The sequence below is a fragment of the Bradyrhizobium sp. CFUWI genome, assembly GCF_056429085.1.
Window position 1 is genome coordinate 1 of the sequence record NZ_JBWJZE010000022.1, and the last position, 57,671, is coordinate 57,671.

Here is a 57,671-nt window from a genome sequence, read left to right on the forward strand (position 1 = left end):
AGCCTTGACGGCAGCACACCGGATCAAGCCTACTTCACCCCGCTGCCGCTCCGCACGGCAGCCTAACCCCGGCAGAGGCTCCACTTATCGACGCGGATATTCTGTTCAGACAACCGGGGCCAGCTCAGATCTCGTCATAGGTCTGATAGCCCGTGACCTTGGCACGCTTCAGATGCGCGATCGCGCCGCGCATGGTCGTGGTGGCGTTGACGGCGGCGACCTTGATGCCGGGCTGGTCCAGCGTCGCAAAATTGGTGACGGCCGAGCCCGCCTTGACGATGTAGGTGGCGTCCGCGACCTCGTAGATCGGGCCGAACAGCATCTTGGTTTCGCGCTCGGGATCCCTGGGCAGCCAGGTGACGTCCCATGTCCCTTTCGACGCGGCGTCGGTGATCTGTCCGGAATTCTGGTGCACGACATATTCGACGGGGACGCCGAGCTGGGCGGCCATCGCCTTGCCGAGATCGACCGGGACGCCGGCATAGCCGGCTTCGGTCTTGGTCGACCAGAACGCGCCACCCGCGGGGCTGATGGCGATCGCGACCCGCAGCTTGCCGGTCGGTGCGATCTCGTCCGTCAAGCCGTCTGCTAGCGCGGGCATGGCGAGCATCGCGGCAAGAACGAGGCCGGCGCGAGCCGACCGAAATGGCGTTGGCATGTCATGGTCTTCCCACCTTTTCTTCTTCCCGACCGCTGCGTTTGTCGCGCGCGGCCTTCGAAACAATTCTGGTCGATCACGCCCTCGGTGAAAAGCGGCTTGTCGTGATAAACCTGTCAAAGGCCACATCGCTCGTTGCAGGGCAAGGCCGGTGACTGCCATGGCTATGGTGTTCCACGGCCAGTCTTTTATTGCTAGCCTGCCGCACCGACAGACAGAATCGGGGGCTACCGAATGACCGCAACGAATCCCGCCACTGCCGCGCGACGCAATGGAGCGTGGAGGCATATCGGGCGGGTCCTTTCCGCTGCGGCGTTCGTGGCCTTGCTCGCCGGCTGCGAGGACAAGAACACGTTCGTGGCACCACCGCCGCCCAAGGTGGACGTGGCAACGCCCGTGCAGCGTCCAGTGACGCGCTACATCGAGGCCACGGGCAACACCGCGCCGATCAAGAGCGTCGATCTGGTGGCGCGGGTGCAGGGCTTTCTGCAATCGATCGACTATCAGGACGGCACCTTCGTCAAGCAGGGCACCCAGCTGTTCACGATCGAGCCGGAGACCTACAAGCTCAAGCTCGAGCAGGCGCAGGCGGCCGAGATCGGCGCGCAGGCCTCGGTCCGGCAGGCGGAAGCCGACTACAAGCGGCAGGCCGAGCTGGTGCAGCGCCAGGCAGTCTCGCAGGCCACGCTCGACACCTCCACGTCCAACCGCGACAATGCCCAAGCCAATCTGCAGCAGGCCCAGGCCAATACGAAACTCGCCGAGGTCAATTACGGTTACACCAAGGTGACGGCGCCGTTCGACGGCATCGTCAGCGCCCACATGGTCTCGGTCGGCGAACTCGTCGGCGTTTCCTCGCCGACCCAGCTCGCCACCATCGTGGCGATGGACCCGATCTACGTGAACTTCACCGTCAACGAGCAGGACGTGTTGCGCATCCGCGCCGAAGCCACCCGCCGCGGACTGACCCCCGCCGACATGAAGCAATTCCCGATTCAGGTGGGACTGCAGACCGAGACCGGCTATCCGCACGAGGGCAAGCTCGACTACGTCTCGCCGACGCTCAATCAATCCACCGGAACGCTGGCGGTGCGCGGCCTCATCGCCAACGACAAGCGGGTGCTGGTGCCGGGCTATTTCGTCCGCGTCCGCGTACCCTTCAGCCAGGAAAAGGACTCGCTGCTCGTTCCCGACGCCGCGCTCGGCAGCGACCAGGGCGGCCGCTATCTGCTGGTGGTCAACGGCGACAATGTCGTCGAGCAGCGCAAGGTGCAGATCGGGCCGCTCGACAACGGGCTGCGCGTGATCGAAAGCGGCCTGAAGCCGGACGATCGCATCGTCATCGCGGGGCTGCTGCGGGTGATCCCGGGTCAGAAGATCGATCCGCAGGTGACGAAGATCGAGCAGCCGCAAGCCTCGAGCAAGTAAGGGGCCAGCCATGATCTCAAAGTTTTTCATCGAGCGGCCGGTCCTCTCGAACGTCATCGCGCTGTTGATGATCCTGATCGGCGGCGTCGCGCTGTTCAACCTCGCCGTCGCGCAATATCCCGACGTCGTGCCGCCGACCGTGCAGGTCACCACGCGCTATCCCGGCGCCAGCGCCAAGACCGTGATCGACACCGTGGCGCTGCCGATCGAGCAGCAGGTCAACGGTGTCGAGGACATGCTCTACATGCAGTCCTACAGCGGCTCGGACGGCACCTATACGCTGACGGTGACCTTCAAGATCGGCACCGACCTCAACTTCGCGCAGGTGCTGGTGCAGAACCGCGTCTCCAGCGCGCTGTCGCAATTGCCCCAGGCGGTGCAGAACCAGGGCGTCACCGTGCAGAAGCGGTCGACCTCGATCCTCTTGTTCGTGACGCTGACCTCGCCGGATTCGCGTTACGACAGCCTCTACTTGAGCAACTACGCCACCATCAACATCCGCGACGAGCTCTCGCGCCTGCCCGGCGTCGGCAACGTCACCGTGTTCGGCGCCGGCCAGTATTCGATGCGGGTCTGGCTCGATCCGAACAAGCTGCAGGTCCGCGGGCTGGTGCCGCAGGACGTCATCCAGGCGATCCAGCAACAGAGCCAGCAGGTCGCCGCTGGCCAGGTCGGCGCGCCGCCGACGCCGCCGGGACAGGCGTTCCAGTACACGCTCAACGTCAACGGACGGCTCGATGACACCAGTCAGTTCGAGAACATCATCGTCAAGTCCGGCAGCAGCGGCGACGTCACGCGGGTGCGCGACGTCGGCTGGGTCGAGCTCGGCGCGCAGACCTACAGCCAGATCTTCTCGCTGAACAAGCAGCCGGCCGTCGGCATCGGCGTGTTCCAGTCGCCCGGCGCCAACGCGCTCCAGGTCGAGCAGGCCGTCGAGAAGAAGATGGCCGAGCTCGCCAAGCGGTTTCCGGAAGGCATCAGATACGACACGCCTTTCGACACCACCAAGTTCGTCGAGGCCTCGGTGCACGAGGTCTACATGACCCTGATCGAGGCCGGCCTGCTGGTGCTGGTCGTGATCCTGGTGTTCCTGCAGGACTGGCGCGCGATGCTGGTGCCGGCCACCACCGTGCCGGTCACCATCATCGGCGCCTTCGCCGCGATGGCGGCGCTCGGCTTCACCATCAACATGTCGACGCTGTTCGCGATCGTGCTGGCGATCGGCATCGTGGTCGACGACGCCATCGTCGTGGTCGAAGGCGCCGCGCACAACATCGAGCAGGGCATGAACGGCCACGATGCCGCGATCAAGGCGATGGACCAGCTGTTCGCGCCGATCGTCGGCATCACCCTGGTGCTGATCTCGGTGTTCCTGCCGGCCTCGTTCCTCGCGGGGCTGACGGGACGCATCTATTCGCAATTCGCGCTGGTGATCGCGGCGACCGCGCTTCTGTCCGCCATCAACGCGGCGACGTTGAAGCCGACGCAATGCGCGCTGTGGCTGCGGCCGGCGGTGCCGCCGGAGCAGCGCAATTTCTTCTATCGCGGCTTCAACGCGGTCTACGACCGTGTCGAGCGCGGCTACACGCGGCTGATCACCTTCCTCGTGAGACATGCCACCGTCTCGGTCGCGTTCGCGCTGCTGATCATCGGGGCCAGCGCCTACGGCCTGTCGCGGGTGCCGACCGGCTTCCTTCCGATCGAGGACCAGGGCTATCTGATCGCCGCCGTGCAGCTGCCCGACGGCGCCGCCTTGGAGCGGACCCAGAAGGTGCTCGACAGGGCCAGCGAGATCATCAAGGACACGCCCGGCGTGGCGCAGGTCATCACCATCGCCGGCATTTCCGCGCTCGACAACAGCGCGAGCCTCGCCAATGCCGGCGTCGCCTACATCATCCTGAAGGACTGGGACGCCCGCAAAGGGCCCGGCGAGGATCTGCGCTCGCTGGTCTACGGCCTCAACGACAAGCTCGCGACCATCATGGAGGCACGCACCATCGTGTTGCCGCCGCCTCCGATCCAGGGCATCGGCAACGCCGCGGGATTCTCGATGCAGGTGGAGCTGCGCGACGGCAACAGCGATTTCGCCAAGCTGCAGGCCATCACCGGCGCGGTGGTCTCGAACGGCCAGAGCCAGAGCGCGCTGCAGCGCGTGCAGTCCTCGTTCCGCTCCTCGGTGCCGCAGTTCAACGTCGAGATCGACCGGGTCAAGACCCAGACGCTGCACGTCACCACCGATCAGGTGTTCGCGGCGCTGTCGACCTATCTCGGCTCGTCCTATGTCAACCAGTTCAACAAGTTCGGCCGCGTGTTCCAGGTCTATACGCAAGCCGACCCCGCCTTCCGCGTCACCGAGCGCGACATCGCCAACATGATGGTGCGCAATTCCAACGGCGACATGATCCCGATCGGCACCGTCGCCAAGATCACGCCGGCCACGGGGCCGTCGCTGATCAGCCTCTACAACCTCTATCCCTCCTCGACCGTGATCGGCCTGCCGGCACAGGGCTATTCCTCCGGCCAGTCGCTGAAGCTGATGGAGGAGATCGCGGACAAGACGCTGCCGCCCGGCACCGGCTACGAATGGACCGCGATGTCGTATCAGGAGAAGGCGGTCAGCAACCAGATCTACTGGGTGTTCGGCCTTGCCATGCTGCTGGTCTACCTGGTGCTCGCCGGCCAGTATGAGAGCTGGTACGCGCCGATCTCGGTGATCCTCGCCGTGCCGCTGTCGCTGCTGGGGCCGATGCTGATCCTTTCCGGGCTCAAGATCGACAACAACCTCTATTGCCAGATCGGCCTGATCCTGCTGATCGCGTTGTCGGCCAAGAACGCGATCCTGATCGTCGAGGTCGGGCTCGAGCTGCACGGCCGTGACGGCAAGCCGGTGCTGGAAGCCGCGATCGAAGCGGCGCGCGCCCGCTTCCGCCCGATCCTGATGACCTCGTTCGCCTTCATCCTCGGCGTGGTGCCCCTGGTGCTCGCCACCGGCGCCGGCGCCAGCGCGCGCAAGTCGATCGGCATCACCGTGTTCTCGGGCATGCTGGCCTCGACCTGCCTCGCGGTGCTGTTCGTGCCGGCCTTCTTCGTGGTGGTGCAGCGTTTCGAGAACTGGCGGGCGAGCAAGAAGACGCCGAAGGCGCAGCCGGTGGCGGAGGTGAAGTAAGCGACCGCTATCGACCATGATCGTCATTGCGAGCGCAGCGAAGCAATCCAGGATCTTTCCGCGGAAAGAGTCTGGATTGCTTCGTCGCTTCGCTCCTCGCAATGACGGCGGAGAGAGATTTCAAGCCTTCTCCGCCGGAGCCTGCCTTGCCTCGCCGCTCGACACCAGCAGCACAGAGACCTTCGACTGCCGCAGCACGGCGTCGGCGACGCCGCCGAAGGAGAGGTGGTCGGCCTGGATGCGGTCGACGCCCATGACGACGAGATCGACATCGGTGGTGTCGATCTCGCGCAGGATCGCGGCTTCCGGCGCCCGGTTCACCCGCAGCGTGGTGGTGATGTCGACGTCGTAGCGGGCGGCGAGATCGCTGGCGTCCTTCAGGATGCTCGCCTCCTGGCCGAGGCCGCGGGAAGCGCCGCGCTGCGCGCCCTTGTCGCGCGTGGTCGCGACATAGATCACCCGGAGCGAGCCCGATCCTGCTTGCGCCAGCGCGACCGCGACCTCGGCGCCGCGCTTGGAGATGCCGCTGCCGGAGACCGGAACGAGGATGTTGAGCCCGTCGGGGTTCGGCTGCTTCAGGTGCTTGCCCTTCGCCGCGGCGATCGCGAGCGGTCCCTCAAACGTCGCGGCGATGTCCTCGATCTTGCGGTCGAAGCGATCCTTGGTCGCGGCAACCTTGTCGATGCCGACGACGAGGAGATCGAAACCCTTGCGCGCCTCCTCGGTGATGGTCTCGCCGAGCTCGGCACGCCTTGCGCGGGTGACGACGTCGATGCTGCCGGCCTCGCTCTCGCTGCTGACAGAAACGGCCGCCTTCTTCACCACGGCTTCGTGGCTCTTCTCCTCCTCGCGGCCCTTCTCCTGCTCCTTCGCGTTTCGGCCGATATGCAGCACGGTGATCGGCAGGCCGCGCATGCCGGCGATCAGGCCCGCGAGGTGGGCGGCAAAGGTGGCATTGACGCTTTCGTCCACCGCCAGCAGGGGCCGCTCGAGATTGGCGAGGAAGCCGCGCTTCTCGAATTCCTCTCGCTCCAGCCGCTCCTTCTCCTCCTGGTTGATCGGCAGCCTCGCCAGCGCTGCGCGCAGCATCGGGGGCATCGCCATCGTGGTCACGATCGCCATGGTCACGATCATCGTGAACAGGTTCTGGCTGAGCACGCCGATCGACAGGCCGATGGTGGCGATGATCACCTCGGTCGAGCCGCGCGCGTTCATGCCGCTCGCGAGCGCGAGCGATTCCCGATTGTTCAGGCCGCCCAATGTGCCGCCGACGAAGGCGCCGCCGAACTTGCCGACGCTGGCAATCACGACCAGGAGGCCGGTGAACATCAGGAGATTGGGATCGCGCAGCACCGAGAGATCGGCGGCAAGGCCGGCGAGGCCGAAGAACACCGGCATGAAGAAGCTGGAGATCAGGCCGCGCAGGCGCTCGTCGATCTGCCGCGTCAGGATCGGGGACTCCCCGACCAGGATGCCGGCGACGAAGGCGCCCAGCACGGTGTGGACGCCGATGGCATGCGTGATCATCGCCATCACGCACATCAGCAGCAGGATCACCGTGATGACCGCCGCGGCGCTGACGAGATTGTCGTTGGCCCAGCGGATCAGCTGAAACACCAGGCGGCGGCCGATCGTGAAGCTGACCGCGAGAAATAGCAGCGTCCCCAGTCCCGCCTTCGCCACCGAGGCAATGTCCAGCGTGCCGTGCGAAGCCAGGCTGAAGATAACGGCGATGAGGATCCAGCCGATGGTGTCGTCGATGACGGCGGTCGCGACGATGATCTGCCCGACATTGCGGCGCATGAAGTTCATCTCGCGCACGACCACCGCGACGATCTTGACCGAGGAGATCGACAGCGCCGTGCCCATGAACAGCGAAGCCACCAGACGCTGTTCCGGGTTGGGCAGCAGCGCATCGGGCAGGAACTCGCCGAGCGCGAAGCCGCAGGCAAAGGGCACGACGATGCCGGCGATCGAGATCGCGATCGCGGCCCTGCCGACCTTGCGGACCAGCTTGAGATCGGTCTCCATGCCGGTGAGCAGCAGCAGGAGCAGGATGCCCACTTGCGCGATGCCGTCGATCATCGCCTTCTGCTCGGGCGATTTGGGGAAGATCGCGTGCTGCGCCTCCGGCCAGACCCAGCCGAACAGCGATGGCCCGAGAATGATGCCGGCGAGCAATTCGCCGATCACCGAGGGCTGACCGACGCGCATCATGATCTCGCCGAGACCGCGGCCGACCGCGATCAGCAGCACGATCTGCGCCACCAGCAGCAATTCGGACGGGCCGGCCGATTTGCCCGTTTCAGCGACGGCCGCGATGGTGGTGAGGACGAGCGCCGCGGGGACAAGCCAGGCCGATCGGAGCAGGCGCGACAGCATGCAGATGATTACCCCCTTCACCCCCGGCGTCGGGGCCATGGGAATAGAACCCGCAGGAGGTGGAGCCGGTTCCAGACGTAGGAGGGAGCCGGCGACAACAAAACGCGAAAACAACCCCATGCACAGTAGGGATGGGGCTGAAAACGCTCGGGAAAATTTCGGCCTTGCCGAAGCGGTTTGCTTCGTCGGGCAAAACAGGGGCAGAGTTGCATGATCGGCGGCGTGCGTGAGGAGCCGCTCCGTTGCCCGTCATTCCGGGGCGTCGCGCAGCGACGAGCCCGGAATCCATTTCTCCGCAGTCGCTGCCGCCCGATGGATTCCGGGTTCGCGCTGACGCGCGCCCCGGAATGACGATGTGGAGACAGTTGCCCGCCTCACAAAGACCTCACACCGCCTGCGGCGTCCTGATCTCGCGCGGCAGGATGATGGCGGCTGCGATCGCGAGCAGGCAGAGGGCGGCGAAGGCGTGCAGCATGGTGACGAAGCCGCCCTGCTCGTAGAGCCAGGCGACCAGGCCGACCGAGGCCCCCGCCGCGGTGAAGCCGATGAAGTAACGCACGGCATAGGCGCGCGAGCGCCACTCCTCGCTGGTGTATTTGCCGACCATGGCGTCGTTGACCGTGACCTGCCCGAACGCCCCCATGACGATGCCGATCGAGACCAGGATCAGCGGCAAATTCTCCAGGCTGGCGGCCAGATACAGGAACGGCGCCAGCATGAAGGACAGCGGCAATGCCACCGTCTTGAGCGAATAGCGGTCGAGCAGCCGGCCGATCGTGTACTGGGTCATCGCGCCGAACACGTAGACGCAGGCGGCGATGACCCCGAGCAGCGCCGGGCTCTTGGTCAAGTCCGCCAGCCGCTCCGCGAACAGTTTTGGCAGCGCCACGGTGACGGCATTGAACGTGGTCGAGATAGCGATCACGACGATCAGCAGCGACAGCACCACGCGCCACATGTCCTGCTTGGCCACCCGCGCCTGCGCCGCCGCCTGCCTGGCGCCCTTGCGGTCCTCGTGCACGACCATCATCGCAAAGGCGATGCCGATCAGGATCGTGACCGCGCCGGGAATGATGAAGGCGAAACGCCAGCCGAGATATTGGCCGATCACGCCGGTGACGAGCGCGGAGGAAGCCACGCCGAGATTGCCCCAGACCCCGTTGATGCCCATCTCGCGGCCGAGCCGGTCGGCGTAAGACACGATCATGGCGGTGCCGACAGGATGATAGATCGAGGCAAAGATGCCGATCGCAAGCAGCGCGGCGCCGAGCTGCGCCGGGGTCTGCACGAAGCCGACCGCGACCATGGATGCCCCGATGCCGACGAAGAAGATCAGCATCATGTGGCGGCGGCTCCAGCGGTCGCCGAGCCAGCCGGTCAGCAGCGAGCCGGCCCCGAAGGCAACGAAGCCCGGCGTCGCGTAAGGCAGGAGTTCCGAATAGGCCATGCCCAGCGCCGGGCCCATGATGATGACGGCGGCGGCGAAGATCAGCATCGAATAATGGTCGATGAAATGGCCTGCGTTGACGAAACTGATGACCCGACTGGGGCTGTTCATTCCCGAATCCTCTCCTGCTCCGAAATGAGTTATATGTCCTCCCCATGACGGGATGCTGCCAATGACTGTCTTGGAAACGCCAATCTTGGAAACGCCAATCCTGCGGGAGGTCCGCAGCAACCATCGCTCGCCCGCGGGCGTGCACCTGGTTGCGCGCGACTATCCCAGGGGCCTGCGGATCGAACCGCACCTGCACCGCGAGGCGCAGCTGATCTATGCGGCCAAGGGCACCATGCAGGTGACGACGCCGGGGGGACGCTGGCTGGTGCCGCCGGACCGCGCGGTCTGGGTGCCGGCCGGGCTTCAACATGCCATCGACCTGCTCGCCGACATCGAGATGCGCACGCTGTATTTCGACCTGTCGTGGCTCAAGCGCGAGCAGCGCTATGACGGCCTGACCAGGGAATTCGTGGTGCGGGTGTCGCCGCTGCTGAACCAGGCGATCCTGGCGCTGTTCGACCCGCGCAACACCGAGGAGCGCACCGAGCTCCTGGTGCGCCTGGTGATGCTGGAATTGCACCAGGCCGAGGATTCCACCACCTTCGTGCCGCTGCCGCGCGAAGTGCGCTGCCGCCGCGCCGCGATGATCGTGCTCGACGACCCCACGGGGCTACACGACATCGACACGCTGGCGCGGGAGGTCGGAACCTCGGCGCGGACGCTGTCGCGGCTGTTCTCGACGGAAACGCAGCTCAGCTTCAAGAGCTGGTGCCAGCGCGCAAGGATTGCGGCGGCGATCCAGCGGCTGTCGACCGATGCCAGCGTGTCGGTGAAGCAGCTCGCGACCCAGCTCGGCTATGCCAGCGTGCCGGCGTTCTCGGCCGCGTTCCGCCAGGTGACGGGACGGACGCCGACGGAGTTTGCGGGGAAGTAGGCTACCAACATAAGAGGTCGTCATGCCCGGGCTTGTCCCGGGCATCCACGTTCTTCGTGCCGCGTGGAGAGGCGTGGATGGCCGGGACAAGCCCGGCCATGACGATGTGGAAGTTGGAACGCCTCAAACTGCAGAAATCGTAGGGTGGGCAAAGCGACTTGTCCGCCTAGCTCGAAGAGCGACGGCGGAAGCGTGCCCACGTCTTTCCCTGTCATCGACAGAAGGTGGGCACGGCGCTTTGCGCCTTTGCCCACCCTACGGCGGCGCAGCCCTCGGTGACATTGTCCGCATTCAACGGCATGCCGGCATTCTCCAAACGCACGGCCCGACTAAAGTTGCCGCATTCCTCCGCTTGATTGTGATCGGCTTCCACCCAAATCCCGTGTAAGCTTCCGCAACGCACAAACCTGATACGAAAGCCCCAATGGCCAACGCCTTCTTCTCCGACCTGCTCGCCACCATCTCCGAGCGCGGCCGCACGCTGCTTCGTCGCGGCGAATCCGCCGACACCGGACGGGATGCCGACGGACTGCTCGAGCTGTGCGATGCGCTGCTGTCGGGCCGGGGCGAAGCATCGGGTATCGCCATCGCGCGCGAGGTGCTCGACATCTACCGGGAGCTCGATGCGGCGGGACGCCGCGCCTTCTTCGAAGGCTTGGTACGCGATTTCGGCCCGGACCGGGAGCGCCTGTCCAGGGCGATCGAGACATGGCGCGCCGCGCCGAGCGACGAAGACGCGAGCTCACTGCATTTCGCCTCGGAGCCGCGGCGGCAGGAGCTGATCCGCAGGCTCAACCGCGCGCCCGGCGGCACCGGCGACCTCGTCGCCATGCGCGCCGATCTGCTCGACATGATGAACGGGCACACCGATCTCGCCGCGCTCGACCGCGACGTCTCGCATCTTCTTTCTTCGTGGTTCAACAGGGGGTTTCTCGTGCTGCGCAGGATCGACTGGTCGACCCCGGCCAACATCCTCGAAAAGATCATCCGCTACGAAGCCGTGCACGAGATCTCCGACTGGGACGATCTGCGCCGCCGCATCGATCCGGTCGACCGCCGCTGCTACGCCTTCTTCCACCCCGCGATGGTGGACGAGCCCCTGATCTTCGTCGAGGTGGCGCTGACCGAGACGATCCCGGGCGCGATCGCGCCGCTGCTTGCGGTCGACCGCCGGCACCTGCCGATAGAGCGCGCGCGCACCGCCGTGTTCTATTCGATCTCCAACACCCAGCGCGGCCTAGGCGGCATCTCCTTCGGCAGCTTCCTGATCAAGCAGGTGGTGGAGGAACTGCGGCGCGAAACGCCGAAGCTCGACACCTTCGTGACGCTGTCGCCGGTGCCCGGCTTCATGGCCTGGGTGAAGCAGGACAAGGATCTGCCGCTGTCGGACGAGGACCGCGAGGTGCTGAAGCGCCTCGACGATCCCAAATGGTTCGAGAACCCCGAGACGACGACGCTGCTCCGCGGCGTGATCGAGCCCCTCGCCGCGCATTACTTCCTCAAGGCGCGCACGCCGAAGGGCAAGCTGATCGATTCCGTCGCCCGCTTCCATCTCGGCAACGGCGCGAGGCTCGAACGCATCAACTGGTTAGGCGACCTCTCACCGAAGGGATTGCGCGAATCCGCCGGCGTGATGGTCAACTACCTCTACCGCCTCGACGACATCGAGAAGAACCACGAGGCCTACGCCAATGACGGCGAGGTGGTGGCCTCGAGCGCGGTGAAGAAGCTGCTGAAGGGCGAAGGGCGAAGGCTCTTGGATATGCGGTTGTCGTAGGGGCGGTCGAGTCGCACCACATTCGTCATTGCGAGGAGCGTAGCGACGAAGCAATCCAGACCGCTTCGACGGAGAGATCCTGGATTGCTTCGCTACGCTCGCAATGACGGTGAATGTGACAAGTGCCTGCGCTTGATTACCGCTTTCCAGGCTCAGATCAGCGTGTCGTACAAACGGTCCAGTCCGGATTGATGCTCTCGATCAGCGCGAGCTTCTTCGCCCGACTGCCGCCCTTGATCTGCTTCTCGCACGCAATCGCGTCAGTCATGGTCGCGTGCAGCTCGTACCAGACGAGGAGCTTGCAGCCGTACTTCGACGAGAACCCCTTCACCAAACCCTCACGATGTTCGAACGCGCGGCGCGGCGGGTTCGACGTGACGCCGACGTAGATCGTCCCGTTGCGACGATTGGCGAACATGTAGACGCACGGCTGTTTCATGATTTCGCTCGATTGGAACGAGCGCGCACCATATCACAATCGCAAGACGATTTCGAGACCTCACCCCTCCGTCATTGCGAGGAGCGTAGCCACGAAGCAATCCAGGCTGCCGCCGCGGAAAGATTCTGGATTGCTTCGCTGCGCTCGCAATGACGGAGTGTGCGGCACCAGCCGCCCTACTCCGCCAGCGCCTTCATCTCCTTGTAGAGATCGGACTTGCCTTCGAAGCCGATGCCCGGCAAATCCGGCATGGTGATGTGGCCGTTCTCGACGCGGACGCCGTCGGGGAAGCCGCCATAGGGCTGGAACAGGTCGGGATAGCTCTCGTTGCCGCCGAGGCCTAAGCCCGCCGCGATGTTGAGCGACATCTGGTGGCCGCCGTGAGGGATGCAGCGGCTGGGCGACCAACCGTGGGTCTTCAGCACCTCCAGCGTGCGCTGGTATTCGCACAGGCCGTAGGACAGCGCGCAGTCGAATTGCAGCCAGTCGCGATCCGGGCGCATGCCGCCGTAGCGGATCAGATTGCGGGCGTCCTGGTGGCTGAAGAGATTCTCGCCTGTCGCCATCGGGCCGGGATAGAATTCGGCCAGCGCGGCCTGCAGCGCGTAGTCGAGGGGATCGCCGACCTCCTCGTACCAGAACAGCGGATAGTCGCGCAGCATCTTGGCGTAGGCGATGCCGGTCTCCAGGTTGAAGCGGCCGTTGGCATCGACGGCGAGCTGCGCGTCCTTGCCGATCTCTTCCAGCACGGCCTCGATGCGCTTGCGGTCCTCGCCGATATCGGCACCGCCGATCTTCATCTTCACGACGTTGTAGCCGCGATCGAGATAGCCGCGCATCTCGCCGCGCAGCATCGACAGGCCCTTGCCGGGATAGTAATAGCCGCCGGCGGCATAGACGAAGACGCGCGGATTGGCCTTGACGCCGTGCCGTTCGGCGAGCAATCGGAACAGCGGCTTGCCGGCGATCTTCGCCACCGCGTCCCACACCGCCATGTCGATGGTGCCGACCGCGACCGAGCGCTCGCCATGGCCGCCGGGCTTCTCGTTCGTCATCATCGCGGCCCAGACCCTGTCGGGGTCGAGATTGCCGCCGGCTTCATCGAGCAACGACTTCGGATCGGCCTCGAGGATGCGCGGGGCAAAGCGCTCGCGGATCAGGCCGCCCTGGCCGTAACGGCCGTTGGAATTGAAGCCGTAGCCGACGACGCGCTTGCCGTCGCGCACCACATCGGTGACGACGGCGACGAGGCTCGTCGTCATCCTGGTGAAGTCGATATAGGCGTTGCGGATCGGGGACGAGATCGGCTTGGTGATCTCGCGGACGTCGACGATGCGGACGGACATGGGGTGGCCTTTCACTTTCGTCATTGCGAGGAGCGAAGCGACGAAGCAATCCAGACTGCCTCAACAATGAGATTCTGGATTGCTTCGCTTCGCTCGCAATGACGTGGAGAGAGCGCGTCGCGCGCTCAGAAACTATTTCTTGTCCCTGAAATACGGCTCCACGGGCCCGTGCACCTTGATGGTCAGCGGGTTGCCGTGGCGGTCCTTGGCGTTGCCGGCGGTGACGCGGACCCAGCCTTCGCTGATGCAGTACTCCTCGACATTGGTCTTCTCGATGCCCTTGAAGCGGATGCCGACGTCGCGCGACAGGATGTCCGCGTTGTAATAGGGGCTGTTCGGATCGACCGACAGGCGGTCCGGAAATTCGTCGCTCATGATTGTCTCGCTCACAACAGTGTTTCGATTTGAGTCCGCAATCCTTCCGGCCGGGCGGTCGGCGCGTAGCGTGCGACCACGCGGCCCTCACGGTCCACCAGGAATTTGGTGAAATTCCATTTGATGGAGGCCCCTAGCAGGCCCGATTGCTGGCGTTTCAGGTACTCATACAGAGGGTGCGCATTTGCGCCGTTGACGTCGATCTTGGCGAACAACGGAAAGGTGACGTCGTAATTGCTCGAGCAGAACGCCTGGATCTCGCTCGCCTGCCCCGGCTCCTGCGCCCCGAACTGGTTGCAGGGAAAGCCGAGCACGGAAAAGCCGCGCGGCGAGAGATCGCGATGCAGATCCTCCAGCCCGCGATATTGCGGCGTGAAGCCGCATTTGCTCGCGGTGTTGACGATCAGCAGCACCTGTCCCTCGAAACGCCTCATCGGCACCTCCTCGCCGGCAAGCGAGTTGGCCTTGAAGTCGTAAATAGCAGACATCGCTAGCCCACGGGGTCGATCGGCGACGGCGGCACGCCGCCGGCCTCGATCGCCTCGCCCGCGAGCAGGCAAAGGTCTTCGCGGTAGCGGCCGGAGACGACATGCACGCCGACCGGCGCCTTGCCGACGAGGCCGGTGGAGACCACGAGGCCCGGCAATCCCATGAAGGGAATTGCGATCTGCGGCAGCTGCGCTTCCCAGACCCGCTTGAAGGATTCGTCGTCCTTGCAGTCGAGGTGATCCGGGAACGGCAGCTCGCCCGAGACCGGCGTCAGCAGCACGGCATATTTTTCGAAGAACAGCATCCACTCACGGGTCAGCGTGGCGCGTCGGGTCAGCGCCTTGGCGTAATTGGCCTGGTCCATCGGCGTCACCCTGGCGCGGTTGCCGCGCAGACACGCCAGCGCGCCGGGATCGCCCTCGCGCTCAGCCATATCGAGCTGCGCCTCATAGCCATCGCCGAGCCAGAGCTTGATCTGCCACTCCACCGCCTCGCGCATCGGCGGCGTGTCCTCGATCACATCGACGGTCCAACCGGCGCGCTCCAGCCGCTTGCCGGCATCGCTCACCGCCGCCTTCACCTCCGGTGTGGTGGCAAGGCCGCCGGGATTGAGGCAAAGCGCGGCGCGCTTGTCCCGAGCGGGGCCTTGCAACGGCACGGGCGCGAACCAGGGATCGCGGATGTCGCGGGCCGCCATCGCTTCGAGCGAAATCCTGAGGTCGTTGACGGTGCGCGCCAGCGGACCCGACACCGCCATGATCTGCGGCCCGATCGGGCGCTCCGGCAGCGCGGGATTGAAAGCGGGGATGCGGCCGAGGGTCGGACGCAGGCCGTGAACGCCGCAGGCATAGGCAGGATAGCGGATCGAGCCGGCAATATCGGTGCCGTGGGCAATGTGGCCGATGCCGGCCGCGACCGCCGAACCGGCGCCGCCCGAGGAGCCGCCCGGGGTCAGCGATGCATCGCGCGGGTTCTTGGTGTCGCCGTGGATGAGATTGGTGGTGAACCAGCGATAGGAGAAGGCCGGGCAATTGGTGCGGCCGAGCAAAATGGCGCCGGCCTTGCGGAAGTTGGCGACGACGGGATTGTCCTCGCGCGCGATCACGTCGCGCTGCAGCTTCAGGCCGTTGGTGGTGGCAAAGCCTTCCTGGTCGACATTGGCCTTGATGGTCACGGGCACGCCGGCGAGCACGCCGGGATCCTCGCCTCGCGCGATGGCGGCATCGACGGCGTCGGCCTGCTTGAGCACGTCGTCCGGCCGGTGGTCGATCACCGCATTGAGCTGGGGATTGACGGCATCGAGCCGGGAAAGACCGGCCTTGGCCGCCTCCCTGGCGGAGACTTTCCTGGATTTGACGAGGGTGGCGAGGTCGGCGGCCGACAGGCGCCAGAGATCTTGCATGGCTTGCTCCGTGTATCCGGCGTCTTTTAGCGCCCGGAACGCGGCAAAGCCATGTGGATTTCGCAGGGGTGAAGGGGGCTGACGCGGGACGACGCCACATTCTCCGTCATTGCGAGGAGCCCTTGCGACGAAGCAATCCAGAACCCCTCCGTGGAGGCAGTCTGGATTGCTTCGCTACGTTCGCAATGACGGGGAGCGAGCGGGGTTTCAATGCCTTGTCGCGGACGGATCGGGCAGGTCCAGCAGCGCCTCGGTGAAGGGAAACTCCAGCACGACCTCGCCTTCGTCGTCGGTCACCTCGATCACCGCCTCGAGCAGGGCCCGCTGAGCGCCTTCCGACTTCACCACCTCCAGGATCATCTGGCGGGCGACCTCCCAGGCGCCATCGGGGTTGCGCAGGTCCTCTCCGTCAGGATCCACGATCAGTTCGTCGCCGATACGGGTGTTGAAGAAATATCTGGGCATGCCTGATCCAATGGGGTCGCCAGCAGACGATTGGAAGCCGATCTAAACTCACAACTCGTTTATCCCGACAGGGATCACGACCTATCGGCGGTTCTTGCCTATGTCCATTGCGGATTTTTACGGCCGCAATGCGCTCTCTTTGCAGTGCAACAATTCCGCAGGCCTACTACCTAGGTCCGGGAAAATTTCACTAGCGAACTTCTCCGCCGGCATTAACTTAGCGGATGGGCGGATACGTCCGAATTCGAGAAATGGAGAGCCAAAATGGCATGGAAAGCCCCGAAGATCGTCGAAGTGCCCTGTGGCATGGAGATCAACATGTATGTGAGCGCCACCCGCAAGTAAGCCGGTCGGCGATCTCGCGTTCTGCGGCGGTGGATCTTTCGGTCACGAGGCGTTTCCGAAGGAAAGAATCTGTGTCGGCATTTGCGTCGGCCTGAGATCCACCGCGCGTGTTCCTTCCAGGAGACGGATCATGCTTCGCGTCGTCGTCCTGGGCGCCGCCGCCGGCGGCGGAGTTCCCCAGTGGAATTGCGGCTGCGAGGGCTGCCGGGCGGCCCGCAAAGGCGGGCCTGAGCTGCACCGGACGCAGGCCTCGGTCGCCTTCAGCGGCGACGGCGAGAGCTGGTTCCTGATCAACGCCTCCCCCGACCTGCGCCAGCAATTGAATGCCACGCCGCAACTGCACCCCAGGGCCGGGGCGCTGCGCCATAGCCCGATTGCGGGCGTGATCCTGACCAACAGCGAAGTGGATGCGGTGGCGGGCCTGCTCTCGATGCGCGAGAGCTCGCCGTTCACGATCTATGCGCATGACAAGGTGCTGGCGATCCTCGCCAGCAACAGCATCTTCAACGTGCTGAACGAGAAGCACGTGCGGCGCCAGCCGATTTCGATCCGCGAGCCGTTCGAGCCGCGCCTCACGGACGGCACACGCTCCGGCCTGGAAGTGCTGCCCTTCGCGGTCTCAGGCAAGTCGGCCTGGTATCTGGAAGGCAAGGCGCATCCCGGTGGGACCAGCGGCGACGGCGATACGCTGGGCCTGAAGATCACCGACAAGGCGACCGGCAAATATTTCTACTTCATCGCGGCCTGTGCCGACGTGACCGACGCGCTCAAGGCCGAGATCGACGGCGCCTCGCTCGTGTTCTTCGACGGCACGGTCTGGCGGGACGACGAGATGATCAGGGCTGGCCTCGGCCACAAGACCGGCAAGAGCATGGGACATGTCGCGATGTCCGGCGACGACGGCGCCATCGCGCGGCTGGCCGATCTCGATATCGACAGGAAGATATTTCTGCATATCAATAACTCGAACCCGGCGCTGCTGCCTGCCTCACCCGAGCGCAAGGCCGCTGAGGCGGCGGGCTGGCAGATACCGGCGGATGGAACGGAGATCGTGCTTTGAATGCGGCATCAATGACTGGAATGACTGCGCTCTCGATCGGCAGGGATATCAGGCTCAACTCGGCCGAGGAGCTCGAGGCGACGCTGCGCCATATCGGGGCGACGCGCTATCACAGCCTGCATCCGTTCCATAAGCTGCTGCACGGCGGCAAGCTGAACAAAGGCCAGGTGCAGGCCTGGGCGCTCAACCGCTACTATTACCAGAGCACGATCCCGATCAAGGACGCGGTGGTGATCTCGCGCTTCCGCGACCGCGCCACGCGCCTGGAATGGCGCCACCGCATCGAGGACCATGACGGCGATGTCGGCGCCGAAGGCGGCATCGAGCGCTGGATCAAGCTGACCGAAGGTCTCGGCCTCGACACCGCCTACGTGGAATCCACCGAAGGCATCTTGCCGGCGACGCGCTTCGCGGTGGAGGCCTACGTGCACTATTGCCGCGAGAAGAGCCCGCTGGAGGCGATCGCCTCCTCGCTCACCGAGCTGTTCGCGCCGAGCATCCACGAAGAGCGCATCGCGGGCATGCTGCAGCATTACGATTTCGTCAATCCTGACACCATGAGCTACTTCAAGCGCCGCCTGACGCAGGCGCCGCGCGATGCCAACTTTGCGCTCGACTATGTCAAGACGCACGCCACGACGCCGGAGCAGCGCGCGCAGGTTTGCAACGCGCTTATCTTCAAGACCAACGTGCTGTGGGTGCAGCTCGACGCGCTCCAGCACGCCTATGTCGAGGGCCATATTCCGCCGGGCGCGTTCGTGCCCAAAGCGGGCTGAGAGGAAGATCGATGGCCGGGCCGCGGAACATCAGCGTCAGCGAGGCAAGCCGCCCCGTGCTGCCGCGGCATGCCAAGCTGAAATATGACGAGACCCGAAAGGTGTGGGTGATCCTGGCGCCGGAGCGGGTGCTGGCGCCTGACGAGATCGCGGTCGAGGTGCTGCAGCTCTGCGACGGCAAGCGCAGCGTCGGCGACGTCTCCGATCAGCTGGCGGCGAAATACGCAGCTCCCCGCGAGGCGATCCTGGCCGACGTCATCGTCATGCTGCAGGATCTCGCCGACAAGGGCTTTCTCACCGAGATCAGGGAGAAGACGTCATGACCGACGTGACCATCCCACCCAGCGACAGCCTGGCGGTGCTGGAGAAGCAGCGCTCGACCGCGGAAACGTTCGGCATTCCGCTTGCGGTGCTGCTCGAGATCACGCATCGCTGCCCGCTGCAATGTCCCTATTGCTCCAACCCGGTCGAGCTCGACCGCTCGGGCAAGGAGCTGACCACCGAGGAATGGAAGAAGGTCTTGAGCGAGCTCGCCGAGATCGGCGTGCTCCAGGTGCATTTCTCCGGCGGCGAGCCGACCGCGCGGAAAGATCTCGTCGAGCTGGTGAAGCACGCCAGCGAGGTCGGGCTCTACAGCAATCTGATCACCTCGGCCGTGCTGCTGACGCGCGAGCGTTTGCGTGAGCTTGCCGATGCCGGGCTCTGCCATGTGCAGATCTCTTTCCAGGGCATCGAAGAGGGCCTCGCCGACCGCGTCGCCGGCTACAAGGGCGGGCATCGCAAGAAGCTCGAAGTGGCGAAATGGACGCGCGAGCTCGATTTGCCGCTCACCGTGAACGCGGTGATGCATCGGCAGAACCTGCACCAGCTGCCTGACATCATCCAGATGTCGCTCGATCTCGACGCCGACCGGCTCGAGGTCGCCAATGTCCAGTATTACGGCTGGGCGCTGAAGAACCGCGCCGCGCTGATGCCGACAGTGGCGCAGCTGGACGAGTGCACTGAAATCGTCGAGGCGGCGCGCGAGCGGCTGAAGGGTCGGCTGACGATCGACTATGTCGTTCCGGATTATTACGCGCTGCGGCCGAAGAAATGCATGGGCGGCTGGGGCCGGCAGTTCTTCAACATCTCGCCCGCCGGCAAGGTGCTGCCCTGCCACGCCGCCGAGAGCATCACCGGGCTCGAGTTCGAATCCGTCCGCTCCAATCATTCGATCGCCTGGATCTGGCAGAATTCCGAGGCCTTCAACCGCTATCGCGGCACCGGCTGGATGAAGGAGCCGTGCAAGTCTTGCGAGTTCCGCGAGATCGATTTCGGCGGCTGCCGCTGCCAGGCCTTTGCGCTGACCGGGGACGCCACCAACACCGATCCGGCCTGCGCGCTGTCGCCGCTGCACGAGACCATCTTCAAGCAGGCCGAGCGCGAGGCCGAGGGCGAGACCAGCCGCTTCCTCTATCGCAACTTCGCCGGCGGCACCCTGGAATCCGAGAATGGGACCTGACGCCGACGCAGGCTCGGCAGCGAGACGCGCCGATCCGTTTGCGCCGCTGACGTCCGAAATGCTCGACGTCGGCGACGGCCACGAGCTCTACGTCGAGAGCGTCGGCCGCAGCGACGGCATTCCCGCGATCTACCTGCATGGCGGACCCGGCAGCGGCTGCCAGCCGGACCATCGCCGGCTGTTCGATCCTGATCGTTTCTGCGCCGTGCTGTTCGACCAGCGCGGCTGCGGCCGCAGCCGGCCCAAGGGCTCGCGCGCCCACAACACCACCGCCCATCTGGTCGCGGACATCGAGACAATCCGTGAGAAGTTCGGCATCTCACGCTGGATCGTGGTCGGCGGCTCCTGGGGCGCGACGCTGGCGCTGGCGTATGCAGAGGCGCATCCCGATCGCGTCTCGGGCATTGCCCTGCGCGCGACGTTCCTCGGCACGCGGGCCGAGGTCGACACCGCGTTCACGGTGCGCCTGCCGCAATTCTACCCCGCGCTCTACGAGGATTTTCTGAGCGTGCTGCCGCCGGAAGAGCGCGACCGGCCGGTGGACGCCTATTGGCGCCGCATCCTCGATGCCGATCCGGCCGTGCACGGACCTGCGGCACGAGCCTGGCATGACACCGAGCGCGCCTTGTCCGAGCACAAGGCGGCCAAGACGCGGCTCGACCTTGCCTCGCTGAACGTCTGGCGTACGTTGCCGGCGACGCCGTTCATGGAGGCGCATTATTTCGTCAACGATTCCTTCATGAGCGAAGGCCAGCTGTTGCGGAACGCGGGCCGGCTCGAAGGCATTCCCGGCATTATCGTGCAGGGCCGCTACGACCTGCTCTGTCCGCCGCAGACCTCGCAGGCGCTGGCGAAAGTCTGGCCGGGTTCCGAGCTTCGCATCGTGGAAGAAGCCGGACATTCGCTCTATGATGCCGGCGTGAGGGATGCGGTGATGAAGTCGATCGCGGACCTCGCATCGAAGATCGGGCATTAGGGTCTATCTCCTCATCCTAAGGAGCGCTCGGAGAGCGCGTCTCAAAGGATGAAAGGCCGAGATGCACCAGCGGGCCTGCATGGTTCGAGACGGCGCTTACACGCCTCCTCGCCCTGAGGGTCTGGGTTCGCATGGGAAGGACAACAAGAAAATGCCGCTCGCCGGGAAGGGCATGCTGCTGACGTCGATGAATATCGACGTCGCAGATGAAGTCGATTTCAACCGCTGGTACGATCGCGAGCATCTGGAAGAGCGGGTCGCGATCGACGGATTTCTCGAAGCGCGGCGCTATGTCGCGCATGCCGCCAATCCCAAATACCTCTGCCTGTACTCGACCGCAACGCTCGAGGTGCTCGACAGCCCCGCCTACAAGGCGCGGCTGGCGAACCCGACTGACTGGTCGCGGCAGATCATGGCGCGCTTCAAGGACATGCTCCGCGTGGTCGCGCGGATCACCGTCAGCAACGGCAGCGGACGCGGGGCGGCTCTCGGCCTGGTGCGACTGCGGCCGACGCCGGACAATGCCGCGGCATGGCGTGATGCGCTGCAAGAAAAGCTGACGCCCGAGCGGCGCGACGGCATCGCCTCGATGCACCTGCTCGAAAGCGAGCCCGAATTGTCCGGCGCGACGGCGGACATTCCGGCGGTGCGCAATGAAGGCGCGCGCGATTGGTACGTGCTGATCGACGGCACGCATGTCGGTGCGGTCTCCGCCGTGATCGCCGAGCGCTTCACCGGCCCGGCAGCGGCGCCCCTCCCGCTCCCAGTCTCGGTCGGCACCTACTGCCTGATGTGGGATCTCGCGAAGAGCGATCTCGCGCGCCGCTGATGCTGCTCGCACGCATCGCAACATGCTGCACCGCACGCGCGCCCTTAATGCTGTGAACGCGTAGCTCCCATGAAGGCGCGCGCGAAACTTTGCCGTTGTACTTGGGAACGGTTCTAATAAGCTAACCCAATGACGTCATTCAGAAACCAGATCGACGCGCGTTAAGCGTTCGCCAAGCTCAGAAGAGGCCGCCGGGTCTTTGAGCCTGCGCGGACAGGGTAGGAATGAAACCGACCGATATTGCGGCCCCCGACTACTTTCACAAAGTGGTCGATTGCCAATGGGCCTGTCCTGCGCACACCCCGGTTCCCGAATACATCCGACTGATCGCCCAAGGCCGCTACAGCGACGCCTACATGATCAATTGGAAGTCGAACGTGTTTCCCGGAATTCTGGGACGCACCTGCGATCGTCCGTGCGAGCCGGCGTGCCGGCGTGGGCGCGTCGAGGAAACCCCTGTCGCGATCTGCCGCCTCAAGCGCGTCGCCGCCGATTTCAAGGACGACATCAAGCACCGTCTGCCGCGCCCCGCGACGAAAAACGGCAAGCGCGTTGCGCTGGTCGGCGGCGGGCCCGCTTCGCTGACGGTGGCGCGCGATCTGGCGCCGCTCGGCTATCACTGCACCGTGTTCGATGCCGATCCGGAAGCCGGCGGCATGATGCGCACGCAGATCCCGAAATTCCGCCTGCCCAATTCGGTGATCGACGAGGAGACCGGCTACATCCTGGGTCTCGGCGTCGAATTCAAAGGCGGTCACCGCATCGAGAGCATGAAGGCGCTGCTCGCGGAGAAGTACGACGCGATCTTCGTCGGCTCCGGCGCACCGCGCGGCCGCGAGCTCGACATTCCCGGCCGCAAGGACGCAGCGGCCAATATCCATATCGGCATCGAATGGCTGGCCTCGGTCTCGTTCGGCCATACCGACAAGATCGGCAAGCGCGTGATCGTGCTCGGCGGCGGCAACACCGCGATGGATTGCTGCCGCACCGCGCGCCGGCTCGGCGGCGAGGACGTCAAGGTCGTCGTCCGCTCCGGCTTCGAGGAGATGAAGGCCTCGCCCTGGGAGAAGGAGGATGCGCTCCACGAGGACATTCCGATCCTCAATTTCCTGGTCCCCGTCGCCTTCATCCATGACAACGGCAAGCTCACCGGCATCACCTTCCAGAAGGTGAAGGCCGAGTACGATGCCAAGGGACGCCGCAACCTCGTGCCCTCGGGTGAGCCGGACCAGACCATCGCATGCGACGACGTGCTGGTCGCGGTCGGCCAAGAGAACGCCTTCCCCTGGATCGAGCGGGATTGCGGCATCGAGTTCGACAAATGGCACATGCCCAAGGTCGATCCCAAGACCTTCGTCTCGACCAATCCAAAGGTGTTCTTCGGCGGGGACGCCGCGTTCGGGCCGAAGAACATCATCTGGGCGGTCGCGCACGGCCACGACGCCGCGCTGTCGATCCACAGGATGCTCTCGGGCGAGGACATCACCGAGCGGCCGCTGCCCGACGTGCAGGTCTCGTCGCAGAAAATGGGCATCCACGAATGGAGCTATGACAACGACATCTCCGTCGACAAGCGCTACAAGGTGCCGCATCGCGACAAGGTGATCGCGCTGAAGGACATCCGCGCCGAGGTCGAGCTCGGCTACGACGTCAAGCTCGCGCTCGGCGAAGCGCATCGCTGCCTGAACTGCGACGTGCAGACCGTGTTCTCGACCTCGCTCTGCATCGAGTGCGATGCGTGCGTCGACATCTGCCCGATGGATTGCATCACCTTCACCGCCAATGGTGAGGAAAGCGATCTGCGCCAGCGCTTGAAGGCACCCTCGCTGCATCCCGACCAGGACCTCTACGTCTCCTCCGATCTCAAGACCGGGCGGGTGATGGTGAAGGACGAGGACGTCTGCCTGCATTGCGGGCTGTGCGCCGAGCGCTGTCCCACCGGCGCCTGGGACATGCAGAAATATTACATCGAGATGACCCACGCAGGTTCGACATGTCCGACAAAAAGCCGATCAGCAGCGTAAACGACTTCGTCGTCCGCTTCGCCAACGTCAACGGCTCGGGCTCGGCCAGCGCCAACGAGATGTTCGCGCGCGCGATCCTGCGCCACGGCGTTCCGGTCTCCCCGCGCAACATCTTCCCCTCCAACATCCAGGGCCTGCCGACCTGGTACGAGGTGCGGGTGACGGAAGCCGGCCATCTCGGCGCCCGCGGCGGCGTCGACATGATGGTGGCGATGAACCCGCAGACCTGGGACAAGGACGTCGCCGGCATCGAGCCCGGCGGCTACCTGTTCTACGATTCGACCAAGCCGATGCCGTCGACCAAGTTCCGCGACGACATCACCGTGATCGGCGTCCCCTTAACCGCCATCACCAACTCGACCTACACCGATCCGCGCCAGCGCCAGCTGTTCAAGAACATCATCTATCTGGGCGCGCTCTCGGCCCTGCTCGACATGGACCCGAAGCTGATCGAGCAGCTGATCGGCGAGCAGTACAAGGGCAAGGAGAAGCTGTTGTCCTCCAACGTCCACGCGCTGCATCTCGGCCGCGACTGGGCGCTGCAGAACCTGAAATGCCCGATCGGACTTCGCGTGAAGAAATCCGACAAGGTCGGCGACCGCATCTTCATCGAAGGCAACAGCGCCGCCGCGCTCGGCGCCGTCTACGGCGGCGCCACGGTGTGCGCCTGGTATCCGATCACGCCGTCCTCGTCGGTGGCGGAGGCCTTCACCGCTCATTGCAAGAAGTACCGGCACGATCCTGAGACCGGCAAGGCGAAATACGCGATCGTGCAGGGCGAGGACGAGCTGGCCTCGATCGGCATCGTGATCGGCGCGTCCTGGAACGGCGCCCGCGCCTTCACCGCGACCTCAGGTCCCGGCATCTCGCTGATGACCGAGTTCATCGGCCTTTCGTATTTTGCCGAGATCCCGGCCGTGATCATGAACATCCAGCGTGCCGGCCCCTCGACGGGCATGCCGACCCGCACCCAGCAATGCGACATCATCGCCTGCGCCTATGCCTCGCACGGCGACACCAAGCATGTGCTGCTGTTCCCGGAAGACCCGGCCGAGGCGTTCGAGTTCGCGGCCGCCGCCTTCGATCTCGCCGAGCGGCTGCAGACCACGATCTTCCTGATGCTCGACCTCGACATCGGCATGAACCACCGGCTCTGCCGTCCGCTGAAATGGGACGATGCCAGGCAGTATGATCGCGGCAAGGTGATGACCGCGGAGATGCTGGAAGAAGGCCGCGACTTCGGCCGCTATCTCGACGTTGATGGCGACGGCATTCCCTACCGCACCTATCCCGGCACGCATCCGACCAAGGGCTCCTATTTCACCCGCGGCACCTCGCGCGACCGCTATGCGCGCTATTCCGAGGAAGGCTCGGTCTACGCCGACAACATGCAGCGCCTGATGCGCAAGTTCGAGACCGCGCAGGATCTGGTGCCGCGGCCGTTGCAGGCCAATGCGGAACGGCCGACCAAATATGGCGTGATCTATTTCGGCTCGACCTCGCCGGCCATGGACGAGGCGATCGGCCTGTTGGAAGCGCGCGGCCATCAGCTCGACCGGCTGCGCATTCGCGCCTTCCCGTTCCATTCGAGCGTGGCGAGCTTCCTCGCCGAGCACGACTTCGTCTACGTGGTCGAGCAGAACCGCGACAGCCAGCTGCGTCAGCTCATCGTCAACGAGAACGGCATCGATCCCGTGCGCCTCGTGCCGATCGTGCACTACGACGGCACCCCGATCACCGCCCGCTTCATCGCCAAAGCCATCGGCGACCACCAGGATCACCTCAAGGTGACCCCGCTCCGCAAGGCCGTGTCATGACCGTCGCCTTGCTATCTCTTCCGTCATGCCCGCGCTTGTCGCGGGCATCCACGCCTTTCTTCCGTGCCGCCAAGACGTGGATGGCCGGGACAAGCCCGGCCATGACGCTGCGGAAGCTCCAGGTGCTCTCATGACCTACATCGCCAAACCGAAATTCCATCATCCGGGGCTGAAGCCGAACGAGCTCGGCTACACCCGCCGCGATTACGAAGGCAAGATCTCGACGCTGTGCGCCGGCTGCGGCCACGATTCGATCACGGCTTCGATCATCGAGGCGTGCTACGAGCTGTCGATCGAGCCGCACCGGGTGGCGAAGATCTCCGGCATCGGCTGCTCCTCGAAGACGCCGGACTATTTCCTCGGCAATTCGCACGGCTTCAACTCCGTGCATGGCCGCATGCCATCAGTGCTGACCGGCGCCAACCTCGCCAACCGCGACCTGATCTATCTCGGCGTTTCCGGCGACGGCGATTCCGCCTCGATCGGCTTCGGCCAGTTCGCGCATTCGATCCGGCGCGGCGTCAACATGACCTATATCGTCGAGAACAACGGCGTCTACGGCCTGACCAAGGGCCAGTTCTCCGCCACCGCCGATCGTGGCTCGAAGAGCAAGAAGGGCGTCACCAACACCGACAACGCCATCGACCTCGTCGCCATCGCGTTGCAGTTGGGGGCAACCTTCGTCGCCCGCTCGTTCTCCGGCGACAAGACCCAGCTGGTGCCGCTGATCGCGGCCGCGATCCGCCACAAGGGCGCGTCCTTCATCGACGTCATCAGCCCCTGCATCGCCTTCAACAACCACGCCGGCTCGACCAAGAGCTTCGATTATGTCCGCGAGCACAACGACGCGGTGAACCGTCTCGACGTGCTGGTCGGCCGCGACCCGATCGCGGTCGATTACGCCCCCGGCACGGTGCAGGTGGTCGAGCAGCATGACGGCAGCAAGATCGCCCTGCGCAAGATCGACGCGGACTACGATCCGCACGACCGGCTGGGAGCCCAGACCTTCCTGGCAAGGCACGCCGCCAGGGGGCAGATCGTCACCGGGCTTTTGTACGTCGACCCCGAGGCGGAAGACCTGCACGAGCACCTCAACACGGTCGAGACGCCGCTCAACACGCTGGAAGCGGACACGCTGTGCCCGGGCTCGGCGGTGCTGGACAAGATCAACGCCAGCCTGCGGTGATCATTTGCTCCGCGCTGAAGCCGACGACCTGACGCGGATCGTAATCTTCTCCGACACGATCGGCGGTTGAAACGGATAGTGCTTGGCGTCGCCGAGCACCAGCTGGAGCGTGTGCGTGCCCGGCGCAAGCTCAAGCATGGTTTCGGTCTGCCCTGCGCCGAAATGCAGGTGCGACTTGTCTTGCGGGATCGGCTCATTCGGATCGATGGGGTCTTTGACGTCGACCAGCAGATGATGATGGCCGGCGTTCGGGTAGTCGTCGCCAGCATGCGTCACGCCCATGTTACGCAAGCCGAACCGGACCAAAAACCCACCGCGAACCTTCTGCCCGTCATGCGGCGTGATGAAATAGAGCTTGGCGTCCTTGGGCGCGGCCCTGCCCTGCGAACAGGCCGAGCCCGGTAGCAATGCGATCGCGACGACCAGCGCGACACCGGCAATGATCTTCATCAAACTTACTCCAGCACTTACGGACTGAGTGCGACACGGAATCCATGTGTGGGATAACGGACATTGGTGTCGTAACCATCGCGGTTCGACGGCCGCACATATCTCGAATCGTTCTTCCAGGACCCCGAGCGCAGGACATGAGAGCTGCAGTCGCCGCTGCTCCATGCCGAGCCGTCACCCGGCGCGCCCTGATAGTTCTTGTGCCAGCAGTCCTCGACCCACTGATCGATGCCGCCGCCCATGTCATAAAGCCCGAATGGATTGGGCCTGAAGCTGCCGACCTTGGCCGGCTGCTCGGCCGCGAGATCACCGCAATCCTTGCACCCGGCCATGCCCGGCTGGAGCTTGTCGCCCCACCAGTATTTGGTCTGCGTTCCGCCGCGCGCCGCATATTCCCATTCGGCTTCGCTCGGAAGGCGGTAAGGCTTCTTCGTCGTCTGCGCGAGCCAGGCGGCATATTGTTGCGCGTCGGCCCAGCTCACATTGCTGACGGGAGCATCGTCCTTGCCGGTGGCCGTGAATCCGCATGCCCTGGCGGCGGCGCATTCGTTCCACTCCTGCACCGTCACCGGATATTTTCCGATCGAGAACGGCTTGATCGCGACCTGGTGGACAGGCCGTTCGGTCGGGTCGTCATTGCTTCCCATCGCGAAGCTTCCGCCGCGAATGGCGATCATCTCGGGTTCGCGAGGCGGCGTCGCCGATGGGCTGGGCGCCGGCGACGGCGACGGCGAGGGAGGGGCAGAAGCCAATGATGGGGAGGGTTGTGGCGTCTGCGTCGCTGCCTCTTGCGGCGACGCGGCCGGGGCAGCGGTGGGCGTGGCGGCCTGCTCGTTGATCCTGCCGGGCTGCGCCAGCAAATACCAGAGCACGCCGGTCGCGATAATCAGCAGCGTGATGGCCAAAAGGAAGATAAGGGTATTTTCGCGCCGGCCTCGCGTGCTGCCGACCGCATCTGCATCCGGCAGCACGCGATACACACGCACCGGATCGGTGATGTTCTTGACTTTGCGGTCTCCGAGCGACTCATAGCCGCACACCACCTTGTGCTTGATCTGCTCGTAGATCGCGCCTGAGATAAAGACCTGACCAGGCTGCGCAATGCCTTCGATACGGCTGGCGATATTGACGCCGTCGCCGTAGATATCGTCCGGCTCTACGATCACGTCGCCGAGATTGACGCCAATCCGGTATTCGAGCCGCGAATGCTTTGGAAGCGAAGCATTGCGGCCGATGAGGTTCTGCTGGATCACGATGCTGCAGCGAACGGCCTCAACAGGGCTATCGAAAATCGCGATGAAGCCATCGCCCGTCGTCTTCACCAGACTTCCATGGTGCTCGATGATGCTGGGCTGGATGATATCGCGCTCGATCCGCTTGACGCGGACATGCGTTCCCTCCTCGTCCGCTTGCATGATGCGGCTGTAGGAAGCGATGTCACCGACAATGATCGCGGCGAGACGGCGAGGCATGGGGCCGTGTGGCGGCGGCTCATCCTGATTGCCGGATCTGAAGTTGCGAATTTCGCCCATGCAGGGGACTCCACAAGCTTACAAGGCAGCCCCAGCTTACGACTGCCAAAGGCGGTCGTCTGTGAACGCTACCACATTGACGAACCGAGACAATGTCGCCGCCATCGCCGACATCGAGTTCCGGAGAAACCAAGGAGTGCGCCAGTTGAACCTTCTTGGTCCCATCAAGGACTAAGGCCCGGCGTGAGAGGACGGCCCCGAGTTCGTGCCGGGATAGTCGCAGGGGTGACCGTGCCGAAGGCTTGAACGCCGTGCGCTGGCGCCGCGACTAATGGCAGGCCAGCGCCGCCCTGCCGCGGCGGGCCATTGCCGCCAGGCGCCCGGTGCGATCATGAAGCTTGCTGTTATTGTTCCGCTTGCCCTTGCCGCATTCATCGGCGCCGCCCAGGCCGAGGAAGGCGACGACATCCGCGAGGCCAGCAAGGCGGAAGCCGAGGCCTTCAATGCGCGCATGTATGCGGTCACCCCCGGCGACAAGGCCTATGCCTGCTTCGTCCGCCGCTACGATGCCGACCATCTTGCGCGGCATCCGAAGCAGAAGGTCGCCGCGATGAAGCTGCTGATCTCGGCGGAACTGGACAAGGAGGACAAGGAGCTGCACAACTCCTTCCGGCTCGGCTTCAGGTATCGGCATCGCTCCGGCGACTTCGACTCGAGCGGCTCGTGCAACCACGCTGTGTTCACCAAGAGCGGCAACGAAGTCCGCTTGGGGTGCGGCGTCGACTGCGACGGCGGCGGCATCGGCGTTGCACTCTCGAAGGACGACAGGTCGGCGATCGTGCGGCTCGAGCGCGTCAGGGTCTGGCAGAACAACAAGCCGGACGACGATGCCGAGCGATCGCTCGTCGGCGGCGCCGACGACAGGATTTTCCGGCTCGATCGCACCGATACCAACGAATGCGCATCACTCGTGACCGACCGCAAGGAACTCGCGGCACTGCGCCACAAGTGATACTTTGTCTGGCATCGTCGCTTTCGGGGAGTTCGCCATGAATCGCCGCAACATCTTGTGGAGCGCCGCCTCGGCACTTGGCGCCGCGTTCGGCGCCTCACGTGCGCAAGCTGCTACCGAAGCCGGCCCGGGCAACAAGCTCAAGGTGGTCTATCACCTCAGCGACGCCGAGAAGGTCAATTTCGTGCTCGGCAACATCCAGAACCACATCGACGGGGTCGGCGGCCCCGAACATGTCACGATCGCGCTGGTGATCCACGGACCGGCGCTGAAGGCGTTTCATTCGGCGCAGGCCAATCCCGATATCAGCAGGCGCGTCAGTGATTTCTCCAAGGACGGCGTCGAGCTCGCCGCCTGCGGCAACACGATGAAGGCACAGAACGTCACGCTGGCGGATCTGTTGCCCGGCTTCGTCAACCTGGAGAACGGCGGCGTGGTCCGCATCGCCGAGCTGCAGTCGCAGGGGTACCTGTATTTGCGGCCGTAGGAGTGCGCGCGGCACTGAATCTCCCCGTCATTGCGAGCGCAGCGAAGCAATCCAGAATCTTTCCGCGGAGGGATTCTGGATTGCTTCGTCGCAAGGGCTCCTCGCAATGACTGTGGAGGCTGCGTGCCCCTAGCTTTTCCTCCGTGCGCGCTCTTGACTGACCCATAACCTTACGGTTATGAATTAACCCATAACTTCCTGGTTATGGATCGCCATGTCCCCCGCCCCCGATATCCTGTTCAGGACGCTCGCCGACCCCACGAGGCGGGCGATCTTCGAGCGGCTGTGCCGTGAGGGCGAGCAGACGGTCGGGGCGCTGACGGTGCGATCCGGCGTTTCGCAGCCGGCGGTCTCGAAGCATCTCGGCGCGCTGAAGCAGGCTGGCCTCGTGCGCGACCGCCATGAGGGACGCCAGACCCATTACAGCGCGCAGCCCGGCGCGCTCAATCCGCTGATCGACTGGACCAGCCAGATGTCGTCGTTCTGGCAGCGGCGGCTCGACGCGCTCGACGATCTGCTGAAGAGGATGGACCAATGACTGAACCGGCGACCGAAACACGCTCCGTGATCGTCGAGCGCGAATTTGCCTTTCCCGCCGAGCGGCTCTGGCGGGCGCTGACGCAGCCGCACCTGATCGAGGAATGGCTGATGAAGAACGACTTCAAGCCGATCGTCGGCCATCGCTTCAATCTGCGCGGCGAATGGGGCGGCGTGCTGGACTGCGAGGTGCTCACCATCGAGCCGCAGAAGACGCTCTCCTATACCTGGAATTTCTCGCATGAGGACGCCGCCTTCGACCTCAGAAGCGTCGTGACCTTCACGCTGACGCCGACCAGCGCGGGCACACATCTGCGCGTCGAGCAGGCGGGATTCAGCCCGACGCAGAAGCAGGCCTTCGGCGGCGCGCATGCCGGCTGGAAGCAGTTCTTGGCAAAACTGGACGAGGTGCTGGCGCGAGGAGGCTAGTTCGTCCGCCGCGTCTATTTTTCCAGACATTCGCAAGAGAGGACCCAATGAGCATGCAGATGTGGATTCGGCAAATTCATCGTTGGCTGTCGATGGCGTTCACGCTTGCTGTCATCGCCAACATCGTCGCCATGATCATGCAGCTCCAGGCCGTGTGGATCGGCGTCCTGGCGCTCGTGCCATTGATTCCGCTGCTCGCGACGGGGCTGTATCTGTTCGCGCTGCCCTATCTCAGCCGCAGCAACGCGTGAGGCGAGAGGATGAAGAAGCCCGTGACTGGAAAGAAGGTTGGCGCGAAGGAAGCGAATGAAGCCTCGCCCTCCAAGCTGATCGACGGCAGGATCAAGGAGCTCGGCGACTGGCGCGGGGACATGCTGAAGCGGATCCGCGCACTGATGAGGGAAGCCGACCCCGAGGTCGCGGAAGCGTGGAAATGGCGCGGCGTTCCCGTGTGGGAGCACGACGGCATCATCTGCACCGGCGAGACCTACAAGGAAGTGGTGAAGCTGACCTTTGCCAAGGGCGCGGCACTCGATGACCCCTCAGGCCTGTTCAATTCCAGCCTCGACGGCAACGTGCGGCGCGCGATCGACATTCGCGAAGGCGAGAAGATCAACGAGAAGGCGTTGAAGGCGCTGATCCGCGCGGCGGTGGAGCTGAACATGTCGAAGAAGAAACGGGCGAAGCGACCGGGATAAAGGTGCCCGTTGTGCGGCCACGCCGACGCCTCTCTCCGTTCCCTCCCCCCTTGTGGGGGAGGGTCAGGGAGGGGGGTGCCACACGGGGATTCTGTCTGTCGGCACCGCCTCCCGACGCATCGTCAGCAACCGGCACCTTTTGCTGGGCTACCCCTCTCCCTAGCCCTCCCCCACAAGGGGGAGGGAACGCACCGTCGTCGGAGCGCTAGTCGAGTTTCACCTCAGAGGAAAATTCCCTCACGCCACCGCGGCGGCGATCGGGCGCGGGCTCACGACGTATTCGCGCAGGACCTTGTCGTTGGCATCGACCTCGATCAGCGCGACGTCGTAAGTCCAGAGATCGGCGAGGTGCTGCAGCACCCGTTTGGCGTCAGTCTCGTTGAGCTGCGAGCCCTTGATGACGTGGTGATGAAGGATCAGGCGGCGGTCGCCTGAGAGATCGACGTCGACCACCTCGATATTGGCGTCGATGTAGCCGACATCATGCTGCCGTGCCAGCTCGCGGCGGACGCGGCGGAAGCCGCGCTCGTCGTGGATGGCGTCGACCCTGATGCCGGCGCGCTCCTCGGGATCGTCGTGCAGGTGGAACATGCGGAAGTGCCGCATCAATTTCGGGCTCAGGAACTGCGCGATGAAGCTTTCATCGCGGTAGTTGGCCCAGACGTCGCGCAGCACGCCCATCACGTCGTTCTTGCCGGCGATGTCGGGGAACCATTCGCGGTCCTCGTCCTCCGGCCTGGTGACGATACGCTCGATGTCCTGCATCACGGCAAAGCCGAGCGCGTAAGGGTTGAAGCCGGAGAAGCGCGGATCGTCGAACTCGGGCTGGAACACCACATTGGTGTGCGAGCCCAGGAATTCGAGGAAATTGCCGTCGGTGATGCGGCCCTGCTGGTGCAGCTGGGTCATGATGCGATAATGGACGTAGGTTGCCGTCCCCTCGTTCATCACCTTGGTCTGGCTCTGCGGATAGAAATATTGCGCGATGTGGCGGACGATGCGAAGCAGCTCGCGCTGCCACGGCGCCAGCCGCGGCGCGCTCTTCTCCAGGAAGTAGAGCAAATTCTCCTGCGGCAGGCCGAGCAGCTTGCGGCGGCGCTCGATGCTGAGCGCAGAGCGGGTCTTGCTCTTGCCGGCCGGCACGGTGCGCCAGAGATCATTGAAGACCTCTTCCTCGTGCTGACGGCGGCGCCCGGCCCGCTTCTCCTCGGCGCGCAGGTCGAGCTTCTTCTTGCCGGGATAGCGGTCGATGCCGTGCGACATCAGCGCGTGCGCGGCGTCCAGGGTGCGCTCGACCTCGATGCGGCCGTAACGCTCCTCGCATTGCATGACGTAGTTCTTGGCGAAGTCGAGATAGTCCAGGATGCCGTCGGCGTCGGTCCACTGCTTGAACAGATAATTGTTCTTGAAGAAGTGGTTGTGGCCGAAGGCGGCGTGCGCGATCACCAGGGTCTGCATCGTCGCCGTGTTCTCCTCCATCAGATAGGAGATACAGGGCGAGGAGTTGATCACGATCTCGTAGGCGAGGCCCATCAGGCCCTTGCGATAGGACGCCTCGTGGAAGGCGAAATGCTTGCCGAACGACCAGTGCTTGTAGAACAAGGGCATGCCGACCGACGAATAGGCGTCCAGCATCTGCTCGGCGGTGATCACCTCGATCTGGTTCGGATAGACGTCGAGCCCGAGATCCTTCAGCGCCACCTGCTCGCAGGCATCGGTGATGCGCTGCAAGGTGTGGAAATCCCAATCCGCGCCTTCGAACAATCGTTCCGTCATGGAGCGGCCTTCTCCTGGGAAGTTTCGCGGCGCTGAAACAGATCGTGGAACACCGGAAAGATCTCGCTGCGCTCCGAGACCTTGCGCATCGAGAGCGGTGCGCCGCTGTTGCGCAGGCGCTCATAGAGGCTCCAGAGCGAGGAGTCGGAGAGATCGAAGGCGCTGCCGCCGGACTCCCCGACCTCGAGATAGGCAAAGAACTGGCAGACCGGCAGGATCTTGTCGGTCAGCAGCATGCCCGTGAGCTCGCCGTCGGAATAGGAATTGTCGCCGTCGGAGGCTTGCGCGGCATAGATATTCCAGTCCGACGGGTTGAAGCGCTCGCGCACGATCTCGTGCATCGCCTGCAGGGCGCTGGAAACCAGCGTGCCGCCCGAGGCCGGGCCGTAGAAGAAGGTCTGCTCGTCGACCTCCTCGGCACGGTCGGTGTGGCGGATGAAGACGATCTCGACGTGCTTGTAGCGGCGCTTCAGGAACACGTAGAGCAGCATGTAGAAGCGTTTGGCGAGATCCTTCATGTGCTCGGACATCGAGCCCGAGACGTCCATCAGGCAGAACATCACCGCCTGCGCCACCGGCCGCGGCACCGTCTCGAAGCGGCGGTAGCGGATGTCGATCGGATCGATGAAGGGAATGCGCTTGGATTTCGCCTTGAGCTTTTCGAGCTGGGCGAGCAGCACCTCACGCTCGTCCTCGTCGGTGCAGGCCGCGATCGCAGCTTCCAGCTCTTCGATCTCGTCCTTGCGGGGACGCTTGAGCGCGATGCGGCGGGCCAGCGCGAGCTTCACCGTCCGGCTCACCGAGATGTTGGCGGGCGAGCCCGACGTGGTGTAGCCGGCACGCTGGATGCCCTCGCTCTCGGTCTGCGCGATCTTGCGCTTGGCGAGATCGGGCAGCTCGAGATCGTCCAGGAACAGATCGACGAACTCGTCGCGGGAGAGCACGAAGCGGAACGCGTCCTCGCTGTCGCCCTCGCCCGGGCCGGAATCCTTGGCGCTGCCCTGGCCGGAGCGCTGCAGATAGTCGCCCTCGACGAACTTCTTGTTGCCGGGCAGCACCATGTCGCGCGTGCCGCCTTCGCGGCGGAAGCGCGGCTCGTGCATGCCGTCGAGGGGGATCGTGACCTCGCCCCCCTCCAGGACGTCCTTGATGTCGCGCTCCTGCGAGGTCTTCTTGACGGCGCCCTGCACCAGGGATTTGGCCCGACGCAAGAACCGCTGGCGGTTCTCAAGACTCTTGCCGCCTGGATTCAGGCGCCTGTCAATAATGTGAATGGGCACTTTACCATTCGCCTCCCATCCGCCTCAACCGGCCTGCTTCACGCGCATGTACCATTCGACGAGCCGGCGAACCTGACGCTCGGTGTAGCCACGCTCCACCATGCGTGCGACGAACTCGCCGTGTTTCTTCTCCGTCTCGCCGTCCTTCTTCGACCCGAAGGAGATGACCGGAAGCAGGTCCTCGACTTGCGAGAATATCCTCTTTTCGATCACGTCGCGAATCTTCTCGTAGGAGGTCCAGGCCGGATTTTTGCCACCATTCTGGGCCCGCGACCGTAACGAGAATTTGACGACCTCGTTGCGGAAGTCCTTGGGGTTGGCGATGCCCGCCGGCTTCTCGATTTTCGTCAGCTCCTGGTTCAAAAGCTCGCGATCGAGCAGCTGGCCGGTGTCGGGATCCTTGAAGTCCTGGTCCTCGATCCAGGCGTCGGCATAGTCGACGTAGCGATCGAACAGGTTCTGGCCGTAATCCGAGTAGGATTCCAGATAGGCCTTCTGGATCTCGTTGCCGATGAACTCGGCATAACGCGGCGCGAGATCCGCCTTGATGAATTCGAGATAGCGCTTCTCGACTTCCTCCGGCAGCTGCTCCCTGCGGATCGCCTGCTCCAGCGCGTACATCAGATGCACGGCGTCGGCTGCAACCTCCTGCGGATCGTGGTTGAAGGTCGCAGCCAGGATCTTGAAGGCGAAGCGGGTGGAAACACCGTCCATGCCCTCGTCGACGCCCGCGGCGTCGCGATATTCCTGGACGCTGCGCGCCTTCGGGTCGGATTCCTTCAGGCTCTCGCCGTCGTAGACCCGCATCTTGCCGAACAGGGTGGAATTCTCGTGCTTGCGCAGGCGCGACATCACCGAGAACCGCGCCAGCGTCTCCAGCGTCGACGGCGCGCAGGGCGCCGCGGCGAGCTCGGAGCCCTGGATCAGCTTCTCGTAGATCTTCTGCTCTTCGGTGACGCGCAGGCAGTACGGCACCTTGATCACGCAGATGCGGTCGATGAAGGCTTCGTTGTTCTTGTTCGCCTTGAAGCTCGCCCACTCGGCCTCGTTGGAATGCGCCAGGATCACGCCGGTGAACGGGATCGCGCCGATATTCTCGGTGCCGATGTAATTGCCCTCCTGCGTCGCGGTCAGCAGCGGGTGCAGCATCTTGATCGGCGCCTTGAACATCTCGACGAACTCGAGCACGCCCTGGTTGGCGCGGTTGAGGCCGCCGGAATAGCTGTAGGCGTCGGGATCGTTCTGGGCGTAGGTCTCGAGCTTGCGGATGTCGACCTTGCCGACCAGCGAGGAGATGTCCTGGTTGTTCTCGTCACCGGGCTCGGTCTTGGCGATGGCGATCTGGCGCAGCCGCGACGGCTGGATCTTCGCGACCCGGAACTGGGAAATGTCGCCGCCGAAGGCTTCCAGCCGCTTGTAGCACCACGGGCTCATCAAGCCGGTGAGACGCCGGCGCGGAATGCCGTATTTCTCTTCCAGCATCGGGCCGAGCTGTTCGGGATCGAACAGGCTGAGCGGGCTCTCGAACACCGGGGAGAGTTCGTCGCCGGCCTTGAGCACGTAGATCGGATGCACTTCCATCAGCGACTTCAGCCGCTCGGCGAGCGAAGACTTGCCGCCGCCGACCGGCCCGAGCAGGTAGAGGATCTGCTTGCGCTCTTCGAGGCCCTGCGCCGCATGACGGAAGAAACCGACGATGCGCTCGATGGTTTCTTCCATGCCGTAGAACCCGGCGAAGGCCGGATAGGTCCGGATCGTGCGGTTCAAAAAAATACGGCCAAGGCGTGGGTCCTTGGCCGTGTCAATCGTCTGGGGTTCACCGATCGCTGCTAGCAGTCGTTCGGCCGCGTTCGCGTATTTCATGGGATCGCTTCGACACGATTCCAGATATTCCGCCATCGACATGTCGTGCTGGCTTCTCGCCTCGAACGACCGAGCGAAAGCGTTGAATAGAGAATCGTTGTACATGATCCCTCTCCGCGTGAGTTCCGCTACAAGCTGAAACGAAAGCAGTTACCGGACCGTTCCTCAGGCCATTTCGAATCAGCGTGAGCACATGACGATCATTGGACACCCGGGTGCCGACACGACGCAACGCACAACGTAGGCACTCATTGAGTTACGAACAGGCACATGCCCGTAATTTGTGCGAATCTTCGTCTATATTGGCTCATTTCCAGAAAATGTCACTTGCTCGCAACATCCGGGCATTACCGGGGTTACGCGTTCATCCGGCGTTGCAGCATAGCGATCCGCCGGCGGCGATCTTGTGACGCTTGTACGGCGAAGCCTTGAGCATCTTGGAAAGCCGCGTTCATCTTCCTGATCGAATCCCGGGGCAGAAATTCACGGCCGATGCCGAGATCGCGGATGCCGACGGGATTGACCACGGCCACCGCGCCGCGCTGGGTGGGGAGCATCCGGATCAGCCCGATCGTCATCAAGGCGAGCGCCACGACGCCGGCATGTCCGGCCATCGTGCCGTATTCGCCAAGACCATCCCACCAGTCGAAGCCGAGGGTCGCACTGAGCACGGTCATGGTAAAGCCCGCCGCGACCAGCAGTCGCAGCATCCTCCTTGGGCTGAGTTCGAGATCGTGCGATCGGTCGAGAGAGCCGGCCTGGGCGCCCGGCGGCGGAGTGTTGGCGACAGCGATCGCCAAGCTTTCGATCGCCAGGCTTTCGATCGCCAGGCTTTCGATCGCCAGGCTTTCGATCGCCAGGACTTCGTGACGAGCGTGCACGCTCTCCCCCAGCACGGCCATTCGCGACCCCAGCGACTTTTTGCGCGACAACCTCTACTGCCGCCCGGATCGCCATGATCGCGACGGAGTTACACTGGAGGGTATGACGGCTGTACCCTTGATTGGTTCCCTCCCGGGAGCAGGTAAGCTAGAGGATAGCGCGTCAGGACCGGCGCGGAAACCCCTCGCCCGCAGGCTTGGAGATAAATAAGCATCATGAATCCCGTCAAAGAGCTGGAAAAGCACGGACAAGCCGTCTGGCTGGACTTCCTGGCCCGTGGCTTCATCGCCAAGGGCGACCTGAAGCGGCTGATCGACACCGACGGCGTCAAGGGCGTCACCTCCAATCCCTCGATCTTCGAGAAGGCGATCGGCAGCTCGGACGAATACGATGCCCCGATCGGCAAGGCGCTGAAGCGCGGCGACCGGACGGTGGCCGCTTTGTTCGAGGCCGTCGCGGTCGAGGACATCCAGAACGCCGCCGACGTGCTCCGCCCGGTCTATGACCGCCTCAAAGGGGGTGACGGCTATGTCAGCCTGGAGGTCTCGCCCTATCTCGCCATGGACACATCGGGCACGGTCGCCGAAGCGCGGCGGCTGTGGAAGGACGTTGATCGCAAGAACCTGATGGTGAAGGTGCCGGCGACGCCCGAGGGCCTGCCGGCGATCGAGACGCTGATCGGCGACGGCATCAGCATCAACATCACGTTGCTGTTCTCCAGGGCGGTCTACCTCCAGGTGGCCGAAGCCTACATCGCCGGTCTCGAGAAATACGTCGCCGGTGGCGGCGACCCCGCGCATGTCGCGAGCGTGGCGAGCTTCTTCGTCAGCCGCATCGACTCCGTGGTCGACAAGCAGCTCGACGACAAGATCGCCCGCGCCAACGACCCGTCCGAGAAGGAGCGGCTCGCCGCGCTGAAGGGCAAGGTCGCGATCGCCAACGCCAAGGTTGCCTACCAAGACTACAAGCGCCTGTTCTCGGGCCCGCGCTGGGACAAGCTCGCCGCCAAGGGCGCCAAGCCGCAGCGCATGCTGTGGGCCTCGACCGGCACCAAGAACAAGGATTACAGCGACGTCCTCTATGTCGAGGAGCTGATCGGCCCGGACACCATCAACACGGTGCCGCCGGCGACGCTGGACGCGTTCCGCGACCACGGTAAGCCGCGCGACAGCCTGGAGGAGAACGTCGATGAGGCGCGGCGCGTGCTCGAAGAGCTGGAGCGCTCCGGCATCTCGCTCGACGCCATCACCGAGGAGCTGGTCAAGGACGGCGTCAAGCTGTTCGCGGACGCCGCCGACAAGCTCTACGGCGCGGTCGCCCACAAGCGCGCCACCGTGCTCGCGCCGGCGCTTGATCGGCAAGAGCTCTCGCTCGGCGACGGCCTCGGCAAGGCCGTGGCCAGGAGCACGGAGGAATGGCGGGCGTCCGCCAAGATCCGCAGGCTGTGGCAGCGCGACAAGTCGGTGTGGACCGGCGCCGACGAGGACAAATGGCTCGGCTGGCTCGACAGCCCCGCCAAGGCCGACATCGCCGATTACGAGGATTATGCGGGCCGCGTGAAGGGCCAGAAATTCTCCGACGCCGTCGTGCTCGGCATGGGCGGATCGAGCCTCGGCCCCGAGGTGCTGGCCGAGACCTTTGGCAAAAAGCCCGGCTTCCCGAAGCTGCATGTGCTGGATTCGACCGATCCGGCCGAGGTCCGCGCGATGGAGGCGAAGATCGACATCGCCAACACCGTGTTCATCGTCTCGAGCAAGTCCGGCGGCACCACCGAGCCGAACGCGATGAAGGACTATTTCCATCAACAGGTTGCCAAGGCGGTGGGTGCGAAGGTGAAGACCGGCCACCGCTTCATCGCGGTGACCGATCCCGGCTCCTCGCTGGAGAAGGCGGCGAAGAAGCTGAGCTATGCCCGCATCTTCCATGGCGAGCCCTCGATCGGCGGCCGCTATTCGGTGCTGTCGCCGTTCGGCCTGGTGCCGGCGGCAACGGCCGGTATCGACGTCAAGACCTTCGTCAAGCACGCGCTCTCGATGGCCCGCTCCTGCGGACCGGACGTGCCGCCGAGCGAAAACCCGGGCGTGCAGCTCGGTCTCGCCATGGGCCTCGCCGGCCTCGAGGGCCGGGACAAGGTGACGATCCTGGCCTCGAAGAAGATCGCCGATTTCGGCGCCTGGGCCGAGCAGCTCATCGCCGAATCGACCGGCAAGGAAGGCAAGGGCCTGATCCCGATCGAGGGCGAGCCGCTGGGCGATCCCTCGGTCTACGGCAACGACCGCTTCTTCATCGACATCCGCATCGAAGGCGAAGCGGACGCCGCCCACGATTCCAAGCTCGCCGCGATCGAAGCGGCCGGCCATCCCGTGGTGCGCATCGTCATGAAGTCGATCGACCATCTCGGCCAGGAGTTCTTCCGCTTCGAGATGGCAACCGCCGTGGCGGGCTCGATCCTCGGCATCAACCCGTTCGACCAGCCGGACGTGGAAGCGGCCAAAATCAAGACCCGTGAGCTCACCGCCGCGTTCGAGAAGACCGGCGCGCTGCCGGAAGAGCAGCCGGTGATCAGCACCGACGAGGCCGACCTCTACACCGACGAGGCCAACGCGACAGCGCTGCGCGCCGCCGGCGCCAATGGCGACCTCACCTCGTGGCTGAAGGCGCATCTGTCGCGCTCGGGCCATGGCGACTATGTCGCGCTGCTCGGCTACATCGCGCGCGACAAGGCGACGATCGATGCGCTCCAGACGATGCGGCTCGAGGTGCGCGAGAAGCGGCACGTCGCGACCTGCGCCGAGTTCGGGCCGCGCTTCCTGCACTCGACCGGACAGGCCTACAAGGGCGGACCCGACAGCGGCGTGTTCCTCCAGATCACCGCCGACGATGCCAAGGACCTCGAGGTGCCGGGCCAGAAGGCAAGCTTCGGCGTGATCAAGGCGGCCCAGGCGCGGGGCGATTTCGACGTGCTGACCGAACGCGGCCGGCGCGCGCTGCGCGTGCACCTCAAGGGCGGGCTCAAGACGGGCCTCGCAGCGCTCAATGCAGCGCTCAACGATGCGCTGAACTAGGGAATATTGCCAATGCAACTCGGCATGATCGGCCTCGGCCGGATGGGCGGCAACATCGTTCGCCGCCTGATGCGCCAGGGACATTCGACCGTGGTCTACGACAAGGACGCCAAGGCCGTCGCGGGTCTTGCCGCCGACGGCGCAGTCGGCTCCGCCTCGCTCGAGGACTTCATCTCGAAACTCGAGCGGCCGCGCACGGCCTGGGTGATGCTGCCGGCCGGCCACATCACCGAGGCGACGATCGACACGATCGCCGGCGTGATGCAGGAAGGCGACGTCATCATCGACGGCGGCAACACCTTCTGGCAGGACGACGTCCGCCGCGGCAAGGCGCTGAAGGCCCGCGGCATCCACTATGTCGACGTCGGCACCTCGGGCGGCGTCTGGGGCCTCGACCGCGGCTATTGCATGATGATCGGCGGCGAGAAGACCGTGGTGGACCGGCTCGACCCGATCTTCGCCGCGCTTGCGCCCGGCGCCGGCGACATTCCACGCACGGAGGGACGCGAGGGACGCGATCCCCGCATCGAGCAGGGCTACATCCACGCCGGCCCCGTCGGCGCCGGCCATTTCGTCAAGATGATCCACAACGGCATCGAATACGGCCTGATGCAGGCCTATGCCGAAGGGTTCGACATTCTCAAGAACGCCAATATCGAGGCCCTGCCGCCGGATCACCGCTACGATTTCGACCTCGCCGACATCGCGGAAGTGTGGCGGCGCGGCAGCGTGATCCCGTCGTGGCTGCTCGACCTCACCTCGACCGCGCTCGCCGACAGCCCGCAGCTGTTGGAGTATTCCGGCTTCGTCGAGGATTCCGGCGAAGGACGCTGGACCGTGAATGCCGCGATCGACGAGGCAGTACCGGCCGAAGTCCTGACCGCCGCGCTCTACACACGTTTCCGTTCCCGCCAGGAACACACCTTCGCCGAGAAAATTCTCTCCGCGATGCGCGCGGGATTCGGCGGCCACAGGGAGCCGAAGCAGCCGGGCACGAAGCCGAAATAAGACGTAACAAGCGAAGGCTCATCATTCGTGACAAAAGATCCGCAGCCAAAGCGCAAGCCTGAGAATTGCGCCTTCGTCATCTTCGGCGTGACCGGCGACCTGACCCATCGGCTGGTGATGCCGTCGCTCTACAATCTCGCCGCCGAGAACCTGTTGCCGGAAAAGTTCTGCGTCGTCGGCGTCGGGCGCAAGAGCCAGTCGGATGACGAGCTGCGCGACAGCCTGATGAAGGGCTTACGCGAATTCGCGACGCGGCCGGTCGACGACGACGTCGCAAGACAGTTGCTGCAATGCGTCACCTTCGTCGAGGCCGATCCGAAGGACCCGCCGTCGTTCGACCGCTTGCGCGAGCATCTGGACTCGCTGGAGTGCTCGCAAGGCACCGGCGGCAACCGCCTGTTCTATCTTGCCACCCCACCGGCCGCGTTCGCGCCGACCGCGCGCGAGCTCGGTCGCACCGGTTTGACGAAGGAGAACGGCGCCTGGCGGCGGCTGGTGATCGAAAAGCCGTTCGGCACCGACCTCGCTTCGGCGCGCGCGCTCAACGCCGAGCTCTTGAAGATCATGGATGAGCACCAGATCTACCGGATCGATCATTATCTCGGCAAGGAGACGGTGCAGAACATCCTGGTGCTGCGCTTTGCCAACGGCATGTTCGAGCCGATCTGGAATCGCAATCACATCGACCACATCCAGATCACGGTGGAGGAGAAGCTCGGTGTCGGCCATCGTGGCGGCTTCTACGATGCCACCGGCGCGCTCCGCGACATGGTGCCGAACCATCTGTTCCAGCTGATGTCGCTGGTCGCGATGGAGCCGCCCGCGCGTTTCGATGCGCATTCCGTGCGCTCCGAGAAGGCCGAAGTGCTCACCTCGATTCAGCAGCCGAGCCGGGAGGAAGCCTTAAGAAATTCGGTGCGCGCGCAATATCTCGCGGGGCGGATCGGCGACGAGGAGATCCCGGACTATCGCAAGACCGAGGACGTCAAGCCCGGCAGCACCACCGAAACCTATGTCGCGCTGAAGCTGATGATCGACAATTGGCGCTGGGCCGGCGTGCCGTTCTATCTGCGCACCGGCAAGGCGCTGGCGCACAAGCGCACGGAAGTTGCGATCAAGTTCAAGCAGGCGCCGCTTTCGATGTTCTCGGGCACGACGATCGACCGCCTGTCGCAGAACTTCCTGACCATCGGCATCGCACCGACCGAGACCATCGAGCTGCAGTTCAACGCCAAGATCCCGGGGCCGAGCGTCACCATCGACGGCGTCGAGATGAAGTTTCGCTATGGCGACTATTTCCGGGCCGATCCCTCGACCGGCTATGAGACGTTGATCTACGACTGCATGATCGGCGACAACATCCTGTTCCAGCGCGCCGATGGCATCGAGGCCGGATGGCAGGCGGTGCAGCCGTTCCTGGACGCCTGGAAGAGCGCGGGCACCAACGGCATCGAGACCTATGAAGCCGGCAGCGACGGGCCGAAATGCGCCGACGAGCTGCTGCGGCGCGACGGGCGAAGCTGGCGGAAGTTTTCGTGATGGCCGCGGCGGCCCAGCCGAAGCTGATCGTGGAGGCCGACGCCGAGGCTCTGGCGCGGGCCGCGGCCGAGCGGGTGATGGCACGGATCGCGGCCAATCCCGGCCGCATCGCCATTTGCCTGACCGGCGGCTCCAGCCCGAAGAAGCTCTATCAATTGCTCGGCAGCGAGGCCTGGCGCGGCAGGATCCCGTGGCAGCGCGTGCACTGGTTCATCGGTGACGAGCGCTTCGTCCCCGCGAGCGATCCCCTCAACAACATGGCGGTCGCGCGCGCGACGTTTCTCGACCGCAACGCAGCCTCGAGCCACATTCACCCGATTCCGACCGCGACCGAGACTCCCGAGCAGAGCGCCGAAGTCTATGCGCGCGAGCTGCGAGCCTTCTACGGCTCCGAGAGCCTCGATCCCTCGCGGCCGCTGTTCGATTTGATCCTGATGGGCGCGGGACCGGACGGCCACACCGCTTCGCTGTTTCCCGGCTTCCCCGAAATCGAGGAGAGCGAACGCTGGGTCGTTGGGGTGCCCAGGGCCAATGTCGCGCCTTTTGTGCCGCGGGTCTCGCTCACCCTGCCCACTTTGGCGTCCTGCCGCGAAATGCTGTTCGAGATTGCCGGGCACGACAAGCAACCGATCTTGACGCGCCTCCTCAATGGCGAGACTTTGCCGGCCTTGCGCGCGCGCTCGACTGGCGAGACCGTCTGGCTGGTCGATAGGGCCGCGCTTCCGGAGGGCATTCGTGGGCCGCGTTGAAGCACCTTGTGCATTGATCGTGATGGGCGTGTCGGGCTCGGGCAAGAGCACGATCGCCGAAGCGCTCGGCCAGCGGCTCGGCTGGCGCTTCGAGGACGGCGACAGCTTCCATCCCGCCAGCAATGTCGAGAAGATGCGGGCCGGCCACCCGCTCACCGACGAGGACCGCTGGCCCTGGCTCAATGCCATCGCCGACGAGATCGGGCGGGTCTGCGGACGCGGCGAGCACATCATCATCGCCTGCTCGGCGCTGAAGCACGTCTACCGCGACGTGCTGCTGCGCGGGCGCGACGACGTCCGCTTCGTCTTCCTGAAAGGCACAAGGGAGCTGATCGCCGAGCGGCTCGCGCACCGCAAAGGCCATTTCATGCCACCCGGGCTGCTGACGAGCCAATTCGAGACGCTGGAGCCGCCCGAGGCGGGCGAGCACGTCATCACCGTTTCGATCGACGAAACCGTCGAGGCGATCGTGGACGGCATCGTACGGCAACTGAAACTGGGGCGGCACGAACCGCTGAGGCGCGAGAAACGTTAGGTCCTGTCATGACGCAAATCTCACTCGTGGTGTCCGACGTCGACGGCACGCTGCTGACCAAGGACAAGACGCTGACGGACCGCGCGAGGAGTGCGGTGCAGCGGTTGCACAAGGCCGGCATCGGCTTCACCATCACGTCCAGCCGTCCCGCGATCGGCATGCGCTTCCTGATCGAGCCGCTGGCGCTCTGGCTTCCGGTCGGTCCTTTCAACGGCTCCTCGATCGTCGATCCGGAGATGCGGCCGATCGAGCAGCATCTCATCCCTGCCAGCGCCGCCGAGCGCTCCTTGCAGATCCTTCGCGAGTTCGGCGCCGACATCTGGCTCTTCACCACCGATCAATGGCTGATCGACAATCCAAGCGGACAATACGTCGCGCATGAGCGGCACACGATCCGCGCCGACCCCACCATCGTGACGGATTTTTCGCCCTACCTCGCAAGCGCCTGCAAGATCGTCGGCGCCAGCGCCGACGCTGCCCGCCTCGCGGCTTGCGAGAAGGCGATGCAGGAGGCGCTCGGCCACGAAGCCAATGCGGTGCGTTCGCAGACCTACTATCTCGACATCACCCCGCCCGGCTTCGACAAGGGCACGTTCGTCGCGGCGATGGCCAAGCGCCTGGGCATTGCGACCGCTGCCGTCGCCACCATCGGCGACATGCAGAACGACCTCGCGATGTTCGCCGTCAGCGGCACCTCGATCGCCATGGGCAACGCCGCCGACAACGTCAAGGACCAGGCTACCCACGTCACTGCCACCAACGAGCAGGACGGTTTTGCCGAGGCGATGGAGATGATCCTGAAGCGGAATGGGGTGGGCTGAGCTTCGATAGCTTCGGCACTGCTGCATGTGGGAAGAACTCAGCGCGATTCGTGCTTGTGGCCATTCTTCGAGACGCCCGCCATTGGCGGGCCCTCAGGATGAGGACCGAATGCGTTGCGCTAGTTCCAACGAGTACCGATGCCGCTTAGCCTCATCCTGAGGAGACCGCGAAGCGGTCGTCTCGAAGGACGAGGCGCGCGCTCAGGCCGCGCAAGGCGCCACATCGATAGCGGGGACGGAACGGAAAGAGAGCGCCAGCTTCACTTCGACCGCTGCATCGCCGGCTTCTCGCTCTTCTGCCTTGCCGCGGAGAGATTGTGCGCGGTGTTGACCAGCGCGATGTGGGTCAGCGCCTGCGGAAAATTTCCGGTCTGGCGCCGGGCGACTGAATCGTATTCCTCGGCGAGCAGCCCGACGTCGTTCGCGATGCCCGCCACGCGGTCGAACAGGCCTTGCGCCTTGTCGAGATCGCCTGACAGCACATGAGCATCGGCCAGCCACAATGTGCAGGCCAGGAACGCGCCTTCGAGCGGCGGTTGCCCGGCGGGCAACTCGTGCGGATCGTGCCGCAGCACGAAGCCGTCGCGCATCAGGCGTGTCTCGACCGCCGCGATGGTGCCGCGGATGCGCGGATCGGACGCCGGCAGGAAACCGACGGCCGGCAACAGCAGAACGCTGGCATCGAGCAGCTTCGAGCCGTAGGACTCGACGAAGGCGTTTTCGTCCGCATCGAAGCCGTTGTTGCAGACGTCGCGATGAATGGACTCGCGCAGGGCCTGCCAGTGCAGCAGCGGTGCCTTGAAGCCGAAGGTCTCGGCACTCTTGATGCCGCGATCGAAGGCGACCCAGGTCATCACTTTGGAGAAGACGTAATGTTTCGGCTGGCCGCGCCGCTCCCAGATGCCGTGATCGGGCCGGTCCCAGACCTCGGCGAGATGGTTGAGCACGGCGCATTCCAGCCCCCATGTCGTTTCATCGTCGAGCTTGAGCTTGGCCATGCGGGACTGGTGGAAGGCGTCGATCAACTCGCCGTAGACGTCGAGCTGGAGCTGCGCATGCGCGGCGTTGCCGATGCGCACCGGCTTTGCGCCCTCATAGCCGTCGAGCCAGCCGGCCTCCCATTCCAGCAGCCGCCGCTGGCCCCAGATGCCGTACATGATCTGCATGTTCGCCGGCGAGCCGGCGGCGGCGCGCAGCAGCCAATTGTGCCAGGCCAGGGCTTCCTCGGTGTAGCCCGAGTTCATCAGCGCCAGCAGCGTGAAGGTGGCATCGCGCAGCCAGCAGAAGCGGTAGTCCCAGTTCCTGGTGCCGCCGAGCTTTTCCGGCAATGACGTGGTCGGCGCCGCGACGATGCCGCCGGTCGGGGCGAAGGTCAGCGCCTTCAGCGTGATCAGCGAGCGCATGATCAGATCGCGATAGTCGCCATCGCGGGTGCAATGGCCGCACCAATCCCGCCAGAACGTCTCGGTCTCCTGAAGCGCGATTTCCGGATCGATCGGCGCGGGCGGCGGCAGATGCGAGGGGCCATAGGTCAGCACGAAGGGTACGGTCTCGCCCGCCCTCACCTCGAAGTCGGAGACCGTGGTCAGATCCTCGCCGCGGGTCTCGACCGGCGTGCGCAGCACCGTCATGTCCTGGCCGGCGATTGCCATCAGGGAATGGTCGATCCGCCGCACCCAGGGAATGTCGGCGCCGAAGCCGAAACGGATGACGAGCTCCATCCGCATCTTCACCGTGCCCTTGACGCCGCGCACCAGCCGCACGACGTCGGATGCCTTGCCGCGCGGCGGCATGAAGTCGATCAGCGCAACGGTGCCGCTCTCCGTCTCAAAACGCGTTTCGAGGATGAGCGTATCGCCGAGATAACGTCGCGACGTCTTGGTGACGTCCCCGCTCGGCGCGATCAGCCAGCGGCCGTTCTTGTGCGTGCCGAGAATGGCGGCAAAGCAGGCGTCGGAATCGAAGGCCGGCCAGCACAGCCAGTCGATCGAGCCGCTGCGCCCGACCAGCGCCGCGGTCTCGCAATCGCCGATCAGCGCATAGTCCTCGATCCTCTGAGACAATGTCGTGCGAGCCTCGAGATGCCCCGGCCGATCAACTCCCGCCGTTCAACGAACGTTCCCGCGTTGCCGCTCGCAAGGCCGTGAGGTTGACTTTCGAGGCGATCTTGTCGAGTGCGACGGGAAGACGCTGGCGCCAGTTCGGATGTTCGTCGATCGTTCCGGGAATGTTGGGCTGGTCGATCACGCCGAGCAGATCCTCCATCGACACCGCGAGCAGCCGCGACGGCGTGCGCGACAGGAAGGCGAGCACCGAATAGAGGTCATTGGCCTTGATGCCGTTCTGGCGCAGGATCTCGTCGAGCCTGCCGAGCGCATCCCAGCGCGCCTGGTCGTTCTCGCCGGGATCGAGCCCGAGCGAGCGCTTCATCTTGAGGTCGCCGAAGGAGCGCCAGCCGGCATAGGTCGACAGGTCATGCGTATTCAGCGTGACCAGCGCATTGGGCCGGTAATGCTCGACGTTGCGGAAGCGGCCGGTCTCGTCGCGCTCGAACATCATGACTAGATAGGACCAGATGCCGAAATCCTGCATCATCTCGCGGAAACCTTCCGGCACGGTGCCGAGATCCTCGCCGATCACGATGCATTTGTGGGCCGCGCTCTCGCGTGCCACGACGCCGAGCAGCGCCTCGAACGGCATCTGCACATAGGCGCCGTTGTCCGGCTTGAAGCCGCGGGGCACGAGGTAGAGCCGCTTCAGGCCGAGCACGTGATCGAGCCTGATCGCGCCGGCATGGCGCATCGAGGCCGCCAGCATGTCGGCGAACGGCACGAAGGATTGCGCCTCGAGGCCGCCGGCGTTGAAGCCCGCAAGGCCCCAGTCCTGGCCGATGGTGTTGAGCACGTCGGGCGGGGCGCCGACGGCAAGATGGCGGGAGATCGCCATCTGCTCATTCCAGGCATCGAAGCCGTTGGACTGCACGCCGACGGCGACGTCGAGATAGAGCCCGACGCGCATGCCGAGCTGGCTGGCGAGCTCCTTGGCGGCATGCAGCTGGCTGTCCGCCGTCCATTGCACGAATTCGACGAATTCGACCTCGCGCTTGTCGGGTCCGTTGCGCAGCCCGGCGCATTTGGCCTCGTCCGGTTGCTGCCATTGCGCCGGCCATTCCCACCATGGCGCGGCGAAGCGATGGCGCAGCACCTCGAAGCAGGCGAAGCGGGACAACAACGGCCCGCGGGCGGCACGGAAGGCGTCGAACGCCTTGCGGCGCGCTTGGCTCGCGCTCGCCACGAAGCTGTTGAAGGCGGCGCGCAGGCCGAGCCATTTCAACGCCGCCATGTCGGCGTAAGGCACGCGGTCGCCTTGGCGCAGACGGGCAGCGGTCGCCGCCGCGTCGGGCACGAGGTCCGCCGAGAATTCGGGAATGGCCTCGACGTCGATATAGAGCGGATTGAGAAACAGCCGGCTGTTCGGCGAATACGGACTGCAATCGGACGGATGGTCGTCGAACAGAACGTGCAGCGGATTGAGCCCGACGCCGTCGGCCCCGAGCTGCTTGGCGAGCCGGACCAGATCGGCGAGGTCGGTGAAGTCGCCGATGCCCCAATTGCGGTCCGAACGGACGCCGTAGAGCTGCACGGCGAGCAGCCAGCCGCGGTCGAAATCGCCGCCGAAGGCCCGCTCGGGCGCCACGATCATCGACACCTCTTCGGTCACACCTTCGGCATCGGTCAGCGTCAACCGGTGATAACCGAGCGGCAGGCCGGCGGGCCAGGCGATCACGGGCTCGCGCGTCTCGCCTTGGGCTGTCGACTTGCCGTTTGCGGTCAATTTCCATTGCAGCGGCGGCGCGCCGATGGCCGCCAATTCCGTGCGCGGATGCCCGAGCGCGCGAACCACGACCGGCCCGTTGACGAAGCGGTAGACCCGCTTTTCCGGCAGGGCGTCGAGGATGGACCTCAGGGCCACAGGGTCGGTGACCCGCAGCTTTCCGAGCGCATCAATGAATTCGGATTGAACGCCCTTGATCCGGGCTTGTGCTAAAAGATCCATACGGCACGCAGCTTGCAGGCCATTCTGTGGCCGGGGGCATCGATTTTAACGAGGCAGCGGAAGACGTTAGTCTGGGTCAACTCACAAACCATACCTGCCGTTCCCAGGGGGAACTAATGACACACAAGCGGCTTTCTATATAGGTATCAAGCGTAGGTTCCCGACAAGGGAAACGGGCCCCTGCTTTCTTGTCAATGGCATCACCGTGAACAAGACAATTCAAACTGTCGAAAGTGCCGCAGCCGGCAGCGCTTTCCTCGTCGAGGACGTCTATCCCGCGATCGATTGCGGCCGCTTCGCCGTGAAGCGGATCGCAGGCGATCGCGTCGAGGTGTGGGCCGATGTCTACCGCGATGGCGACGCCGTGATCGGGGCCGCGCTGCTCTGGCGCCCCGAGCAGGACCGGGATTGGCGACGCGAGCCGATGATCCATCACGGCAACGACCGCTGGTCCGGCGCTTTCACACCGGTGGAGCCCGGCCAATATTTCTATGCGATCGAGGCCTGGACCGACGAGTTCGCCACCTGGTCCCACGGCATCGCGCGCAAGCAGCGAACGGGCGCCGATGTCAGCCTCGACGCGCTCGAGGGTGCCAGCCTCCTGACCAAGGCCCACGGCGCGCCGCAGGCCGCGGCGACGATCATCGTCAGACAATGCGAGGATTATCTTCAAACCGGCGATGTCACCTCGCTGCTGGCGACCGAGCTCGGCAATGCCATGGCCGAGAGCCAGTCCCGTCCCGACCTGACCCGCTCGCAGTCCTTCCCGCTTGTCGTCGACCGCGACAGAGCGCGGTTCGGCGCCTGGTATCAGATGATGCCGCGCAGCCAGAGCCCGATCCCCGGCGGGCACGGCACGCTCCGCGATTGCATCGCGCGCGTGCCCGACATCGCGGCGATGGGATTCGACGTGCTCTATTTCACGCCGATCCACCCGATCGGCCGCAGCCGCCGCAAAGGCCGCAACAATGCGCCGGTGGCGAGCGAAGGCGAACCCGGTTCGCCCTACGCGATCGGCGCCGCCGAGGGCGGCCACGACGCGCTGCATCCCGAGCTCGGCACCATCGAGGACTTCCGCGCGCTGGTCGCGACCTGTCTCGAATACGGCCTCGAGCTGGCGCTCGACTTCGCGGTGCAATGCTCGCCGGACCATCCCTGGCTGACGCAGCATCCGGAATGGTTCAAATGGCGGCCGGACCGCTCGGTGCGGACGGCGGATGGCCCCTATTCCGACATCGTGATTCCCGATTTCGCCTCGGTCGACCGCATCGGCCTGTGGAACGCCTTTCGCGACGCCATGCTGTTCTGGATCGACCATGGCGTCACCATCTTCGCCATCGACAATCACGACACCGCGCCGTTCGCGTTCTGGGACTGGCTGATCGGCGACATCCGCCGCCGGCATCCCGAGGTGATCCTGTTCTCCAAGACGTTTGCGCGGCCAAAGCTGATGAAGGGCCTCGCCAAACTCGGCTTTGCGCAGTCCTTCACCTATTTCCCCTGGCGCACGTCGAGGGCGGAGCTGGAGCAATATCTCGGCGAGCTGACGCGCTATCCCGAGCGCGACTTCTATCGTCCGAATCTGTTCGTCAACACGCCCGACCTGCTGCCCTATCATCTCCAGAGCGGAGAAGCCTGGGCGTTCAAGTCGCGCGTTGCGCTGGCGGCCACGTTGTCGGGCAGCTACGGGGTTTACAGCGGGTTCGAGCTGCTCGAACACGAAGCGATCCCAGGCCGCGAGGAATATCTCGATTCCGAGAAGTACCAGATCAAGCAGCGCGACTGGGACCAGGCCGGCAACATCAAGTCCTACATTGCCGACCTCAACCGCATCCGCAACGACAACGCCGCGCTCCAGCAAACGGCGAATTTGCGTTTTCTGGGCGTCGAAGACGGCGAGACCATCGCCTTCGTCAAGGAGGCGGCTGAACCCGCCAACACCATCGTAACCGTGATCGCACTCTCCGGCCGGTTGCGCGAATGCTGGCTGCCGCTCGGCGACGTCACCGTTGACGCCGGCGGGCAGCGTCACCATGTGACGACACTCGAAAACCTCGTCACCGGCGAACGGTCCCGCATCGAATGGGGCGGGATCAGGTTGCGTATCGATCCCGACCGCGATCCGGCGCTCTTGTTCCGCTGCCTGGCGTAAGGGGCACGCCATGAATGTTCTATCTTCCGTCGACACCCAGAAGGCCGAGGCTGCCGAGATCGTGGACGAGCTCTGGTACAAGGACGCCATCATCTATCAGCTGCATGTCAAGGCCTTCGCCGACAGCAACAATGACGGCATCGGCGACTTCGCCGGACTGACCGAGAAGCTGCCCTATCTGCAGGAGCTCGGCGTCACCGCGCTGTGGCTGCTGCCGTTCTACCCCTCTCCGGGCCGCGACGACGGCTACGACATCGCCGACTACGGCGCGGTCAATCCCGATTTCGGGACCATGAAGGACTTCAAGCGCTTCATCCAGGAGGCGCAGAAGCGCGGCTTGCGCGTCATCACCGAGCTCGTGGTCAACCACACCTCGGACCAGCACAAATGGTTCAAGCGCGCGCGCCGCAGCCATCCCGGCTCGAGCGCCCGCAACTGGTATGTCTGGAGCGACACCGACCAGAAATACCAGGGCACGCGCATCATCTTCACCGACACCGAGAAGTCGAACTGGACCTGGGACCACGAGGCCGGCGCGTTCTACTGGCACCGGTTCTTCTCGCACCAGCCGGACCTCAATTTCGACAATCCGCGCGTGGTCAGCGCGCTCATCCAGGTGATGAAGCGCTGGCTGGACGCCGGCGTCGACGGCTTCCGGTTGGATGCCATTCCCTATCTCTGCGAGCGCGAGGGCACCTCGAACGAGAACCTTCCCGAGACGCATGCCATCATCAAGCGCCTGCGTCAGGAGCTCGATTCCTACTCCAAGGGCAAGCTGCTGCTCGCCGAGGCCAATCAATGGCCGGAGGACGTGCAGGAATATTTCGGCCGTGGCGACGAGTGCCACATGGCCTATCACTTCCCCTTGATGCCGCGCATCTACATGGCGATCGCGCAGGAGGACCGCTTCCCGATCACCGATATCCTGCGTCAGACGCCGGACATTCCGGCGAGCTGCCAATGGGCGCTGTTCCTGCGCAACCATGACGAGCTGACGCTGGAGATGGTCACCGACGTCGAGCGCGACTATCTCTGGACCACCTACGCCAACGACCCCCGCGCCCGCATCAATGTCGGCATCCGCCGGCGCCTCGCGCCGCTGATGGACAACGACCGGCGCAAGATCGAGCTGATGAACTCGCTGCTGCTGTCGTTCCCCGGCACGCCGATCATCTATTACGGCGACGAGATCGGGATGGGCGACAACATCTATCTCGGCGACCGCAACGGCGTGCGCACGCCGATGCAGTGGAGCCCGGACCGCAACGGCGGCTTCTCGCGCTGCGACCCGGCACGCCTCTACGCGCCGCTGATCATGGATCCGGTCTACGGCTACGAGTCGGTCAACGTGGAGGCGCAGTCGCGCAGCCTGTCGTCGCTGCTCAGCGCCACCAAGCGGCTGATCGCGGTCCGCAAGTCGACGCTCGCCTTCGGCCGCGGCACCATGACCTTCATCCGCCCGGCCAACCGCGCCGTGCTGGCCTATGTCCGGCAATATCGCGACGAGGTGATCCTCTGCGTCGCCAATTTGTCGCGCGCCGCGCAAGCCACCGAGCTCGACCTGTCGCCGTGGAAGGACCGCATCCCGCAAGAGATGCTCGGCCGCACCCGCTTCCCCGCGATCGGCGAACTGCCCTACATGATCACGCTGGGACCCTATGGCTTCTACTGGTTCCAGCTTCAGGAGCGCGACAAGTCCGAGCCGGTGACGCCGCGCGCGGTGCCGGAATTCGAGACGCTGGTGGTGCCGGTGAATTCGAACTGGGTGTCGCTGGCCCGCGAGCGCGGCGTTTTCGAGCGCGACGTGTTGCCGGGATTCCTGTCACGCACAAGGTGGTATCCCGAGCACAATCCCAAGCACATCAAGACCTTGCTGACCTCGGCCGTGCCGTTCTGCGACATCGGCGACAACCGGCCCTGGATCGCGTTCTTCGAGACCAAGCAAGACGTGGCGACACGCTACGTGATGCCGCTCCAGATCGAGTGGGTGCGCTTCGACCGCGAGCGCTTCAACCCGAAGGCACTGGCCGCCGTGCGCCAGGGCGCGCGCGAAGGCACGCTGCTGGACGTCGCGACCGACCAGATCTTCATCGGCCTGTTCCTGCGCAATCTGTCGCAGAATCTGGTCGTGGAGGAGAACAATCTGCGGCTCGAGTTCAAGGCCACCAGCCGCTTCGCCGATTACACCATCAAGGAGCCCGAGCGCATCCGCGCGATCGAGCAGTCCAACAGCACCGCTCTGGTCGACAACCAGTACGTCGCCAAGATCTACCGCCGGCTCGAAGGCGGTGTCAGCCCCGAGATCGAGATCGGCCATTATCTCACCGAGGTCGCGCGCTTCGCCAACACGCCGGCGCTGCTCGGCAGCGTCGAGCTGGTCGAAGGTGACCAGCGCAGTGCGCTCGGCGTGCTGCATGCCTATGTCGAGAACCAGGGCGACGGCTGGACCGTGACCACGGGCTATCTCGATCGCTATATCGACGACCAACGCGTCGTCCCGATAGGCGAAGCGCTGCGCGAGACCCAGGAGCAAGCGCTTTATGTGCACTTCGTCGCGCAGATCGGCCGGCGGCTCGGCGAACTGCATGTCGCTCTGGCCGCGGCAGAGCCGGTCGAACTCGCTCCGGAGCCGATCGACTCCGCTTACGTCAAGCGGCTCGTATCCGACCTCAAGGCGCGCGCCGAGCGGGTTTTCGAAAGGCTGGCCGAGAGCCGCGAGGGCCTACGGGAGGCGGACCGGCCGCTGGTCGATCGGCTGACGGAGGCGCGTAGGCTCCTCTCCGACCATCTGAGCGGGCTCTTGCCATCCGGGATCGGTGGGTTGAACATCCGTCATCATGGCGACTTCCGGCTCGGGCAAACACTGATCGTGAAGGACGATATCTTCATCATCGACTTCGACGGCGATCCGCGTGTGCCCTTGGCTGCCAAGCGGCGCAAGGCGCCTGCCGCCCGCGATGTCGCTGGCCTGATCCATTCGATTCATGTTTCGGTCAATGCCGCCCTCAATCGCGCACCGACCGGTGCCTCCGAGGAGCACGAGCGGCTCGCGGCCGCGCTCGACGAATGGCGCGAGCGTGCCACCGCAACCTTCCTGTCCGCCTACCGCGAAGCCATGACCGATCAGCGGCTGTGGCCGGAAGAGCCGAGATCCAGCGAGGGATTGCTGCGGTTTTTCCTGCTTGATCAGGCCTTCAATGACGTAGAGTACGAGCTGTCCCACCGGCCTGAGGGGCTCCATGCGCCGCTGACCGGACTGCTTCGCATTCTGTCCAGTACCGAGAGCGAAGCCCATGCCTAAACTTCCTGCCGAGGCCTATGCGATCATTGAGGGCCGCCACTCCGACCCCTTCCACTATCTCGGGCTGCATCCCGAGGGCGGCAAAAGCGTGGTGCGCGCGTTTCTGCCCGAGGCCTCCAACGTCGAGGCGGTCGGCGAACATGGCGAGGTCGCGCCGCTCGACCGCGTGCACGATGCCGGGCTGTTCATCGGCAATCTGCCCAACGGCTCGAAGCACTACCAGTTGCGCGTGAAATTCGGCAACAACGTCGTCGAATTCGAGGACGCTTACCGCTTTCCGCCGATCCTGACCGATTTCGACCTCTATTTGCTCGGCGAAGGCACCCACCAGCGGCTCTATGACAAGCTCGGCGCCCATCCGATGCGGCTCGAGGGCATCGACGGCATCGGCTTCGTCGTGCTGGCACCGAACGCACGGCGCGTTTCCGTGGTCGGCGATTTCAATTTCTGGGACGGACGGCGCCATCCGATGCGGGTGCGCGGCGCCGGCTATTGGGAATTGTTCATCCCGCACGCCAAGGCCGGCGATCATTACAAGTTCGAGATCATCGGGCCGCATGGCCACCTGCTGCCGCTGAAATCCGATCCGATGGCGTTTGCGAGCGAAGTCCGTCCGAAGACGGCCTCCATCGTGTTCGACGAGGCCCATCTGCCGCGGCCGCGTCCTGCGCCGGACGGTATCAACGCGCTGTCGGCACCGATGTCGATCTACGAGGTCCATCTCGGCTCGTGGCGGCGCAAGAACGGCGGTGAATGGCTGAGCTATCGCGAACTGGCCGAGCAGCTGCCGGCCTACGCCCGCGACATGGGCTTCACCCATCTCGAATTCCTGCCCGTGAGCGAGCATCCGTTCGACGGCTCGTGGGGTTATCAGCCGACCGGCCTCTATGCGCCGACCAGCCGTTTCGGGACCCCCGAGGATTTCGCCGTCCTGGTCGATGCCTGCCACCGCGAGGGCGTCGGCGTGCTGCTCGACTGGGTGCCGGGTCACTTCCCCGACGATCCGCACGGGCTCGGCAGTTTCGACGGCACCGCGCTCTACGAGCACGCCAACCCGCTCCAGGGCCGCCACCTCGACTGGGGCACGCTGATCTACAATTACGGCCGCACCGAAGTGACCAACTTCCTGGTGTCGAACGCGCTGTTCTGGATGGAGCGCTATGCCATCGACGGGCTGCGTGTCGATGCCGTCGCGTCCATGCTCTATCTCGACTACAGCCGGCCACCCGGCGCGTGGATCCCGAACCAGTATGGCGGCCGGGAAAACATCGAGGCGATCGATTTCCTGCGCCGCTTCAACACCGAGGTCTTCGCCCGCTTCCCGCAGGCGACCACGGCTGCGGAGGAATCCACCGCCTGGCCGCAGGTCTCGCGTCCGGTCGAGTTCGGCGGGCTCGGCTTCGGCTACAAGTGGAACATGGGCTGGATGCACGACACGCTGAACTACATCAGCAAGGATCCGATCCACCGCAAATACCATCACGACGAGATCCTGTTCGGCCTGCACTACGCATTCTCGGAAAACTTCATCCTGCCGCTCTCGCATGACGAGGTCGTGCACGGCAAGCGATCGATCCTCGGCCGCATGCCCGGCGACGAGTGGCAGCGCTTCGCGAATTTGCGCGCCTATTACAGCTTCATGTTCGGCCATCCCGGCAAGAAGCTCCTGTTCATGGGCGCGGAAATCGCGCAGAGCCGCGAATGGAATCACGACCAGTCGCTCGACTGGCACCTGCTCGAATACAAGTGCCATTCCGGTACCCAGGCGCTGATCCGGGACCTCAACCGCCTCTATCGCGCGGTGCCGGCGCTGCACCAGATGGACTGCGACCAGGCCGGCTTCGAATGGCTGATCACGGATGACGCCAACCGCAACGTGTTCGCCTGGCTGCGCAAGGGATTTGACGAGCACGCGCGCTGTCTCGTGATCGTCAACTTCTCGCCGAACGTCTATCAGAACTATCGCGTTCGCGTGCCCTTTGCCGGCAAGTGGAAGGAAGTGCTCAACTCGGATTCCGCCCATTATGGCGGCAGCAATGTCGGTAATATCGGCGAAGTCCATGCCGAGGGCGGCGAGCTCCGCCTCACCATTCCGCCGCTCGCCGCGATCTTCCTCGTTCCGGAAAGCTGACACATGCGCCTGACTGCCGGATCGCCTGCACGCCTCGGCGCAAGCTGGGACGGACGCGGCACCAATTTCGCGCTGTTCTCCGCGAACGCACAGAAGGTCGAGCTCTGCCTGTTCGACACGCAAGGCCGCCGCGAGCTCGAGCGCATTGAGCTGCCCGAGAAGACCGAGGACGTCTGGCACGGCTATCTCAACGACGTCTCCCCCGGGCAGCTCTACGGCTATCGCGTGCACGGCCCCTACGAGCCCGAGCACGGCCATCGCTTCAACGCCAACAAGCTGCTGCTCGACCCCTATGCCAAGCGGCTCGCCGGACGCCTGGTCTGGAGCGATGCGCATTTCGCCTATCGCACCGGAAGCCCGCGCGAGGACCTGTCCTTCGACCGGCGCGACAACGCGCGCGGCATGCCCAAGGCCGTCGTGGTCGACGAGACCTTCAACTGGGGCCGCCGCGAGATCCGTCCCAACATCCCCTGGGAAGACACGATCATCTACGAGGCTCACGTCAAGGGTTTGACGCAGAAGCGCGACGACGTGCCGCCGAATTTGCGCGGCACC

General features: G+C 64.6%; 45 protein-coding genes and 2 pseudogenes (1 of these 47 running past the window's edge). 30 read left to right on the top strand and 17 right to left on the bottom strand.

Translation table 11 applies throughout. The features are described 5' to 3' along the window. Positions 1 to 127: 127 nt before the first annotated feature. Positions 128 to 658, bottom strand: a pseudogene (locus AC066S_RS32110) (transporter substrate-binding domain-containing protein); the annotation flags it as partial. 234 nt (positions 659 to 892) lie between these two features. Between AC066S_RS32110 and AC066S_RS32115 the strand changes: the two are divergent. Further along, positions 893 to 2,086 carry an efflux RND transporter periplasmic adaptor subunit gene (locus AC066S_RS32115; protein WP_126255166.1) on the top strand — a complete coding sequence of 398 codons (1,194 nt, stop codon included), beginning with the start codon at positions 893 to 895 and terminating at the stop codon, positions 2,084 to 2,086. Between the two features lie 10 nt (positions 2,087 to 2,096). Further along, positions 2,097 to 5,252, top strand: coding sequence for an efflux RND transporter permease subunit (locus AC066S_RS32120; protein WP_126255165.1), 3,156 nt, complete (start codon positions 2,097 to 2,099; stop codon positions 5,250 to 5,252). 120 nt (positions 5,253 to 5,372) lie between these two features. On the opposite strand, the gene AC066S_RS32125 is transcribed toward AC066S_RS32120, so the two are convergent. Both AC066S_RS32125 and AC066S_RS32130 read right to left on the bottom strand, forming a co-directional pair. Continuing rightward, entirely contained in the window at positions 5,373 to 7,634 is a 2,262-nt protein-coding gene (locus tag AC066S_RS32125) for a cation:proton antiporter domain-containing protein (protein ID WP_478271552.1), read from the bottom strand. Between the two features lie 385 nt (positions 7,635 to 8,019). After that, positions 8,020 to 9,192, bottom strand: coding sequence for an MFS transporter (locus AC066S_RS32130; protein ID WP_478271496.1), 1,173 nt, complete (start codon positions 9,190 to 9,192; stop codon positions 8,020 to 8,022). A gap of 52 nt (positions 9,193 to 9,244) precedes the next feature. Here AC066S_RS32130 and AC066S_RS32135 point away from each other — a divergent pair, with 52 nt between their 5' ends. Both AC066S_RS32135 and AC066S_RS32140 read left to right on the top strand, forming a co-directional pair. After that, positions 9,245 to 10,066 (top strand): AraC family transcriptional regulator, encoded by an 822-nt coding sequence (locus AC066S_RS32135; RefSeq protein WP_478271497.1) that lies wholly within the window; start codon positions 9,245 to 9,247, stop codon positions 10,064 to 10,066. Positions 10,067 to 10,490: 424 nt separating this feature from the next. Then, positions 10,491 to 11,843 carry a malonyl-CoA decarboxylase gene (locus tag AC066S_RS32140; RefSeq protein ID WP_478271498.1) on the top strand — a complete coding sequence of 451 codons (1,353 nt, stop codon included), beginning with the start codon at positions 10,491 to 10,493 and terminating at the stop codon, positions 11,841 to 11,843. Positions 11,844 to 11,995: 152 nt separating this feature from the next. On the opposite strand, the pseudogene AC066S_RS32145 reads toward AC066S_RS32140, so the two are convergent. The 6 genes and pseudogenes from AC066S_RS32145 to AC066S_RS32170 form a co-directional block, all read right to left on the bottom strand. Continuing rightward, a pseudogene (locus AC066S_RS32145) lies at positions 11,996 to 12,282 on the bottom strand (GIY-YIG nuclease family protein). A 176-nt stretch (positions 12,283 to 12,458) separates the two neighbouring features. Further along, on the bottom strand, positions 12,459 to 13,628 hold the full coding sequence (gene tarD, locus AC066S_RS32150) for a D(-)-tartrate dehydratase (RefSeq protein WP_135162732.1): 1,170 nt from the start codon (positions 13,626 to 13,628) through the stop codon (positions 12,459 to 12,461). A 132-nt stretch (positions 13,629 to 13,760) separates the two neighbouring features. Continuing rightward, on the bottom strand, positions 13,761 to 14,003 hold the full coding sequence (locus AC066S_RS32155) for a DUF3297 family protein (protein WP_008559805.1): 243 nt from the start codon (positions 14,001 to 14,003) through the stop codon (positions 13,761 to 13,763). Between the two features lie 11 nt (positions 14,004 to 14,014). Further along, positions 14,015 to 14,491, bottom strand: coding sequence for a glutathione peroxidase (locus AC066S_RS32160; RefSeq protein ID WP_478271499.1), 477 nt, complete (start codon positions 14,489 to 14,491; stop codon positions 14,015 to 14,017). Positions 14,492 to 14,493: 2 nt separating this feature from the next. Further along, entirely contained in the window at positions 14,494 to 15,894 is a 1,401-nt protein-coding gene (locus tag AC066S_RS32165) for an amidase family protein (protein ID WP_478271500.1), read from the bottom strand. Between the two features lie 207 nt (positions 15,895 to 16,101). Continuing rightward, the gene (locus AC066S_RS32170) at positions 16,102 to 16,359 is read right to left on the bottom strand and encodes a DUF6894 family protein (protein ID WP_126255158.1); all 258 of its coding nucleotides are present in this window, start codon (positions 16,357 to 16,359) and stop codon (positions 16,102 to 16,104) included. Positions 16,360 to 16,623: 264 nt separating this feature from the next. Between AC066S_RS32170 and pqqA the strand changes: the two genes are divergently transcribed. From pqqA to AC066S_RS32220, 10 genes are all read left to right on the top strand, one after another. Next, positions 16,624 to 16,704 carry a pyrroloquinoline quinone precursor peptide PqqA gene (gene pqqA / locus AC066S_RS32175; RefSeq protein WP_007595659.1) on the top strand — a complete coding sequence of 27 codons (81 nt, stop codon included), beginning with the start codon at positions 16,624 to 16,626 and terminating at the stop codon, positions 16,702 to 16,704. 130 nt (positions 16,705 to 16,834) lie between these two features. Continuing rightward, the gene (gene pqqB / locus AC066S_RS32180) at positions 16,835 to 17,764 is read left to right on the top strand and encodes a pyrroloquinoline quinone biosynthesis protein PqqB (protein ID WP_478271501.1); all 930 of its coding nucleotides are present in this window, start codon (positions 16,835 to 16,837) and stop codon (positions 17,762 to 17,764) included. Between the two features lie 20 nt (positions 17,765 to 17,784). Beyond that, complete coding sequence (pqqC, locus tag AC066S_RS32185) at positions 17,785 to 18,540, top strand: pyrroloquinoline-quinone synthase PqqC (protein ID WP_430644559.1); 756 nt, start codon at positions 17,785 to 17,787, stop codon at positions 18,538 to 18,540. Positions 18,541 to 18,551: 11 nt separating this feature from the next. Further along, positions 18,552 to 18,863 carry a pyrroloquinoline quinone biosynthesis peptide chaperone PqqD gene (gene pqqD, locus AC066S_RS32190; RefSeq protein ID WP_126255155.1) on the top strand — a complete coding sequence of 104 codons (312 nt, stop codon included), beginning with the start codon at positions 18,552 to 18,554 and terminating at the stop codon, positions 18,861 to 18,863. Continuing rightward, positions 18,860 to 20,041 (top strand): pyrroloquinoline quinone biosynthesis protein PqqE, encoded by a 1,182-nt coding sequence (pqqE, locus tag AC066S_RS32195; protein ID WP_478271502.1) that lies wholly within the window; start codon positions 18,860 to 18,862, stop codon positions 20,039 to 20,041. Before pqqD ends, pqqE begins: the two co-directional genes overlap by 4 nt. Continuing rightward, complete coding sequence (gene pip, locus AC066S_RS32200; RefSeq protein WP_478271503.1) at positions 20,031 to 21,017, top strand: prolyl aminopeptidase; 987 nt, start codon at positions 20,031 to 20,033, stop codon at positions 21,015 to 21,017. The genes pqqE and pip overlap by 11 nt, the downstream gene beginning before the upstream one ends. Positions 21,018 to 21,168: 151 nt before the next feature. Next, positions 21,169 to 21,846 (top strand): hypothetical protein, encoded by a 678-nt coding sequence (locus AC066S_RS32205; RefSeq protein WP_478271504.1) that lies wholly within the window; start codon positions 21,169 to 21,171, stop codon positions 21,844 to 21,846. Between the two features lie 224 nt (positions 21,847 to 22,070). Then, the gene (locus tag AC066S_RS32210) at positions 22,071 to 23,870 is read left to right on the top strand and encodes an FAD-dependent oxidoreductase (protein ID WP_478271505.1); all 1,800 of its coding nucleotides are present in this window, start codon (positions 22,071 to 22,073) and stop codon (positions 23,868 to 23,870) included. Beyond that, on the top strand, positions 23,840 to 25,687 hold the full coding sequence (locus AC066S_RS32215; RefSeq protein WP_478271506.1) for a 2-oxoacid:acceptor oxidoreductase subunit alpha: 1,848 nt from the start codon (positions 23,840 to 23,842) through the stop codon (positions 25,685 to 25,687). Before AC066S_RS32210 ends, AC066S_RS32215 begins: the two co-directional genes overlap by 31 nt. Before the next feature lie 130 nt (positions 25,688 to 25,817). Beyond that, on the top strand, positions 25,818 to 26,873 hold the full coding sequence (locus AC066S_RS32220) for a 2-oxoacid:ferredoxin oxidoreductase subunit beta (protein ID WP_126255149.1): 1,056 nt from the start codon (positions 25,818 to 25,820) through the stop codon (positions 26,871 to 26,873). Here the strand turns inward: AC066S_RS32220 and AC066S_RS32225 are convergent, their stop codons facing one another. Both AC066S_RS32225 and AC066S_RS32230 read right to left on the bottom strand, forming a co-directional pair. Next, positions 26,874 to 27,323, bottom strand: coding sequence for a DUF4399 domain-containing protein (locus AC066S_RS32225; protein ID WP_478271507.1), 450 nt, complete (start codon positions 27,321 to 27,323; stop codon positions 26,874 to 26,876). A 17-nt stretch (positions 27,324 to 27,340) separates the two neighbouring features. Next, positions 27,341 to 28,855 carry an SUMF1/EgtB/PvdO family nonheme iron enzyme gene (locus AC066S_RS32230; protein ID WP_135168663.1) on the bottom strand — a complete coding sequence of 505 codons (1,515 nt, stop codon included), beginning with the start codon at positions 28,853 to 28,855 and terminating at the stop codon, positions 27,341 to 27,343. A gap of 331 nt (positions 28,856 to 29,186) precedes the next feature. Between AC066S_RS32230 and AC066S_RS32235 the strand changes: the two genes are divergently transcribed. The 6 genes from AC066S_RS32235 to AC066S_RS32260 all read left to right on the top strand — a co-directional run bounded on the left by AC066S_RS32235 (position 29,187) and on the right by AC066S_RS32260 (position 31,958). Beyond that, positions 29,187 to 29,807: a hypothetical protein gene (locus AC066S_RS32235; RefSeq protein WP_478271508.1), complete on the top strand. Its 621-nt coding sequence runs from the start codon at positions 29,187 to 29,189 to the stop codon at positions 29,805 to 29,807. A 37-nt stretch (positions 29,808 to 29,844) separates the two neighbouring features. Then, positions 29,845 to 30,294 (top strand): DsrE family protein, encoded by a 450-nt coding sequence (locus AC066S_RS32240; RefSeq protein WP_126255145.1) that lies wholly within the window; start codon positions 29,845 to 29,847, stop codon positions 30,292 to 30,294. 214 nt (positions 30,295 to 30,508) lie between these two features. Continuing rightward, the gene (locus AC066S_RS32245) at positions 30,509 to 30,832 is read left to right on the top strand and encodes an ArsR/SmtB family transcription factor (protein ID WP_126255144.1); all 324 of its coding nucleotides are present in this window, start codon (positions 30,509 to 30,511) and stop codon (positions 30,830 to 30,832) included. After that, on the top strand, positions 30,829 to 31,260 hold the full coding sequence (locus AC066S_RS32250) for an SRPBCC family protein (protein WP_478271509.1): 432 nt from the start codon (positions 30,829 to 30,831) through the stop codon (positions 31,258 to 31,260). The genes AC066S_RS32245 and AC066S_RS32250 overlap by 4 nt, the downstream gene beginning before the upstream one ends. A gap of 47 nt (positions 31,261 to 31,307) precedes the next feature. Continuing rightward, positions 31,308 to 31,511 carry a hypothetical protein gene (locus AC066S_RS32255; protein ID WP_478271510.1) on the top strand — a complete coding sequence of 68 codons (204 nt, stop codon included), beginning with the start codon at positions 31,308 to 31,310 and terminating at the stop codon, positions 31,509 to 31,511. Positions 31,512 to 31,520: 9 nt separating this feature from the next. Continuing rightward, positions 31,521 to 31,958: a DUF1801 domain-containing protein gene (locus tag AC066S_RS32260; protein ID WP_135168665.1), complete on the top strand. Its 438-nt coding sequence runs from the start codon at positions 31,521 to 31,523 to the stop codon at positions 31,956 to 31,958. A 237-nt stretch (positions 31,959 to 32,195) separates the two neighbouring features. Here the strand turns inward: AC066S_RS32260 and AC066S_RS32265 are convergent, their stop codons facing one another. From AC066S_RS32265 to AC066S_RS32280, 4 genes are all read right to left on the bottom strand, one after another. Then, entirely contained in the window at positions 32,196 to 33,734 is a 1,539-nt protein-coding gene (locus AC066S_RS32265; RefSeq protein WP_478271511.1) for a SpoVR family protein, read from the bottom strand. After that, positions 33,731 to 35,008, bottom strand: a complete 1,278-nt coding sequence (locus tag AC066S_RS32270; RefSeq protein ID WP_205680452.1) for a YeaH/YhbH family protein — start codon at positions 35,006 to 35,008, stop codon at positions 33,731 to 33,733. The genes AC066S_RS32265 and AC066S_RS32270 overlap by 4 nt, the downstream gene beginning before the upstream one ends. 30 nt (positions 35,009 to 35,038) lie before the next feature. Continuing rightward, positions 35,039 to 36,982, bottom strand: a complete 1,944-nt coding sequence (locus AC066S_RS32275; RefSeq protein ID WP_126255139.1) for a PrkA family serine protein kinase — start codon at positions 36,980 to 36,982, stop codon at positions 35,039 to 35,041. A 251-nt stretch (positions 36,983 to 37,233) separates the two neighbouring features. Continuing rightward, positions 37,234 to 37,779: a hypothetical protein gene (locus tag AC066S_RS32280; protein ID WP_478271512.1), complete on the bottom strand. Its 546-nt coding sequence runs from the start codon at positions 37,777 to 37,779 to the stop codon at positions 37,234 to 37,236. Positions 37,780 to 37,974: 195 nt separating this feature from the next. On the opposite strand from AC066S_RS32280, the gene AC066S_RS32285 reads away from it, so the two are divergent. Genes AC066S_RS32285 through AC066S_RS32310 form a run of 6 tightly spaced genes read left to right on the top strand, consistent with a single transcriptional unit; the run spans position 37,975 to position 45,476 of the window. Continuing rightward, positions 37,975 to 40,824, top strand: a complete 2,850-nt coding sequence (locus AC066S_RS32285) for a bifunctional transaldolase/phosoglucose isomerase (RefSeq protein ID WP_478271513.1) — start codon at positions 37,975 to 37,977, stop codon at positions 40,822 to 40,824. Between the two features lie 12 nt (positions 40,825 to 40,836). Beyond that, complete coding sequence (gene gnd, locus AC066S_RS32290) at positions 40,837 to 41,832, top strand: phosphogluconate dehydrogenase (NAD(+)-dependent, decarboxylating) (protein WP_478271514.1); 996 nt, start codon at positions 40,837 to 40,839, stop codon at positions 41,830 to 41,832. Positions 41,833 to 41,859: 27 nt separating this feature from the next. Next, a complete protein-coding gene (gene zwf, locus AC066S_RS32295; RefSeq protein ID WP_126255135.1) occupies positions 41,860 to 43,371 on the top strand; it encodes a glucose-6-phosphate dehydrogenase in 1,512 nt (503 codons plus the stop codon). Then, positions 43,371 to 44,120: a 6-phosphogluconolactonase gene (gene pgl, locus AC066S_RS32300; protein ID WP_478271515.1), complete on the top strand. Its 750-nt coding sequence runs from the start codon at positions 43,371 to 43,373 to the stop codon at positions 44,118 to 44,120. Before zwf ends, pgl begins: the two co-directional genes overlap by 1 nt. Beyond that, complete coding sequence (locus AC066S_RS32305) at positions 44,107 to 44,655, top strand: gluconokinase (protein WP_478271516.1); 549 nt, start codon at positions 44,107 to 44,109, stop codon at positions 44,653 to 44,655. The genes pgl and AC066S_RS32305 overlap by 14 nt, the downstream gene beginning before the upstream one ends. An 8-nt stretch (positions 44,656 to 44,663) precedes the next feature. Beyond that, positions 44,664 to 45,476: an HAD family hydrolase gene (locus AC066S_RS32310; RefSeq protein WP_478271517.1), complete on the top strand. Its 813-nt coding sequence runs from the start codon at positions 44,664 to 44,666 to the stop codon at positions 45,474 to 45,476. Positions 45,477 to 45,736: 260 nt separating this feature from the next. Here the strand turns inward: AC066S_RS32310 and AC066S_RS32315 are convergent, their stop codons facing one another. Together AC066S_RS32315 and malQ are read right to left on the bottom strand one after the other, a co-directional pair. Beyond that, positions 45,737 to 47,539: a glycoside hydrolase family 15 protein gene (locus AC066S_RS32315; RefSeq protein WP_478271518.1), complete on the bottom strand. Its 1,803-nt coding sequence runs from the start codon at positions 47,537 to 47,539 to the stop codon at positions 45,737 to 45,739. A gap of 31 nt (positions 47,540 to 47,570) precedes the next feature. After that, a complete protein-coding gene (gene malQ, locus AC066S_RS32320) occupies positions 47,571 to 49,532 on the bottom strand; it encodes a 4-alpha-glucanotransferase (protein WP_478271519.1) in 1,962 nt (653 codons plus the stop codon). A gap of 205 nt (positions 49,533 to 49,737) precedes the next feature. Here malQ and AC066S_RS32325 point away from each other — a divergent pair, with 205 nt between their 5' ends. The 4 genes in view from AC066S_RS32325 to glgX are tightly spaced (at most 10 nt apart) and all read left to right on the top strand, a layout consistent with a single transcriptional unit that may run on beyond the window. Next, positions 49,738 to 51,684 (top strand): maltotransferase domain-containing protein, encoded by a 1,947-nt coding sequence (locus tag AC066S_RS32325; RefSeq protein ID WP_126255128.1) that lies wholly within the window; start codon positions 49,738 to 49,740, stop codon positions 51,682 to 51,684. Between the two features lie 10 nt (positions 51,685 to 51,694). Continuing rightward, complete coding sequence (treS, locus tag AC066S_RS32330; protein ID WP_478271520.1) at positions 51,695 to 54,985, top strand: maltose alpha-D-glucosyltransferase; 3,291 nt, start codon at positions 51,695 to 51,697, stop codon at positions 54,983 to 54,985. After that, positions 54,978 to 57,116: a 1,4-alpha-glucan branching protein GlgB gene (gene glgB, locus AC066S_RS32335; RefSeq protein ID WP_478271521.1), complete on the top strand. Its 2,139-nt coding sequence runs from the start codon at positions 54,978 to 54,980 to the stop codon at positions 57,114 to 57,116. The genes treS and glgB overlap by 8 nt, the downstream gene beginning before the upstream one ends. 3 nt (positions 57,117 to 57,119) lie before the next feature. Then, a protein-coding gene (gene glgX, locus AC066S_RS32340; protein ID WP_126255125.1) for a glycogen debranching protein GlgX crosses the window boundary here: on the top strand, positions 57,120 to 57,671 show its 5' portion. It continues 1,527 nt past the right edge of the window; only the first 552 of its 2,079 coding nucleotides appear in the window; the start codon lies at positions 57,120 to 57,122; its stop codon lies off the right edge, out of view.

Bases quoted from the DNA above. Each gene is read 5' to 3' on its own strand.
- AC066S_RS32115 (WP_126255166.1), top strand. From the start codon at position 893: ATGACCGCAACGAATCCCGCCACTGCCGCGCGACGCAATGGAGCGTGG.
- AC066S_RS32120 (WP_126255165.1), top strand. From the start codon at position 2,097: ATGATCTCAAAGTTTTTCATCGAGCGGCCGGTCCTCTCGAACGTCATC.
- AC066S_RS32125 (WP_478271552.1), bottom strand. From the start codon at position 7,634: ATGCTGTCGCGCCTGCTCCGATCGGCCTGGCTTGTCCCCGCGGCGCTC.
- AC066S_RS32130 (WP_478271496.1), bottom strand. From the start codon at position 9,192: ATGAACAGCCCCAGTCGGGTCATCAGTTTCGTCAACGCAGGCCATTTC.
- AC066S_RS32135 (WP_478271497.1), top strand. From the start codon at position 9,245: ATGCTGCCAATGACTGTCTTGGAAACGCCAATCTTGGAAACGCCAATC.
- AC066S_RS32140 (WP_478271498.1), top strand. From the start codon at position 10,491: ATGGCCAACGCCTTCTTCTCCGACCTGCTCGCCACCATCTCCGAGCGC.
- tarD (WP_135162732.1), bottom strand. From the start codon at position 13,628: ATGTCCGTCCGCATCGTCGACGTCCGCGAGATCACCAAGCCGATCTCG.
- AC066S_RS32155 (WP_008559805.1), bottom strand. From the start codon at position 14,003: ATGAGCGACGAATTTCCGGACCGCCTGTCGGTCGATCCGAACAGCCCC.
- AC066S_RS32160 (WP_478271499.1), bottom strand. From the start codon at position 14,491: ATGTCTGCTATTTACGACTTCAAGGCCAACTCGCTTGCCGGCGAGGAG.
- AC066S_RS32165 (WP_478271500.1), bottom strand. From the start codon at position 15,894: ATGCAAGATCTCTGGCGCCTGTCGGCCGCCGACCTCGCCACCCTCGTC.
- AC066S_RS32170 (WP_126255158.1), bottom strand. From the start codon at position 16,359: ATGCCCAGATATTTCTTCAACACCCGTATCGGCGACGAACTGATCGTG.
- pqqA (WP_007595659.1), top strand. From the start codon at position 16,624: ATGGCATGGAAAGCCCCGAAGATCGTCGAAGTGCCCTGTGGCATGGAG.
- pqqB (WP_478271501.1), top strand. From the start codon at position 16,835: ATGCTTCGCGTCGTCGTCCTGGGCGCCGCCGCCGGCGGCGGAGTTCCC.
- pqqC (WP_430644559.1), top strand. From the start codon at position 17,785: ATGACTGCGCTCTCGATCGGCAGGGATATCAGGCTCAACTCGGCCGAG.
- pqqD (WP_126255155.1), top strand. From the start codon at position 18,552: ATGGCCGGGCCGCGGAACATCAGCGTCAGCGAGGCAAGCCGCCCCGTG.
- pqqE (WP_478271502.1), top strand. From the start codon at position 18,860: ATGACCGACGTGACCATCCCACCCAGCGACAGCCTGGCGGTGCTGGAG.
- pip (WP_478271503.1), top strand. From the start codon at position 20,031: ATGGGACCTGACGCCGACGCAGGCTCGGCAGCGAGACGCGCCGATCCG.
- AC066S_RS32205 (WP_478271504.1), top strand. From the start codon at position 21,169: ATGCCGCTCGCCGGGAAGGGCATGCTGCTGACGTCGATGAATATCGAC.
- AC066S_RS32210 (WP_478271505.1), top strand. From the start codon at position 22,071: ATGAAACCGACCGATATTGCGGCCCCCGACTACTTTCACAAAGTGGTC.
- AC066S_RS32215 (WP_478271506.1), top strand. From the start codon at position 23,840: ATGTCCGACAAAAAGCCGATCAGCAGCGTAAACGACTTCGTCGTCCGC.
- AC066S_RS32220 (WP_126255149.1), top strand. From the start codon at position 25,818: ATGACCTACATCGCCAAACCGAAATTCCATCATCCGGGGCTGAAGCCG.
- AC066S_RS32225 (WP_478271507.1), bottom strand. From the start codon at position 27,323: ATGAAGATCATTGCCGGTGTCGCGCTGGTCGTCGCGATCGCATTGCTA.
- AC066S_RS32230 (WP_135168663.1), bottom strand. From the start codon at position 28,855: ATGGGCGAAATTCGCAACTTCAGATCCGGCAATCAGGATGAGCCGCCG.
- AC066S_RS32235 (WP_478271508.1), top strand. From the start codon at position 29,187: ATGAAGCTTGCTGTTATTGTTCCGCTTGCCCTTGCCGCATTCATCGGC.
- AC066S_RS32240 (WP_126255145.1), top strand. From the start codon at position 29,845: ATGAATCGCCGCAACATCTTGTGGAGCGCCGCCTCGGCACTTGGCGCC.
- AC066S_RS32245 (WP_126255144.1), top strand. From the start codon at position 30,509: ATGTCCCCCGCCCCCGATATCCTGTTCAGGACGCTCGCCGACCCCACG.
- AC066S_RS32250 (WP_478271509.1), top strand. From the start codon at position 30,829: ATGACTGAACCGGCGACCGAAACACGCTCCGTGATCGTCGAGCGCGAA.
- AC066S_RS32255 (WP_478271510.1), top strand. From the start codon at position 31,308: ATGAGCATGCAGATGTGGATTCGGCAAATTCATCGTTGGCTGTCGATG.
- AC066S_RS32260 (WP_135168665.1), top strand. From the start codon at position 31,521: ATGAAGAAGCCCGTGACTGGAAAGAAGGTTGGCGCGAAGGAAGCGAAT.
- AC066S_RS32265 (WP_478271511.1), bottom strand. From the start codon at position 33,734: ATGACGGAACGATTGTTCGAAGGCGCGGATTGGGATTTCCACACCTTG.
- AC066S_RS32275 (WP_126255139.1), bottom strand. From the start codon at position 36,982: ATGTACAACGATTCTCTATTCAACGCTTTCGCTCGGTCGTTCGAGGCG.
- AC066S_RS32280 (WP_478271512.1), bottom strand. From the start codon at position 37,779: ATGGCCGTGCTGGGGGAGAGCGTGCACGCTCGTCACGAAGTCCTGGCG.
- AC066S_RS32285 (WP_478271513.1), top strand. From the start codon at position 37,975: ATGAATCCCGTCAAAGAGCTGGAAAAGCACGGACAAGCCGTCTGGCTG.
- gnd (WP_478271514.1), top strand. From the start codon at position 40,837: ATGCAACTCGGCATGATCGGCCTCGGCCGGATGGGCGGCAACATCGTT.
- pgl (WP_478271515.1), top strand. From the start codon at position 43,371: ATGGCCGCGGCGGCCCAGCCGAAGCTGATCGTGGAGGCCGACGCCGAG.
- AC066S_RS32310 (WP_478271517.1), top strand. From the start codon at position 44,664: ATGACGCAAATCTCACTCGTGGTGTCCGACGTCGACGGCACGCTGCTG.
- malQ (WP_478271519.1), bottom strand. From the start codon at position 49,532: ATGGATCTTTTAGCACAAGCCCGGATCAAGGGCGTTCAATCCGAATTC.
- treS (WP_478271520.1), top strand. From the start codon at position 51,695: ATGAATGTTCTATCTTCCGTCGACACCCAGAAGGCCGAGGCTGCCGAG.
- glgB (WP_478271521.1), top strand. From the start codon at position 54,978: ATGCCTAAACTTCCTGCCGAGGCCTATGCGATCATTGAGGGCCGCCAC.